Raw genomic sequence first — 57,289 nt, 5'->3', positions numbered from 1 at the left:
TCCGGGACGGGGTGCGTGAGGCGATCGTCGCGACCATCGCCGAAGGGGCGTACGGCCGTTCCGACATCTCCCCGCTGGCCCGCATGGGCCTGCTCGCCTGGGTGTGCAGTGTCGAGGGTGCCACCCTCGCCTGGATCGACGGCCCGCCCCAGCTCTCCCGCGACACCATGCGCGACCTCCTGGTGAAGACGCTCGGTGCCTCGATGCGCGCCATCGAGGAGCTGGACCCCACGCACCCGGCCCCGGACCCGGCCCGCCGCGACATGTGACGGCCGCAGGGGTTGGGGCGGAGGCTCGTGGTCCCCCGCCCCAAGTCCTGCTCGGAATCGGTCAGTTGATCGCCCTGATCAGCTCTCCGCCCGAGGTGTCCCCGCTCAGCTCCCAGAAGAAGGTGCCGCCCAGGCCCTGCTGGTTCTTGTACGTCATCTTCGTCGCGATCGTCGCGGGGGTGTCGTAACTCCACCAGTTGTTCCCGCACTTGGCGTACGCCGTGCCGCCCACGGTCCCCGTCGCCGGGCACTTGGTCTTGAGCACCTTGTAGTCCTCGATGCCCTGCTCGTAGGTGCCCGCCGCCGGACCCGTCGCGGTGCCGCCGGGCGCCGCCTGGGTGACGCCGGTCCAGCCGCGGCCGTAGAAGCCGATGCCGATCAGCAGCTTCGAGGCCGGGATGCCGAGGCCCCTGAGCTTGGCGATGGTCGCAGACGTGTAGTAACCCGCCCTGGGGATGCCGGAGTAGGAGTTCAGCGGCGAGTGCGGGGCCGTCGGTCCTGCCGCGTCCCAGGCGCCGAAGTAGTCGTACGTCATCGGGTTGTACCAGTCGACGTACTGGGCCGCACCCGCGTAGTTCGCGGCGTCGATCTTTCCGCCGGCCGTCGCGTCCGCGGTGATCGCGGCGGTGACCAGCGAACCGCTCCCGAACTTCGAACGCAGCGCCGCCATCAGGTTCTTGAACGCCTCCCTGCCGCTGGTGTCACAGGTGTTGCCGCAGGCGTTCGGGTACTCCCAGTCGATGTCGATGCCGTCGAAGACGTCGGCCCACTTGGAGTTCTCGACCAGGTCGTAGCAGGACTGCGCGAAGGCTGCGGGGTTGCGGGCGGCCTCGCCGAAACCGCTCGACCAGGTCCAGCCGCCGAAGGACCAGAGGACCTTCAGGCCCGGGTGCTTCTTCTTCAGCTCGCGCAGCTGGTTGAAGTTGCCCCGCAGCGGCTGGTCCCAGGTGTCGGCGACGCCGTCCACGGACTCGGCCGCGGTGTAGGTCCGGTCGGTGGCCGCGTAGGCGTCTCCCATGGCGCACTTGCCGCCGGTGACGTTGCCGAAGGCGTAGTTGATGTGGGTCAGCTTCGCCGCCGAACCGGAGGTCTCGATGTTCTTGACGTAGTACTTGCGGTCGTAGGTGCCCCATTCGGTGAAGTAGCCGACGACCTTGGAGCCGGCCGCCTTCACCTGCGGAGTCCCGGGGCTCGCGGTGGCGCTGCTCGCACCGGCCAGCAGGCCCGCGCCGAGGACCGCGCAGCACGCGGCGGAGATCAGCGCCCGGAAGCGGGCGCGGTGGGGAAGGTGCATCGGTGTCTCCTCGTGGGGGAGAGGGGAACGCCAGCCGATTGGCATGAACGCGATGAAGCGCTGCCGGAAGAGTAGGAGGACTAGACCACCCGGTCAATGGTTCGGACCAATCCCGGGTCGATTCGAGGCGGGTTGTCGGTGGCCTGAGATATCTTGAAGTAAGCGGTCGTTAACCAGTGACCGGGTGTCTCCTTTCGGGCATACTCACAGGGCGCAGCCGCTGGTCAGCAGCTTCCGTGACCCGGGAGACGCGAGCAGCGACCAGCGCCCAGTGAGACCTGCGGAGCCGCCCCACCCCACGGCGTGCGCCCGCCAGCGCCCTACAGGGAGGAGAGCGTCGCCATGCCCGACCGCGCCCCGCAGCCGGTGGACCGGCAACTGCCCACGGATGAGGCCCGGGACCTGATCTCGCTCGTCCGCGACATCGCGCAGCGCGAGATCGCCCCCCAGGCGGCCGAGGAGGAGGACGCCGGGCACTTCCCGCGCGAGGTCTTCACCCTGCTCTCCCGGACCGGACTGCTCGGCCTGCCGTACGACTCCGAGCACGGCGGCGCCGACCAGCCGTACGAGGTCTACCTCCAGGTTCTCGAGGAGCTCGCCGCGGCCCGCCTCACCGTCGGCCTCGGTGTCAGCGTGCACACCCTCGCCTCCTACGCGCTCGCCACCTACGGCACCAAGGAACAGCAGGTCGAGCACCTGCCCGCGATGCTCGGCGGCGGACTGCTCGGCGCCTACTGCCTCTCCGAGCCCTCGTCCGGCTCGGACGCGGCCTCGCTGCGCACCAGAGCGGTCCGGGACGGCGACGAGTGGGTGATCACGGGTACCAAGGCCTGGATCACCCACGGCGGGGTCGCCGACTTCTACACCGTCATGGCGCGCACCGGCGAGGAGGGCCCGCGCGGGATCACCGCGTTCCTGGTGCCCGCCGACGCGGACGGCGTGAGCGCGGCGGTGCCGGAGAAGAAGATGGGCATGAAGGGCTCGCCCACCGCCCAGGTCCACTTCGACGGGGTGCGCGTCCCGGACGCGCGGCGCGTCGGCGACGAGGGGCAGGGCTTCGCGATCGCCCTGTCCGCGCTCGACTCGGGGCGGCTCGGCATCGCGGCCTGCGCGATCGGAGTGGCGCAGGCCGCCCTCGACGAGGCGGTCGGCTATGCGACCGGGCGACAGCAGTTCGGGCGGCCCATCGCCGACTTCCAGGGGCTGCGCTTCATGCTCGCCGACATGGCGACCCAGATCGAGGCCGGCCGGGCGCTGTACCTCGCGGCGGCGCGGCTGCGCGACGCCGGACGGCCCTTCGCCAAGCAGGCGGCCATGGCCAAGCTGCACTGCACCGACACCGCGATGAAGGTCACCACCGACGCCGTCCAGGTCCTGGGCGGCTACGGCTACACCGCGGACTTCCCGGCCGAACGGTACATGCGCGAGGCCAAGGTCCTCCAGATCGTCGAGGGCACCAACCAGATCCAGCGGATGGTCATCGCCCGTCACCTAGCGGGTCCGGAGACCCGCTGAACTGACCCGGTCTGACCTGTGGTGCCGCGAGCCGTACCCACTCCGGGTCGTGGCGCCCCGGCAGAGTGCGGCCGCCACTCGCCCAGGTGCGCATCAGGTCCCGGTAGATGGGCGGGTCCTGGAGCGGCGGCGGGGCCGGTCGGAAGGGGAACGGGGTCGGCGGAACCGATTCTGCGACCGGTGCATACGTACGGTTCATACCGGGGCAACGCGGAAGTCGCCGACCGGGTCACCGGTGTCCGCAATCGAGCGTGAGTTCACGGACGTCCGGCGGGAACGTCTGGCCGACCCTGCAGCGTCCGAGTTCGAACGCCCGCCGCGTGACGTCGTGTTGAGCTGCGAGGCGGCGCCTCGCACCACCGCCAGGACGGGGTGTCGTGCGAGGCAACCCGCCACGGTCGGGCTGTTGGCTCGCACGCGTGACCAAGTCCCCATGAAGGGAGCCGAGTTCCCGCTGAAGGGACTCTGGCAGCCCTGACAGCGGCGGTACCGGCAATCCCGGACACGCTGATCTGCACCACGGCACGCTGCGAGCCATGGCGCAGGGCAGCTACGGGGGTTGAGCGGGACGGCTCAGGCGGCGGCCTGGCGGCGCATCACCGGCACGCGCATGGGGCGCGAACCCGGGCCGCCGACGTGCGAGAACGGCTGGGTCCGCCAGTCGAGCCCCTGCGGGAGCGTCAACAGCAGGGCCGTGTCCTGCTCCTGGGGCTCCGCCGACTCGTCCGCCGACCGGGCCTCGGAGGCCCTGCGACCCGTACCGGCGCAGACCGTGAGGCCGAACGGATTCCAAGGCGAGGCGCACAGCGCGTGCTCCGGCAGCACCTCCTCGTCCGCCAGCAGGGCGATGGGCTGCGCGCAGTCCGGGCAGATCACCCGGTACATCTCGAAGGTGTCGTACGCGTCGAACTCCTCGTCGAGAGCGTCGCGTTCGACACCCTCCGGCTCGGACTCGACAACCGCCTGGAGGCGCTTGGGCGCGGTACGACCAGGACGCTGAAGACTCTGCATTGGGTTCTCCCCCTCGGGCTGGGCCGTGAAGGCACTGCGGCCTCGACCACAGCAAGCACTTCCCGTCCCGTCGTGGCGGTAATCACGAGACCATCACGGAGGCCCTCGCGGAGGTGTGGCCTTCGTCACATGCCGCTCGCAGATGCCCCTGGCGGTCGCTTTGTCCCGCACGCGGCTCACCGGTACCTGCCCGTCACATCACGAACCGGCCATGACCTGGGGCACTCAGGTATCCGAGGAGATCAGGCGCACTGTAGGTTCTTGCGCCATGGAGGAGCTGGACCGACAAATCGTGCAGCTGCTCGTCAAGGACGGGCGGATGAGTTACACGGACCTGGGCAAGGCCACGGGCCTGTCCACCTCGGCCGTGCACCAGCGGGTGCGACGGCTGGAGCAGCGCGGAGTCATCCGCGGGTACGCCGCGGTGGTCGACCCCGAGGCGGTGGGCCTGCCCATGACCGCCTTCATCTCGGTGAAACCGTTCGACCCCAGCGCCCCCGACGACATCGCGGACCGCCTGAAGGGCGTCCCCGAGATCGAGGCGTGCCACAGCGTGGCGGGCGACGAGAACTACATCCTGAAGGTGCGGGTGGCGACTCCGCACGAGCTGGAGGAACTGCTGGCGCGCCTGAGGTCGCTCGCGGGCGTCTCGACGCGCACGACGGTGGTGCTGTCGACCCCGTACGAGGCACGGCCGCCGCGCATCTGAACGGACGGGGACCGGTGCCCTTCAGGGGTGCGGGGAACCGCGCGACCAGCCCCACGGGACCGGCACCCGGCACGGCGACCCGCACCCTCGCGGCGCGAGGCCTCCTGCGAAACTGTCCCTCATGAGCGAACCGAACACCGTCCTCCTCCGCCGCGGCGAGGTCCACAGCCCCGCCGACCCCTTCGCCACCGCGATGGTCGTCGAACGGGGACAGGTGGCCTGGGTCGGTTCCGAAGGCGCCGCCGACGCCTTCGCGGACGGTGTCGACGAAGTCGTGGACCTGGACGGCGCTCTGGTCACCCCCGCGTTCACCGACGCACATGTGCACACGACCGCCACCGGCCTCGCCCTCACCGGCCTCGACCTCTCCGAGGCCCCCTCCCTGGACGCGGCCCTGCGCCTCGTACGGGACTTCGCGACCGCCCGCCCGGACGACCGCGTGCTCCTCGGCCACGGCTGGGACGCCGCCCGCTGGCCCGGCGGCCGCCCGCCCACGCGCGCGGAACTCGACGAGGCGACCGGTGGCCGGCCCCTGTACCTCAGCCGTATCGACGTCCACTCGGCGGTCGCGACGACGGCACTCCTCGACCTGACGTCCCTGGGCCCCGTGGACGGTCCCCTGACCGCCGACGCCCACCACACCGTGCGCGCCACGGCACTCGGTTCCGTCACACCCGCCCAGCGCGTCGAGGCCCAGCGCGCCGCCCTCGCCCACGCCGCCGCCCTCGGCATCGGCACCGTTCACGAATGCGCAGGCCCCGAGATCTCCTCCGAGGACGACTTCACGGGGCTGCTGCAGCTGGCGGGCGAGGAGCCCGGTCCGAGGGTCGTCGGCTACTGGGCCGAGCAGGACGTCGACAAGGCGCGTGAGCTCGGTGCGCTCGGCGCCGCCGGAGATCTCTTCGTCGACGGCGCCCTCGGCTCCCACACCGCATGTCTGCACGAGCCGTACACCGACGCCGACCACACCGGCCGCGCCTACCTGGACGCCGCCGCCGTGGCCGCCCATGTCATCGCGTGCACCGAGGCAGGCCTCCAGGCCGGCTTCCACGCGATCGGCGACGCGGCGGTCACCGCGGTGGTCGACGGCGTCCGCACCGCCGCGGAGAAACTCGGCCTCGCCCGCGTCCGTGCCGCCCGGCACCGCGTCGAGCACGTCGAGATGCTCTCCCCCGAGGCCATCGCGGCCTTCGCCGAGCTCGGTCTGACCGCGTCCGTCCAGCCCGCCTTCGACGCCCTGTGGGGCGGCGAGGACGGCATGTACGCCCGGCGCCTGGGACGGGAGCGGGCGAGCCGTCTGAACCCCTTCGCGGCCCTCCTGCGCGCCGGTGTCCCACTGGCCTTCGGCTCCGACAGCCCCGTCACCCCTCTCGACCCGTGGGGCACGGTCCGCGCGGCCGCCTTCCACCAGACCCCCGAGCACCGCGTCTCCGTGCGCGCGGCCTTCACCGCGCACACCCGCGGCGGCTGGCGGGCGGTCGGCCGGGACGACGCGGGCGTCCTGGTGCCCGGCGCCCCCGCCGACTACGCGGTGTGGCGCACCGGCGAGCTGGTCGTGCAGGCCCCCGACGACCGGGTCGCCCGCTGGTCCACCGACCCCCGCTCCGGCACCCCCGGCCTGCCCGATCTCACGCCGGGCCGTGACCTGCCCGTCTGTCTGCGCACCGTGGTCGGCGGACGGACGGTCTTCGTACGGCCGGGCGAGTGATCTGTGGGGGTGGCGCGGTGACGATCGCCCGCCGCCCCGCTGTCGCGCGACCTGCGCATCCTCCGGCCTGACCAGGGCGTTGGCGGAAGAAGTGCAGGTCAAACGACTGTTGACAGCCGACGGCAGGGGGCCGGTAGGTTCGGCCGGGTCCACCACCGGACGCCCGACCGGGGAACCTTCGCCCAGTCGTCGCAGCGCCGCTGGGTCAGGGACGGTGTGCCGCACCGGAACACCGCCACTGGGAGCCAGGCTCAGCGCTCGCGCCACGGCGAGGGAACGTTCCGTCCGGTCGGGGAGGTGTGACCCGGGTGGGGCCCGGGCGTTCAGTAGACAACGGCTTTCGGTCGACCCGCAGCCAGCGGGCCCCAGGTCGGCCCGAAGGGCGCCGGGCCCCCATCCGCAGCGAGGGCGACAATTCCGCCAATATGGCCGAAACTCTTATTCTTACCCCGCTCTTGCGGAAACGACACCAGCATACGAACGCCTTGTCACGTCATCGCAGGCCGTGCGCACTATGGTGGACGCCTGCGCATTGACTCGAAGGGGCAGCAGTGAACGACGGTGACGGCACCCACCCGGGCCAGGAGAGGCGATTCGGCCCGCTCGGCACGGCGTTGGTGATCATTCCGACCTACAACGAGGCGGAGAACATCAAGGCCATCGTCGGCCGGGTGCGCAGGGCCGTCCCGGAGGCGCACGTCCTCGTGGCCGACGACAACAGCCCCGACGGCACCGGCAAGCTCGCCGACGAACTGGCCGTCGAGGACGACCAGGTCCAGATCCTGCACCGCAAGGGCAAGGAGGGCCTCGGCGCCGCCTATCTCGCCGGCTTCCACTGGGGCCTGGAGCACGGCTACGGCGTCCTGGTCGAGATGGACGCCGACGGCTCCCACCAGCCCGAGGAACTGCCCCGCCTGCTGACCGCCCTCAAGAGCGCCGACCTGGTCCTCGGCTCCCGCTGGGTGGCCGGCGGCCGGGTCGTGAACTGGCCCAGGTCCCGCGAGTTCATCTCCCGCGGCGGCAGCCTCTACTCGCGCGTCGCCCTCGATCTTCCCCTCCGTGACATCACGGGCGGCTACCGCGCCTTCCGCCGCGAGACCCTCGAAGGTCTCGGCCTCGACGACGTCGCCTCCCAGGGCTACTGCTTCCAGGTCGACCTGGCCCGCCGCGCGGTCAAGGCCGGCTACCACGTCGTCGAGGTGCCGATCACCTTCGTCGAGCGTGAACTCGGCCACTCCAAGATGAGCCGCGACATCCTCGTGGAGGCCCTGTGGCGGGTCACCACCTGGGGCGTGGGGGAGCGGGTCGGCCGGATCACGGCGCGGAAGAAGCGCGCACAGCCGTAGTCCTACGACCGCACAGGCGTGGTTGATCGTCCCCTTATGCCGCGTTGAGCCGCGCCCAGGCACACTGGACGCATGACGACAGGCACTCCGACCCCCACGTACCCCGCCCGGCCCCGCCGCTCCCGTACGCGCACCTTCCTGCCGCTGGGCCTCGCCGCCTGGCTGGTGCTGGAGATCTGGCTGCTGACCGTGGTCGCGGGGGCGGCGAGCGGGTTCGCGGTGTTCCTCCTGCTGGTAGCGGGTTTCGTGCTCGGCTCGGTGGTCATCAAGCGGGCCGGCCGCCGCGCCTTCCAGAACCTGAACGAGGCGCTCCAGCGGGGCGGTGCCCCGTCGAACTCCGGCAGCGGTGGCAACGGCCTGATGATGCTGGGCGGCCTGCTCCTGATGATCCCCGGCCTGCTCTCCGACGCGGTGGGCCTGCTCCTGCTGATCCCACCGGTCCAGAAGGCCGTCGGCCGCTACGCCGAGCGCACGTTCGACCGCAAGCTGCGCGAGGCGGGCCCGGGCACCCTGGGCGACGCGTTCCAGCAGGCCCGTATGCAGCGCCCGGACGGCAAGGTGGTCCAGGGCGAGGTGATCGTCCGGGACGAGCCGGGCGACGACAGCCCGCAGGGTCCGCGTCCGCCGCTCACCCGCTGAGCCGGGGGAGCCGGCCGCGGGCAGCCGCGGACAGCACAAACCGCGGGCGCGGTACGTGAATCACGTACCGCGCCCGCGGTTACTTGTTGCGCTGTGTTCCCGCTCAGGCCGACTTGCGGCTGTCCCGGGGATGAACAGCGATGTTCATCGCGCCGGAACGCAGAACCGCCAGACGCTCCTCGAGGACCTCTTCGAGTTCCTCTCGGGTGCGTCGCTCCATCAGCATGTCCCAATGTGTACGCGCGGGCTTGGCCTTCTTCTCTTCAGGGCCGTCGCCGTCCACGAGGAGTGCCTGGGCCCCGCAGACCTTGCACTCCCACTCCGGCGGAATCTCCGCCTCGACCGAGAAGGGCATCTCGAAGCGATGTCCCTTCTCGCATGCGTACTCCACGGCCTGGCGCGGGGCCAGGTCGATGCCGCGGTCCGTCTCGTAGCTGGTCACCACGAGGCGCGTGCCGCGAAGAGCTCGCTCACTCATGAATCGTGCCTCCCGGGCTTGTCGCCCACAGGACAGGTGTCGCTGTCGTCGTCATACCGGTCAACGTCCGGTCGGCGGTAAAGATTCCCGTTCCGGGTCCCGTCCCGGGCAATGCGTCGCCGTCGTAGCCGCCCCTTGTTGTACCCACCAGCGCCCGGTTTGTCACATCTGCTAGCAGATGTCACCCAGCGTTTCAGTATGTTTGACGCGCAGTAACGGTACGCCTGGCAGGCCAAACGCGTACACTACAGCGCTTTGGTGTTGAACGCTAAATCCTTTCGGGTACGGGATTGCCCGCGTCACTGATCGCCCGCCGCACCGGAACCCGTGCGAGCAGGGCGAACCCGATGACGAAGAAGGCCACCAGCGAGATGATCGCGTCCCGATAACTTCCCGTCAGCTGGTAGGTGATCCCGAACAACAGCGGGCCCAGCCAGCTCATCCCGCGGTCGCTCATCTCGTACGCCGAGAAGTACTCGGCCTCCTTGCCGGGCGGGACGAGATGGGAGAACAGGGAGCGGGACAGGGCCTGGCTGCCGCCGAGGACGAGCCCGATACCGGCGGCCAGGACGAAGAACCACCCGGGCGCGCCGGCGGGCAGGAAGAACCCGGCCCCCAGGACGACCGCCCAGGCGACCAGCGAGCCGAGGATCGTGCGCTTGGCGCCGTAGGTCCGCGCGAGCCGGCCGAGGGCCAGCGCTCCCGCCACCGCCAGCACCTGGACCAGGAGCACGGCCGCGATGAGCGTCGACTGGCCGAGATCCAGTTCCTCGGAGCCGTAGACCGACGCCTGGGAGATCACGGTCTGGATACCGTCGTTGTAGATCAGGTAAGCCAGCAGGAAGGCGAGCGTGAGCGGGTGGCGGCGCATGTCGCGGACGGTGGCGGCGAGCTGCCGGAAGCCGGGGGCCGTGGACTGCCTGGTGGCAGAGCGCCGGTCGCGCAGCCGGCGTAGCGGAATCAGTGTGAAGGCGCCCCACCACAGCCCGGCCGAGGCCAGGCAGATGCGGACCGCCGCGCTCTCGGAGAGGCCGAAGGAGGCGTGGCCCATGTAGAGAACGAGGTTCGCGACCAGCACCAGGGCGCCCGCCGCGTAGCCGAAGGCCCAGCCCTTGGAGGAGACGGCGTCCCGCTCCTCGGGCAGAGCGATCTGCGGGAGGTAGGAGTTGTAGAGCATCGTCCCGACGGACTGCGCCGCGTTCGCGACGATCAGGAGGACGCCGCCGAGGAGATAGCGGTCGCCGCCGAGGAAGAACATGCCGGTCGTCGCTGCGGCCCCGGTGTACGCGGCGGCGGCCAGGAGGGGTTTCTTCCGGCCGCTGCGGTCGGCGGCGGCCAGGAGGGGCATCACCAGCACGGCCACGATCACCGACAGGGACACCGAGTAGGCGAAGAAGGAACCCGCGCGCACCGGGATGCCCAGCGGATGGACATAACCGTCGGCGTCCGCCGCGTTCTTGGCGACCGACGTCAGATAGGGGCCCAGGAACACGGTGAGCACGCTCGTCGAGTAGACGGAGCACGCCCAGTCGTAGAAGTACCAGCCGCGTTGTTCACGCCGCCGGCCGGCGGTCTCGTCGGCCACGCCCGCCCGCACGGTGTCGGTGCCCACCCGTGCCCTCGCTTCCCCGTGAAGTGCCGTGCGCGGACCGGGGAACGGGCGGGTCGGACGTGGGTCAGACCCAGACGCCCCGGTCCTCCATGACCTTGCGCAGTGTGTCGATGTGATCGGTCATGATGCCATCGACTCCCAGGTCCAGAAGCCGGTGCATGCGATCGGGCTCGTTGATGGTCCACACGTGCACCTGCAGCCCGCGCGCGTGGGCGGCGCGCACGAAGCGGTGGTCGACCACCTGGATGCCGGACTGGGCTTCCGGCACCTGGGCGGCGACCGCCGAGCGGCGCAGCGCCGCCGGGACTCCCCATGAGCGCAGCCGGAGGTTGAGCACGCCCCGGGTGCCGTACGACGTCGCCAGACGCGGTCCGGCAAGCCGCTGGGCACGCATCACCCGCGCCTCGGAGAAAGAACCGACGCAGATGCGGTCCCAGGTGTCGGTGCGCTCGACGAGGTCCAGAAGCGGCTGAAGGGCCGATTCCGCCTTGAGGTCGACGTTCCAGCGGGCGTCGGGGAAGGTCTCCAGGAGCTCCTCGAACAGCGGCACCGGCTCCTTGCCCGCCACACGCGCGTGCCGTACCTCCGCCCAGGGCAACTCCGCTATCCGGCCCGCCCCGTCGGTCACCCGGTCCAGGGTCTCGTCGTGGAAGGCGACGAGCCTGCCGTCCGTCGTGGCGTGGACGTCGGTCTCCAGGTACCGGTAGCCCGCCTCGACCGCCCGCCCGAACTGGAACGCGGTGTTCTCCAGGCCGTCCGCCGCCCCGCCCCGGTGGGCGAAGGGGATGGGACCGGGATGGTCGAGGTAGGGGTGGCGTATCCGCGAGGTCACGGACGCAGTATCGCTCCCCGCGGTTGCCCGCCGGCAACGACCGTGCTGCCGTCGGATGCCCGGGGAACGGCGAACACGCGCAGGAAGACCTGGGCGAGCGGGCCGATGGACACCGCGTAGAGGACGGTTCCGGCGCCGATGGTGCCGCCGAGCACGAACCCCGTGACCACGACGGCCACCTCGACCGCGGTCCGCATGAGCCGGATCGAGTGTCCCGTGCGCCGGTGCAGCCCGGTCATCAGGCCGTCCCTGGGGCCCGGGCCGAAGCTGGCCGCGATGTAGAGACCGGTGGCCGCGCCGTTGAGCACGATCCCGGTCACCACGAGCGGGATCCGTACGGCGAGACCGTGCATGTCGGGGATCGCGGCGAGGGTGACGTCCATGGCGATGCCGACCACGAAGACGTTGGAGACCGTGCCGAGGCCCGGCCGCTGGCGCAGCGGGATCCACAGGAGCAGCACCGCCGCGCCCACGATGATCGACACGACACCGATCGACAGACCCGTCAGCTCGGCGAGGCCCTGGTGCAGCACGCCCCAGGGCTCCAGGCCGAGGCCCGCCTCGACGAGCAGCGCGGAGCTGGCCCCGTACAGCGCGAGTCCGACGTACAACTGGATCAACCGTCGTCCGAGACGGCTCTGCGTGGACAAAGTGGGATCCCCTGTGGTGGTAGTGGCCTGACGCATGACACCCTGTGGCTTGGGATGACACGCCATCCATGGCCAATTCGGGGAAGGTGGACTGATTTCAGTGGCGCAGTGGACCTCGGCGGTGGGTGCGGCGCAGCTCGCCCGGCTGCTCAACTCGCAGCAGGACCGGCCGGCCGGTCCCGGCACGCGCCGCCCGCCGGCCTACCGGGCGCTCGCCGACGGCATTCGCCTGCTGGTCCTGGAGGGCCGCGTTCCGGTCGCAGCCCGGCTGCCCGCGGAACGGGAGCTGGCCCTTTCCCTGTCCGTCAGTCGTACGACGGTGGCGGCGGCCTACGAGGCACTGCGGGCCGAGGGATTCCTGGAGTCCCGGCGCGGCGCGGGCAGCTGGACGGCCGTACCCGCCGGGAACCCGCTCCCCGCGCGCGGTCTCGAACCGCTCCCGCCCGAGGCCCTCGGTTCGATGATCGACCTGGGCTGCGCGGCACTGCCCGCCCCCGAGCCATGGCTGACCCGTGCGGTGCAGGGCGCCCTGGAGGAGCTGCCGCCGTACGCCCACACGCACGGGGACTACCCGGCCGGACTTCCGGCTCTGCGCGCGATGATCGCCGAGCGGTACACCGCGCGCGGGATCCCGACGATGCCCGAGCAGATCATGGTCACGACCGGGGCGATGGGCGCGATCGACGCGATCTGTCACCTCTTCGGGGGCCGGGGCGAGCGCATCGCGGTGGAGTCCCCGTCCTACGCGAACATCCTGCAGTTGATGCGGGAGGCGGGCGCCCGGCTCGTGCCCGTCGCGATGGCGGAGGGGCTGACCGGCTGGGACATCGACCGCTGGCGTCAGGTGCTGCGGGACGCGGCGCCGCGGATCGCCTATGTCGTCGCCGATTTCCACAACCCGACCGGTGCGCTGGCCGGCGAGGACCAGCGGCGGCAGCTGGTGGAGGCGGCGCGGTCCGCGGGGACCGTGCTGGTGGCGGACGAGACGATGACCGAGCTGTGGCTGGACGAGGACGTCTCGATGCCGCGGCCGGTGTGCGCCTTCGACCCGGCCGGGTCCACCGTGGTCACCGTCGGCTCCGCCAGCAAGGCGTTCTGGGCGGGGATGCGGATCGGGTGGGTCCGGGGGGCACCGGACGTGATCCGCAGTCTGGTCGCCGCGCGGGCCTACGCCGACCTCGGGACGCCGGTCCTTGAGCAGCTCGCCGTGAACTGGCTGTTCAGCACCGGGGGGTGGGAGCAGGCGGTCGAGCTCCGGCGCGGGCAGGCCCGGGAGAACCGGGACGCGCTGGTGGCGGCACTGCGCAAGGAACTGCCTTCCTGGGAATTCGAGGTACCGCAGGGCGGCCTGACCTTGTGGGTGCGGGCCGGGGGCCTGTCCGGGTCGCGGTTGGCGGAGGTCGGCGAGCGCGTGGGCGTACGGGTGCCGTCCGGGCCGCGGTTCGGGGTCGACGGGGCCTTCGAGGGGTATGTGCGGCTGCCGTTCACGGTTGGGGGCGCGGTGGCAGACGAGGCTGCGGCACGCCTGGCCGCTGCGGCGCGGGTCGTGGAGAGCGGGGGGTCCGGGGCGGGGGAGTCGCCTCGTACGTTCGTGGCCTGACTCGGCATCGGGCCTGGTCAGGGGGTCGGGGAACCGCGCGAGCAGCCCCCACCGGCCCGCAGCCGCCCCACCGGCGGCATCCCTACGGCGCCTCCGCGACCACCGCTTCCGAGGGGACCGACTCCGCATCGGCCGGAGTCGTCCGCTCCGGCAGCAACGCCAGCACCGCCTGCCGGTCCGTCTCGCTGGTCGCGTCGTCGTACGGGTCCGGAGTCGCGGGCACCTGGAGGCGATGTACGGGCCCCGTCCCGAGGCGGGCGTAGCCGCGGCCCGGCGGAACCTGGGCCACCGGGGTGGTGTGCGGAGGCGCCCCCAGGACGGCCTCCAACTGGTCCGGGGTCGCGGACCCGAGCACGACACGCGCGCGCGTGTGCTGTCGTACCGGATCGCTCAGCGCCTCCGAGCTGTCGAACTGGTCGGCCACCACCACCGTGACATTCGCCGCACGCCCGTGCCGCAGGGGGACCTGGAGCAGGGACTGCGGATCCTTGCGGCCGTCCGCGGCGGCCAGGTGGGTGAAGGCGCTGGGACGGTCCAGGAGGATCCACAGCGGACGCTTGGTGTCCTCGGGCGGCGGATGGCCGGCCTGCCGGGCACGGTTGGTCGCGATCAGGCGGCGCTCCGTCTCGGTCGCCGCCCACTCCAGGCTCGCCGTCGCTCCGGCCAGCCCGCACTCGACCGCGAGGACCCCGTCCCGCCCGGTCAGGCACGCGTACTCGCCGGTGGCGCCGCCGTCGACGATGACGACGTCGCCGTACTGAAGGGCCTGGAGCGCGATCGAACGCAGCAGGGTGGAGGTGCCGCTGCCCGGCTGGCCCATGACCAGCAGGTGCGGCTCGGTGGAGCGGATGCCGGTGCGCCAGACGACCGGCGGGACGTCGCGCTGCCCGTCGCCGTAGCCGAGCGGGAGGGTGCGCTGGACCTGGGTGGGGTCGGTGAAGCCGAGGACCGTCTCGCCCGGGGCCGTGACGAAACGCTGGGCGGCGATGTCGGTGGGCAGTGGGGCGAGGACGGTGACCGTGAGTTCGTTGCCCTCCTCGTCCCAGGTGAAGTGGTACTCGCGGCCGCGGCCCGACTTGGCGTGCAGCAGCTGCTCGATGCGGGCCCGGGACTCGGCCTCGCCGTCGGTGAAGTACGCCGGGTAGTGGATCAGCAGGTGGGTGATGCGGCCGGTGCTGTCGAAGTCGTACGCGGGGAAGGCCTTCTCCCACTCGCCGCCGTGCGTGTACAGCGGGGCCGGGTCCTCGGCCGCGGAGAAGTACGGGACGAGTGCTTCGTACAGCGACTGGAGGCGCTGGGTCTGCGACTCGTCGGGTCCGTCGGGCTCCGACGGCTTGCGGTCCCGGCCATGCCAGGCTGCCGCCGCCATCAGGCTGATGACGGCGAGCAGCGGGCCGTACGGAACGAGTGCCACGACCAGGACCACCGAGGCCACCAGGAACAGCAGCGGTCCGCGCCTGTCCTTGGGGGCCTCCGCCCACCTGCGCCGCCCGGCCGAGGCCAGTCGGCGCATCCCGCGGGTGATCGTGATCAGCGGGTGGAGGACGTCGGTGGCGCTGTCTGCCGCCGTCCGGGCCAGCTCCCGGCTCCGGGCGATCTGCGCGCTGCCAGTGCTCAGGATGCGGGGGAGGGGGCGGCGGGCCACTGCTGTCTCCTGGAGGTGCGTACGGACGGGAGGGGCGGCGTCAGAACTTGATGCCGCCGAGGAGGCTCGCCAGGCTCTCGCCGCCGGCCTTGATGCTCGGTGCGATGGCCGTGCTGGCCAGGTAGAAGCCGAACAACGCCGAGATCAGGGCGTGTGAGGCCTTGAGCCCGTCCTTGCGGAAGAAGATGAAGACGACGATGCCGAGCAGTACGACACCCGAGATGGAGAGGATCATTGTGGTGCTCCTGGTTCGTGGGGACAGTCACCATGAGTACTTCCAGCATCACAGCATGTATCCATACGACAAAAGGTGCAAATGAATGAATTTCTCGCGATTTCACTTGGTTGGTGGAGCCGTGGTGATCTGCGCCTCGGCACTTCGGGTCATCCGCCGCCCGAGCCAGTACCCTTGCGATTCACCTGAACGGTTGTATGAGAGGCGGTCCGGCCGATGACTGAAGCCCCCGACCCCGAGGTCGTGGAGCTGGCGACCAAGATCTTCGATCTGGCCCGGCAGGGGCAGACCGAGGCGCTCGTGGCGTACGTCGACGCGGGTGTTCCGGCAGGCCTCACCAACGACCGCGGGGACTCACTCGTGATGCTCGCCGCCTACCACGGTCACGCGGACGCGGTGCGCGCGCTCGTCGCCCGCGGGGCGGCGGCCGGCGGGGTCAACGACCGGGGGCAGACGCCCCTCGCCGGAGCTGTCTTCAAGGGCTCCGCGGACGTCATCGAGGCACTGCTGGCATGCGGCGCCGATCCGGCCGAGGGCACTCCCTCGGCGCTCGACACGGCCCGGATGTTCGGCAGGACGGAACTGCTCGAGTTGTTCGCCGCACACTGATCCGCATGTTCTGACCAGCGAAGACACAGACAACGGGGGAGGCGGTACAAGGCCGCCGAAATTTCGGTCGCGGTAGATGGAAGTGCCGAGTCATCATGACGTCGTGGTTCACGGACGTGATGGCAGGGCAGGTGATGCCGCACCGCGCGGACCGTGACACGGTCCGCATGGGCCACCGACGAGAGGCAGAGGAAGATGGCTTACAGCAAGCAGGAAACGGCGGGCGCCCCGACGTGTTGTCACGCGGCCAGGTAATGCAGGTCCCCGGTTGCGTCGACGCTTGATGTGAGGCTGTTTCCCATGTTCGATCCGGTCATAGCGCCCAGCGGTACGCTGCTCGGCCTGCTCCAGCGGGGCCGCGGCGACGGCACACTGCACGCGCTCACCGCCCCGCGCGCCGAGGCGCTCGCGGCCCTCAACCACTGCGTGCTGCGCGATCCCCGCCACGACTGGCAGGTGGAGAACCGCTCGCTGTACTACGCCCGTCTCTTCCTCGACCTCAACGGCGAACTGGACGAGATCGAGGCACACCTCTTCGAGGTGGACGACGTCTTCGACACCGAGGAGTCACGCACGGGCCTCGCCCTCGCCGTCCTCGGCCACCTCGCCTCCTACGGCAGGCGCGACGCGCTCGAACTGCTGCGCAGGTACGCCGCCTCCGGCTCCAACTGGGCCTGGGCGCTGGACGAACTGGCGCTGCGGGACGACGACGCCGGTCTGCGCGCCCTGGCCGCGCCCGTGCTCGCACGCTTCGGGACCGATCCCGAGGGCGAGGCCGAGCTCGCCGCCGCGGTCCGCGACGCCTTCGAGCCGAGGCCATGGCGGCTGTGGGCCGACGATCCTCGTGAATCCGTCTCCACACGCGTGCGTGCCGCTCAGGAGGCCGGCTGTTTCGACCGCTGGCAACGCCAGATGCGACCCGCCGGACCCCGCCCGGGCTGGAGCGTGCAGGCCGTCTTCGAATGGGCCCAGCAGGGCATCGAGCGCGGCGCCGCGCTCCATGTGCCGGCCGCCCGCTGTCTGGCCGCCGTCGCCGGGCCCGAGGACCGGCCGGAGATCCTGGTGGCCGCCAAGGACGGCACCGACGGGGCGCGGTCAGCCGCGCTGCGTTATCTCGCCGACAGCAATGATCCGGACGCCTTCGATCTGATCGAGTTGGCCGTGGCCACCGGCTCACCGACCGTGGTGGAGGCCGCCCTCGACTCGTTCGAACGGATGCGCAGTATCGGCGCCGTGGACCGCGCGCGTGGCTGGGCCCGCCGCCCCGATCAGCTGGGCGCCGCCGCCGGACGCATGCTCGCCTGCCTGGGCGGAGCCCAGGACCGGGACCTCGTGCTCGCGGCCCTCCGGGAGGCCGTACGGGGCGAAGGCCCCGACGCGCCGACCCTGTGGACCCTCGTCGACGGCACCGGACGCCTCGGCATCGCCTGCGCCGCGCCCGTGCTGCGCCACATCTACCGGGAGACCGCCTCCTCCCACCTCCGCGGCCGCGCCGCCCGCGCGCTCGCCGCCACCGACCCCTCCTTCGCCACCGGATTCGCCGTCGAGTGCCTCTGGGACTGCGAGGAGACCACCCGCGAGATCGCCGCCCGGCACGCCGAGACCGGCGACGCCCGGGTCGTCGAGCGACTGCGCCGACTGGCCGCCGACCCGGCCGAGGAGGCCGAGGTCCAGACGGCCGTCCGCAGCCGTATCGGACCGGACACCGCAGCCATGTGAAACCACCCTCGGGTGTGAACCTTCGGGCCCTGTCACACCCGCCCGGTGAACTCGGGATGACCCGCGGGTCAGGTCGGCATGGACACGGCCTGACCTGCTCGGGTGTGCAGCGCAACGCTCACGGGACGTTCATCGTTCGCAAAGATCCACGTTGACGTGGCCACGTCCGGCGCGGCGAGAACACCCCTATGCGTGTCGTCATAGTGACCGAATCCTTTCCCCCCGATGTGAACGGCGTGGCCCACTGCGCGCTCCAGACCGCCCGGCACCTCGTAGATCGCGGTCACCTCCCGCTCGTCGTCGCGCCGGCCACCGCGTCCGGCCCCGGGCCCGGCGTGGACGCCCTCGCGCCGTGCCCCGTCGTCCGTGTCCCCTCCCTCCCGCTCCCGGGCTACCCCCAGGTCCGCGTCGCCCTCCCCAGCAGGCGGGTGGCCGCGGCGATCGCCGAGCACCGCGCCGACGTCGTCCACCTGGCCAGCCCCTTCGTCCTCGGCGTCCGCGGCATGGCCGCCGCCGCCCGGCTCGGCGTCCCCGCCGTGGCCGTCTACCAGACCGACCTCGCCGGATACGCCCGCACCTACGTGCACGCGGGAGAAGCCGCCGCCTGGCGCCGTATCCGCTCCGTCCACGCCGCCGCCGACCTCACCCTCGCCCCCTCCAGCGCCTCCCTGCACGACCTGGCGGCGCACGGCGTGCCCCGGGTCAAGCTGTGGCCGCGCGGCGTGGACACCGTCCGATTCAGCCCCGACCTGCGCGACGAGGCACTGCGCCGCCGGCTCGCCCCGAACGGCGAGACGATCGTCGGCTACGTCGGACGCCTCGCACCCGAGAAGCACATCGAACTGCTGGCCGACGCCTGCCACCTGCAGGACGTCAAGGTCGTCGTGGTCGGCGACGGGCCGAGCCGGCCCTCGCTGGAGGAAGCCCTGCCCGGAGCGGTCTTCCTCGGCCGCCGCACGGGCGACGAACTGGCGCGGATCTTCGCCTCCTTCGACGTCTTCGCGCACACCGGTCCCTTCGAGACCTTCTGCCAGACCGTGCAGGAGGCCATGGCGAGCGGTGTGCCGGTCGTCGCGCCCGCCGCCGGAGGTCCACTGGACCTGGTCGCCCACGGGCGCACCGGTTTCCTCGTCCCACCGCGCGACCCGGCCGCCGTACGGGACGCGGTGCGGTCCCTGGCCGCCGACCCCGAGATGCGTGCCTCGTTCGGGGTCGCCGCCCGGGCCATGGTCGAGGGCCGCACCTGGGCGGCCGTCGGCGACCAGCTGATCGGGCACTACGCCGCCGTGCTGACCGGTCGCAAGACGGCGGTGGCGGCATGAGCGGGCAGTCGCTGCGGATCGTCCGTCTCGCCAACTTCGTCGCTCCCGCCTCGGGCGGCCTGCGCACCGCCCTGCGCGAGCTCGGCAAGGGCTATCAGAGGGCCGGGCACGAGTCGGTGCTCATCGTGCCCGGCGGCCGCGCGAGCGACCGCCGTACCGAGCAGGGACGGATCATCACCCTGCCCGGCCCGCTGCTGCCCGGCACCGGCGGCTACCGCGTCCTCGCCGACAAGCAGCGCGTGTCCCGGCTCCTGGAGGAGCTCGCTCCCGACCGCCTGGAGGTCTCCGACCGTACGACCCTCAGGTGGACCGGCAAGTGGGCCCGGCGTGCCCGCGTCCCCGCCGTGATGGTCTCCCACGAGACCGCCGACGGCGTCCTGCGCACCTGGGGCCTGCCGGAGGGCGCGGCCCGGCGTGCCGCCGACGCCCTCAACGTCCGTACGGCGCACACGTACGCGCGCGTGGTGTGCACCACCGAGTTCGCCGAGCGGGAGTTCGTGCGGATCGGCGCCCGCAATGTCGTACGGGCCCCGCTGGGCGTCGATCTGGTCGAGCGGCGCCCGGCACTGCGCGACGCGGGACTGCGGGCCCGGTATGCGCGCGAGGACGAGACACTCCTCGTGACGTGCACCCGGCTGTCCGTCGAGAAGCGGCCCAGCACGGCGCTGGACGCTCTGGAGTCCCTGGTACGCCGGGGTCGGCGGGCGGTGCTCGTGGTGGCCGGAGACGGGCCGCTGCGGCCTCGCCTCGAACAGCGGGCGCGGGAGCGCGGGCTGCCGGTGACCTTCCTCGGGCACGTCTCCGACCGCGGACTCCTCGGGGCCCTCCAGGCGTCCGCCGACGTGTGCCTGGCCCCTGGGCCGGCCGAGACCTTCGGACTGGCCGCGCTGGAGGCCATGGCGTGCGGCACGCCGGTGGTGGTGAGCGCCTCCTCCGCGCTGCCGGAGGTCATCGGACCCGCGGGGGCCGTCGCCGCCGATCGCGGGGAGGCCTTCGCGGACGCCGTGGACATGCTGTTGGAAGTCTCCGAGGCCGAGCGGCGCGAGATCGCACGCGCGCGTGCGGAGTGCTTCGGGTGGGACACGGCAGTCCGGGCGTTCCTCGCCGCGCACGACGCCGAGGTCTTCGTACCGGGCTCCGTGCCGGGAGTCGTGGCATGAGCAGGGGTGCGTCATGAGAACCGTGCGCTTCGTCGCCCTCGGTGACTCCCTGTCCGAGGGCGTCGGCGATCCCGTCGGCGGGGGGTGGCGCGGTTGGGCCGCGCTGCTCGCCGACGGGCTCGCGGAGTCCGTGGAGTTCACCAAGCTCGCGGTGAGCGGGGCACAGACGCGGGATGTGCTGGAGCGGCAGCTGCCGGTGGGGTTGGGGTCGAGGCCGGATGTCGTCTCGGTCGTCGTCGGCGTCAACGACACCCTGCGCTGCACGTTCGACATCCATGCCGTGGCCGCGCGACTCGACGAGGTGTACGCGGCGTTCACCGAGCAGGGCGCCGTCCTGCTCACGGCGTGCCTGCCCGACCCGGGCACGATGCTCGGGCTGCCCGGCGCCCTGGCGCGTCCGCTGGCTCGGCGGCAGCGGGCGGTGAACGCGGTGGTCCACGCACTGTCCGAGCGGTACGGGGCGGTGCATCTGCATGCGGCCGAGGGGGCTTGGACCACCGAGCCCGCGATGTGGAGCGCGGACCGGTTGCATCCCAGCGAACGGGGGCACCGGCAACTGGCCCTGCGGTTCCATGCGGTGCTGGCCGAGCGGGGGGTGGCGACCGGGGTCGCGCCCTCGGCCGAGCCCGAGTTTCCGGCGCCCACGAGGTCGGCCAGTCTGTGGTGGCTGGCCACGGCGGGCACGGGGTGGGTGATGCGGCGGTGCACCGATCTGCTGCCTCAGCTTGCGACGCTCGCGGTGGACGAGATGCGGCATCGCGCGCGTGGGACGAGCGCGCGGCTTGATCTGCGGACGGCTCATGCGGTGTCCGCAGCACTGGCGGCGTTGTCCGTGCGGGAGCAGCGGGCCGAGGCGGCTTGAGCGCGTTGCCGAGGGCGGGGGCGGGTGCGCTCTGCTGATGCGTGGTGGCTGGTCGCGCGGTTCCGGCGCCCCTACGTGGGCTGCCGGCGTCCTACCTCCACAAAGCGCACCGGGATTCCCGGCACCGCCTGGGCCGCTGCTGAGAGGTCGGTCGCGCGGACCACTCCGATCACCGGGTAGCCGCCCGTGGTCGGGTGGTCGGCGAGGAAGACCACCGGCCTGCCGTTCGGCGGGACCTGGACCGCGCCCAGGACCATGCCCTCGCTGGGGAGTTCGCCCGGTCGGGCTCGCTCCAGGGCCGGGCCCTCCGTGCGCAGGCCGATGCGGTTGCTCGCCGAGGACACCTGGAAGGTGCGGGAGGTGAAAGCCCGTACCGCTTCCGGGGTGAACCAGTCGGCTCGTGGGCCCAGCGTGACGCGTAGGACGAGTTCCGCGGGGGGCGCAGGCTGCGGCGCGGTGTCCACGCGCGTGCGGAGCGGCGTCGGTGTGCCCAGGGGGAGTACCGCGCCGTCCGTGAGGGGGACCGGGCCCAGGCCCGACAGGAGGTCCGTGGAGCGGCTGCCCAGGACCGGCTCCACGGCGATTCCGCCGGAGACGGCGACATAGCTGCGTACGCCCTTCAGGGCGCTCCCGATGTCCAGGAGCGCCCCTGCCGGGACATGTACCGGTGCGCTCCAGGCCGCCGGACGCCCGTCGACCGTCACGGGGCAGGGGGCCCCTGTCACGGCGACGGTGACCGTCGAACGGGGGCGCAGCGCGCAGCCGTTGAGCGTGGTCTCCAGGACGGCTGCCCCGGGGCGGTTGCCGACCAGGCGGTTGGCGAGGTCGGCCGCCGGGCCGTCCAGGGCGCCCGAGCGGGGGACGCCGAGGTGGGCGTGGCCAGGGCGGCCCCGGTCCTGGACGGTGGTGAGTGCTCCGGCCCGGACGACGGAGAGGGCGCGGTCCGTCATGGCGCCTCCACGAAGCGCACCCGTGTCCCCGGCGACAGCAGTGCGGCCGGCACGCGCGCGTGGTCCCACAGAACGGCGTCCGTGGTCCCGATGAGCTGCCAGCCGCCCGGCGAGGAGCGCGGGTAGACGCCGGTGTACGGGCCCGCCAGCGCCACCGAGCCCGCCGGGACGGCCGTGCGTGGAGTGGCGCGGCGCGGGACGTCGTAGCGGGCGGGCAGGCCGGTGAGATAGCCGAAACCCGGAGCGAATCCGCAGAAGGCGACCGTGAACTCGGTCCCGGAGTGGATGCGGGCCACCTCCTCGGGGGACACGCCCCAGTGCGCGGCCACGTCGGCCAGGTCCGGGCCGTCGTAACGGACCCGGAGTTCGATCACCTCACGCGCGCGTGAGGGAGCCGGCGGTACCTCCGAGGAGGTGAGTTCGGCGGCCAGACCGGCCGGGTCGGCGAGGCCGTCCAGGAGGACCGTGCGGGCCGCGGGGACGATCTCGCGGACCGACAGCAAGCCCTCCGCGCGGCGCCGCACCAGCTCGGCGTGCAGCGCCTGGGCCTCCTCGCCCGAGGACATCTCGACGAGCAGGGCGCCGTCCCCGACCGGCAGCGTCCTCATACGAAGGCCTCCACCCGGATGCCCGAGGACTCCAGCCGCTCCCGGACCCGTCGGGCCAGCTCCACCGCGCCCGGTGTGTCCCCGTGCAGGCACAGGGAGCGGGCCCCGACCTCGATGCGGGCACCGGAGCGGGCGGTGACCACGCGGTCCCGGGCAAGGCCCAGCGAGCGCTCCACGACCGCCTCGGGGTCGGTGACCACCGCGCCCTCCTGACCGCGTGGCACCAGCGTGCCCTCCTCGGTGTAGGCACGGTCGGCGAAGGCCTCCGTGACCGCCTCCAGGCCCGCCTTGCCGGCGGCCTCCAGCAGACGCGAGCCGGGCAGGCCGAGCACCGGCAGCGTGGCATCGGCGAGCAGCACGCCGGCGACGACCGCGGCGGCCTGCTCCTCGTCGTGGACGACCCGGTTGTAGAGCGCGCCGTGCGGCTTGACGTACGACACGCGCGTGCCCGCCGCCCGAGCGAAGACCTCCAGGGCGCCGATCTGGTAGGCCACCTCGGCCGTCAGCTCGGCGGACGGCACGTCCATCGCGCGCCGCCCGAACCCCGCGAGGTCCCGGTAGGAGACCTGGGCGCCGATCCGGACCCCGCGCGCGGCCGCGAGCTCGCACACCCGCCGCATGGTGACCGGGTCCCCGGCGTGGAACCCGCAGGCCACGTTGGCGCTGGTGACGACGGACAGCAGTCGCTCGTCGTCGGTCAGCTGCCAGCGGCCGAAGCCCTCGCCGAGGTCGGCGTTCAGATCGATCGAGGTCATGTCGGTCTCGTGGCTCCTTTCAGATCGTCAAGAGGGCCGAGCGGTTCTCAGGCCACTCGATACTGCTCGTCGCGGGCGTCCGTCAGGAACATCTGCCCCGGCGCGTGGGTGAGGGCGAACGGCGGGCGCGAGGCCATCACCGCGGCCTGCGGGGTCACTCCGCAGGCCCAGAACACCGGGATGTCGTCCGGCTCGGCCTCCACCGGATCGCCGAAGTCGGGGCGGCCGAGGTCGTCGATGCCGAGCCCTGAGGGATCGCCGCAGTGCACGGGGCTGCCGTGCACGGCCGGGAGCAGACTGCTCTCCCTCAGCGCTGCCGCCAGGTGCTGCGGCGGCACCGGGCGCATGGAGACCACCATGGGTCCGTGCAGCCGCCCCGCGGGACGGCACTGTCGACTGGTCACGTACATGGGAACGTTCCGGCCCTGCTCGATGTGCCGGATCGGGACGCCCGCCTCCGAAAGTGCCCACTCGAAGGTGAAACTGCACCCGATCAGGAACGAAACGAGGTCGTCACGCCAGTGTGCGCGCACGTCCGTCGGCTCGTCCACCAGCACGCCGTCCTCCCACACCCGGTAGCGCGGAAGATCGGTGCGCAGATCGGCGCCCTCCGCGAGGACGGTGGTCCAGTCCCCGGCGTCCGTGACGTCGAGGACCGGGCACGGCTTGGGGTTGCGCTGGCAGAACAGCAGCATGTCGTACGCCCAGTCGGCGGGCACCGAGATCAGGTTGACCTGGGTGTGGCCGGCCGCGACCCCGGCGGTGGGGCCGGTCAGGCCCGCGCGGAAGCGGGCGCGTGCCTGGGCCGGGCTCCACGCGTGCGCGTGCTCGTCGACGAGGGTCGCGGGACGGTCTTCCGTGCGGTTCACGCGAGTTCCTTCCCACGGGTCTCCGGCAGCCCGAGCAGGGCCAGTGCGGCGATGCCGTAGCCGATGGCGCCGAAGACCAGCGCCCCGCCCACGCCCCAGCTGTCGGCGAGGAAGCCGACGGTGGTCGGGAAGACCGCGCCGACCGCCCGGCCCGCGTTGTAGGTGAAGCCCTGCCCCGAGCCGCGCACCGCCGTCGGATACAGCTCGCTCAGATAGGACCCGAAGCCGCTGAAGATCGCCGACATGCAGAACCCGAGGGGGAACCCGAGCACCAGGAGCCAGGTGTCGGCTCCGCTCGGGATGTTGCCGTAGGCCACGATGCAGACGGCCGACAGCAGCGCGAAGAGCCAGATGTTGCGCCGCCTGCCCAGCCGGTCGGTGAGGTAGCCCCCGGTCAGATAGCCGAGGAACGCGCCGGAGATCAGGAACGTCAGGTAGCCCCCGGTGCCGACGACCGACAGCCCTCGGTCGCTCTTGAGGTACGTCGGCACCCAGGTGGCGAGCGTGTAGTAACCGCCCTGGACTCCGGTGGACAGCAGCCCCGCGAAGATCGTCGTGCGCAGCAGGTCCGGCTTGAAGATCGCGGTGAACGACCCCTTCCCGGCGCTCTTCTCGCGTACCGCGATCGCCTCGGGGGCGTCCCGGACCTGGCGCCGCATCCAGACGACCAGCAGCGCGGGCAGCGCGCCGGTCCAGAACATCACGCGCCAGGCCGTGTCGGCGTCGAAGACCGAGAAGACCAGCGTGTACACGATCGCGGCCAGTGCCCAGCCCACGGCCCAGGAGCTCTGGATCGCGCCCAGGGTGCGGCCACGGTGCTTGGCGCTCGCGTACTCGGCGACCAGGATCGCGCCGACCGCCCACTCGCCGCCGAATCCGAAGCCCTGCAGGGCGCGGAAGACCAGCAGCGACTCGAAGTTCGGCGCGAAGCCGCAGGCCACGGTGAAGATCGCGTAGGTGACCACCGTGATCATCAGCGCCCTGACCCGGCCGGCCCGGTCGGCCAGCACCCCAGCCAGTGCCCCGCCGATGCCGGAGGCCAGCAGGGTGACGGTGGTGAAGAGACCGGTCTGGCCGCTGTCCAGGCCGAAGTAGGCGGCCAGCGCGACCATGCTCAGCGGGAGCGTGAAGTAGTCGTAGGAGTCGAGGGCGTAGCCGCCGAACGCACCGGCGAAGGCACGCCGGCCGCGCGGACCGAGGGCGCGGAACCAGCCCAAGGCCCCGTCTTCGGTGGGGCGTTCGGCCGCTGAGGGGTGATCGGGCAGGGTCTGTGGGGGCGGGGTCGTGCTCATGAGCACCTCGCAGTAGGAGGACGGAGGATGCGGAGCTGAACCGTGCGGTGTAGAGCAACGTAGAGGATCGTTCAACGATCCTTCAATACCCCTGTTGTTTCGTTCTCGTGTCTGCGGTTGAATTCCGGGCATGGCAGAGCAGCTGAGCGGACTGGCCGACGACCGCGCCCTCCTGGGCCGCACCAGCACGGCCGAGCGGGTCTCGGACATCCTCAGGAGCCGCATCGCCGAGGGCTACTTCCCACCCGGGACCCGGCTGTCGGAGGACAGCATCGGAGGAGCGCTGGGTGTGTCCCGCAACACACTGCGCGAGGCATTCCGGCTGCTCACGCACGAGCGTCTGCTCGTCCACGAACTGAACCGCGGGGTGTTCGTCCGGGTCCTGGCGGTCGAGGACGTCGAGGACATCTACCGCACCCGCGCGCTCGTGGAGTGCGCCGTCGTCCGCGGGCTCGGCGAACCGCCGTACGCCTTGGACGCGCTCGCCGAGGCGGTCGTGGAGGGGCAGCGGGCGGTCCGCGAAGGTGACTGGAAAACGCTGGGCACCGCCAACATCCACTTCCACCGCGAACTCGTCGCCCTCGCCGGCAGCGAACGCACCGACGAACTGATGCGCAGCGTCTTCGCCGAACTCCGCCTCGCCTTCCACGTGGTGGACGACCCCAAGGCCCTGCACGAGCCGTACCTGGCCCGGAACCAGCAGATCCTCGGGGCGCTTCAGGCGGGCGACAGGCAGGCGGCGGAGCGACTGCTCACCGTGTACCTCACCGACTCACTGCAGCGCGTGGTCGAGGTGTACAGGCGAAGGGTGGGTGAGGACACCTAGCCGGCGGCGCGTGGCTGTGTCGGTTCGCGGCTCCGCCGCGTGGGCGCGGCCGGCCCCCACCGGCCGGCACACGACGAACGACCGGTGGCCACCCGTCCGACCGCCGGAGGCGATCCGCGCCGTTTGGGGAGTTGTCAGACCGAGGACCTAGTCTGTGCACCGTGACTTCGCCTGCGACGACGGACAGCGTTCCGCCCCAGTTCAGCGCGGGGCCGCGCCCCGCCCAGGGCCCGGCCGCCGACGAGGGACTGGCGCGTCGGCTGCGTGCGCTCGCCTGCACCGCGCCGCTGCACGACCTCGACACGCGCAAGGCCAATCTCGCGGGCGAGTACTCGGTGTACGGCATGGCGGAGGTGGCTCTCGCCGCCATCGACCTGGTCACCCTGAACATGGACTTCGACACCGGCGCCGACCACGACCAGGTTGTGGCCCGCCTCATCCCGCGCATCGCCGCCCAGGCCCCGCAGCGGCCCGTCGCCGAGCACGAGCGCGTGGCCCGCTGGGTCCTGGAGAACCTGATCAACGTCGGCAGCGTCGACCGCGGTTTCCGCGCGGTCTACGGCACGTTCGCACCGGACGGGACCTATGTCCGGCGTGACTACGACTTCAAGCTGATCGAAGAGCTGCCGGGGCCCGGCGGCTCGGTGTACCTCCGGACCACCGACGAGGCGGTCAACGTCCTGGTCGGCGCCCTCGACACCGACGTCACCAGCGCCCAGATCGCCGCCGAGGTCAAGCTGGAGGTGCTGATCAGCCGCGGCCGCCTCGCCGACGCACAACTCGCCGCGGAACAGGCCCGGTACCGGACCGTGCAGTACTCGGAGACCCTTCGCCGGGCGCTGGACGCCACCCGGCGCAATGTCCGGGCCGTCGACTGGCTCAACTCCGTGCCCGACATGATCGCCGAGGCACTCGACCACGTCGCCGACCGGTACCGCCACGAGAACGCGATCCTGACCAACATCCGCAAGGCACGCGACGAGTCCGAGGACCCCGAGCAGAAGCGGCGGGCCGCCGAGCTCGTGGACATCGTCAAGGACTGCATCCGGCGCCACACCCAACTCCAGTCCAGGCTCCTGGAGGCGGGCCCCCTGTTCCGCGCCGAACAGGACCGGCAGGCCTTCGCCACACCGATGACAACGTCGGGGACGGACCTGTACGGCCACCTCTTCGCGCCGGTGCTGCCCCTGCCGTTGGAGCAGGCCACCCGGGTCACCGACGCGTTCTTCGCGCGCGGGACCGGGCTGCGGACGCCGGTGTCGGTCCGGGTGGGCGACCTCGTCGACATACTGCTGACGCCCCCGGCGGAACGGGAGCACCTGGGCGCGGAGATGCCGGAGCCGGACCTCATCGCCACGCCCGACGACAGCAGGTTCAGCGAGGAACAACTGGCCTCGGCGAAAGAGCTGCTGGACCTGCCGGCGGACGCTCCGCGACGACTGTCGGGACTGCTCGCGCAGGCCCGCCGGACCGGTGGGTTCGATCTCGCCTACCTCGTCGCCCTGTTGGCGATCCACGCGGCCAGCCCCGCCGTCGGCACCGCCTACCGGCAGGGCGAGGAGAAGCTCCTCTTCGCCGTGGACGACGGGACGGAACTGGATGATCCGGACTTCGGTGGCGCCGACCTCATCGTCGGCACAGCCCTGCTGGACGCCGCGGGGATGGCGGCGGACCGGACGGAAGCGGCATGAGCGAGGTCAGGCCGGGTGAAGGGGGCATCGGCGAGGTCAGGCCGGACGGAAGCAGTGTGAGCCGGCAAGAGCGTGACAAGGAGCCCCAGCCGTGAGTGAGCATGCCGAGTGGAGCGACCCGGAGGTCCCGACCCCGTCGGCGCCCGCCGCCGTCACCCCCGCCGACGCCGCCGACGCCGCGCGGCTCGTCGCCTTCGGGCTGCAGCCCAAACTGCAGCCCGCGCGGGACCAAGAGTACGCCGAACTGCTGCGGCGCTACCGGGAGGACCCGCCGTTCGCGCGGCTCGCCGACGCCGTCGCCGCCGGACTCGGACTGGTCGTCCTGGAGGTGTCCCCGCGCGCGGGGATGGCCGTGACCGCCGCCGAGGACTCCGTGTTCGCCGTCCGGATGGGGGACTACGCGCGTCGTACGTCCGCCGACGGCGGCGACCGGTTCCTGCACGGCCTCGCCCATCTCGCCGTGGCCGCCATGGCGTTCCCGCGGCCCGAGGACCTCGCCGACGACGGATACATCGGGCGCGTCTCGGTCAACGGCGTCGACGCCTTCGTACGACAGGCCTGCCGGCGTCTCGAGGAGCGGGCCGAGGAGGTGGGCGAGAACACCGACCCGGCCACAGACGCCCCGGGCCTCGAAGCGGCCTGGCGGATCTGGGCGAGACGCAGCGCGGCCGGTGCTACCAAGGACGCGCGCCGGCTCGCCGGGTCCACGACCGGCATCGTGGGCAAGGCCGCCGCCTTCCTCACCGACTCCGGCTTCCTCCAGCGCACCGGGGACGACAACGGCGGTACCTACCGGACCACGGCTCGCTACCAGCTCCAGGTGCGGGACATGGCCGGAAGCGCCGCCATGGCCGAGCTGCTGGAGCTGGGGGTCGTCCCGGTCACCGACGGCACGCCGACACTGCTGCCCCCCGAGGACGGCGACGACCTGGAGCTGGCGGCCGATGCCGGGCTGCCGTTCCACTCCTGAACTTCCCTGATCTGCCGAAGACTTACGAGAGTCCGCCATGTACGAGCTGTCCCGGGTCCGCCTCTACTCCATCGGTCCCGCAGGTGCGCGCTACGCCGACACCGTGCTTGACCTGCGCGGCGTGGGCGCGGAAGTGCCCGACCCCGCGCCCACCCAGGCGGAGTTCTTCGAGGAGGAGCCCGTCGGCCCGCCGCGTCGGCCCGCGCCCGCCGGAGTGCTCTTCCTGGAGAACGGCGGCGGCAAGTCCGTCCTGCTCAAGCTGATCTTCTCGGTGATGCTGCCGGGCCACCGGAACACGCTCGGCGGCGCCAGCTCCGGTGTGCTGCGCAAGTTCCTGCTGGCGGACGACTGCGGGCACGTGGCCCTGGAGTGGCAGCACACCCTGACCGGCGAGTGCGTCGTCGTCGGCAAGGTCAGCGAGTGGCGGGGACGCCAGGTCTCCAACGACCCGCGGAAGTTCGCCGAGGCCTGGTACTCGTTCCGGCCGGGACCGGGGCTCAGCCTCGACAACCTGCCCGTCGCCGAGTCCACCGCCGTACGGCCGCCCGCCGAGGGCCAGTCCGCCGCACAGGGCCGTCGCCGCACCATGAAGGGCTTCCGGGACGCCATCACCGAGGCGGGCAAGGCGTATCCGCACCTGGAGGTGCACTGGGAGGAGACCCACGACCGGTGGATCGAGCACCTCGGCGACCTCGGCCTGGACCCCGAACTCTTCCGCTACCAGCGGGAGATGAACGCCGACGAGGGCGAGGCCGCCGGCCTCTTCGCCGTGAAGAAGGACTCCGACTTCACCGACCTGCTGCTGCGCGCGGTGACCGACACCCGCGACACCGACGGGCTCGCCGACCTGGTCAGCGGCTTCGGCAACAAACTGGGGCGCCGCGCCGAACTCATCGCCGAACGGGACTTCACCGCGGGCTCCGTGGACCTGCTCGGCCGGATCGTCGAGGCCACCGAGGCGCGCTCACGCGCGCGGGACATCCACACGAGCGCCGAACGCCGTACCCGGACGCTCGCCCGACGGCTGTCCGCGCGGGGCGTCCAGGAGCGGGTACGGGCAGCGGACCTGGCCCAGCGGGTCACCGCGGCCGCCTACGCTGTCACACACGCCGAGGCGGGCCGCGAACGCAGTGCGCTGATCGCCGCCGAACTCGCCTACCGGCACGCCTCCCTGGCGCTCGCCGCCGCCGAGAAGTCGGCCGCGGCCCAGAAGCGCGAGCTCGCCGAAGCGCGCACCCTGCACTCCGCCTGGCAGGCCGCCGAGGCCGTCCTGCGCCACCGTGCCGCCGCCGACCGGGTCGCGCGCGTGGCCGCCGCCATCCAGGAGGCCGAGCGGGACGCGGCCCCGGCGCTCGCCGCCCGTGCCAAGGCCGCCGTCGACCTCGTACGGGCCCTGCACGCGGCCGCCGAGAGGGCCGAGACGCTCGCCAACGAGGAGGAGGAGCGGTCCGCCGCTCTTCAGGAGGTCAGCGAGTCGGCCCACCGGGACGCCACTTCGGCCGCCACCGATGCGCAGCGCGCCCGCAGCGAGATCGGCCATCTGCGCCAGCGGCTGAGCGAGGTCGAGCAGGAGACCGTCGAGGCAGTGCGCGCGGGCTGGCTCGACGACAGCGCCCCCGACGCCGACCCCGCCCGCGCGGCCCTCGCCGCGAGCGACGCCGAGAAGACGGCCGTGGCCGCCTGGGACAGCGCACGCGAGGTCTCTCACCGGGCCGCCGAGCACGCGCGCGAGGCGGCCGCCGCCGAAGCCCGCGCGGAGCTCACGGCCGCCCGCGCGGAGGACGCGGCCACGGCGGCCGCCCGGTCCTACGAGGCCGAACGGCGCCTCGCCGAGGGACTGGCGGGGGAGGAGCGGCTGGCGGAGCTGCTGAGCCTGACCGGCACCTCCGCGAGCGTGCCGGGACCGCGCACCGGGGCCGAGGGCACGAAGACGAACGGCACGGCCGGGCGCGAGGGTGCCGTCGGCGGGGCAGATCCGCACGTCGACTCCATGGGTGCTCTCGCCGACGCCGGTCTCACCCCCGAGGATCTCGACCGGTTCGCCGACGAACTGCGTGAGCTGCTCGACGACTCCGTCTCGTCGGCCGAACGCCAGCTCTTCGAACTGCGTACGGCCGCCGCCGACGACTCCCGGATCCTCGGCGCGCTCGGTGACGGCGGTCTGCTGCCACCGGGACCGGACGTGCTGGCCACGGTGGAGTTCCTCGGGGAGAACGGCATCCCCGCCCTGCCCGGCTGGCGCTACCTCGCCCAGGCGGTCGACCCCGCCGACCACGCGCGTGTGCTGGCAGCCCGGCCCGAGCTGGTCGACGGTGTGATCATCACCGACCCCGCCACACACGCGCGAGCCCGCGAGGCACTCAACGACGCGGCCCTGCTTCCGCGCTCCGCCGTCGCCGTGGGCACGGCCGCCGCTCTGCTGGCACCGACACCGGCGACCGATTCCCGGAGCACCGACGTCTTCCTCGTACCGCCGAACCCGGCCATGCACGACGAGCACGCCGCCGACGAGGAACGCCAGGCGCTGCGCGCGCGGGCCGGGGAGCGGGACGAGGAGATCCGGTCGCTCGCGGCGCGCCTCGGCAAGGACCGTGAACTGACCGCCCGGCTCGCCTCCTGGCGCACCGGGTGTCCGGCCGGCCGGCTCGTCGAGCTGGCGCAGGCCGCGCGGGACACGCGTGTGTTCGCCGAGGAGTCGGAGGCCGAGCTGGCCAAGGCGCGCACGGTGCGGGCCGAGGCCGACGAGGCCGCCGCCGAGGCCGCGCAGACACGTGACGAGCGACAGGAGGCCGCCCAGAAGGCCCGGCGCGCCGCCGATGCCCTCGCCGGGCTCGCCTACCGGCTGCGCGAGCGGGCCGGCTGGCAGGCCAAGTTGCGCGAACTGGCCGACGAGGCCACCGAGTCGGAGGCTCGTGCCCAGACCTGTCTGGACCGCGCCCGGGCCGCGGACGAGGACCGGCGCGGTGCCCAACGGGCCGCCGACGACGCCCGCCGCACCGCGCGTGCGCTGCGTGCCGAGCGCGCCGAGATCGCCGGCGCCCCCGACGACGTACCGGACAGCGACCCGGATGCCTCCAAGGCGTCCCTGCCCGCGCTCCGCGAGGCCTACCGGGCCGCCTCCCAGCTGTACGAGAAGGTGGGGGTCGGCGCCGACCTGCGGGCCGAGCAGGCTCGGGCGGAGAGCGACGAGAGCGCGGCCCTCACCGAGCTGGACCGGCTGAGCAACAAAGTCCGCACCCGCGCGGAGCAGTTGCTCCAGTCGCCCGGCGGGTCCGACGGGCCCTCCCGGCAGGCCGCCGCCGCCCGCGCGGAGGAACTGGTGCAGCTCCTGGAGACCCGGATGTCGACCGCGAGCGAGCAGCTGGGGCGCCTGCGCGGTGAGGCCGAGCGGCACGCTCCCGAGGACGGCGAGGCGCACACCGAGCTGTCGCAGGAGCTGGAGCCGCGCGACGCCGAGCACGCCCAGGCCCTGTTGCGCACGGCCACCGCCGAACTGGCCTCCCGCACCGAGGCGTTGGCGCAGGCCCGAGAGGCGCACGCGGAGCTGCTCGGCTCCCACCGGGCCGCCGAGGACGCGGCAGGCGGCTTCGACGAGATCGCCGCGATGCTGCGCGACCTGCTGCGCGAGCACGCCATGGAGGACGAGCACGACGAGCAGGAGCCGTACCCGGGAAGCCCCGAGGAGGCCCGGCAGGCCGCCGCCGAGGCCCGCCGGTCCCTGCGTGGCTGCGCCGCCGACCTCTCCGCCGCCGAGTCCGCCGTGCGCGAGGCCGGCGACGTACTCGTCCGGCACGCCAACTCCACGCGCTACGAGCAGGTCCGCACCCCCGCGCGCCAGCAGATCCGTGAGTTGCCCGCGTCCGCGCTGCCCGAGCACGCGCAGAAGTGGGCCGACGCCTTCGCGCCCCGACTGAGGGTGCTGACCGACGAGTTGGCGCAGCTGGAGCGGAACCGGGACTCGATCGTGGACCGGCTGCGGGGGCTCGTGGAGTCCGCGCTCGCCACCCTCAGGTCCGCACAGCGGCTGTCCCGGCTGCCGGAGGGACTCGGCGAGTGGTCCGGGCAGGAGTTCCTGCGGATCCGCTTCGAGGAACCCGATCAGGCGACGCTGACCGAGCGGCTCGGCGAGGTCATCGACGAGGCGACCAGGGCCGCGGTGAAGAAGAACTCCGACCTGCGGCGTGACGGAATGTCCCTGCTGCTGCGCGGAGTCGGGGCGGCGCTCCAGCCCCGAGGGGTGGCCGTGGAGATCCTCAAGCCGGACGCCGTGCTGCGCGCCGAGCGGGTGCCCGTCGGACAGATGGGAGACGTGTTCTCCGGCGGTCAGCTGCTGACGGCGGCCATCGCGCTGTACTGCACGATGGCCGCCCTGCGGTCAAACGACCGGGGCCGGGACAAGCACCGGCACGCCGGCACGCTGTTCCTGGACAACCCGATCGGCCGCGCCAACGCGACCTATCTGCTGGAGCTCCAGCGGGCGGTGTCGGACGCGCTGGGTGTCCAACTCCTGTACACCACGGGCCTGTTCGACACGACGGCACTGGCCGAATTCCCCCTGGTCATCCGCCTGCGCAATGACGCGGACCTCAGGGCCGGCCTGAAGTACATCAGCGTGGAGGAACACCTGCGCCCGGGCCTGCCGCAGCAGCCGCAGGCGGACGAGGCGGGGCACAGTGAGATCACGGCAACCCGGATGTTCAAGCGTCCGGCGCCCGCGACTCCGTGATCCGACGCCCACCACCGTGTAAGGGCCGCGGGGCCGCATCCGGTACGCGGCTCCGCCGGGGTGGGCACACTCGCCGGGTTCAGGAGTGGGACAGCCGTCCCGCCCTGCCGCCCTGCCGTTGCATCCGCTCCTGGGCCCGCTCCGTGAGCCGCGCCTGCCGCCGAGCCTTGCGCCGCTCACGCCGCAGCGCACGCGCGGTGCTGCTCGGGGTCGACACCACGCCGTGGCGCTGGTTCCACACCTGGCGGGTCACCCAGACGTCCAGGGCGCCCCAGGTGGCCACCACCGTGCTGGCCACGCTGCTCAGCACCATCGGGAACGCCAGCCACGAGCCGGCGAGGGTGCACAAGAAGGCCACCATCGCCTGAAGCAGGGTCACCGCGATGATGAGCACCGCCCGGACCGCGGAGGTCCGCACCGGATCCGGCAGCCGACGCCTGCGCGCGGGCTCCTCGACCCACAATGGCCGGTACGGCTCCTCCCGGGCCGCGGTGCGCCTGCGCGCCACGTCCGGCTTCACCGGTATGTCGGGACCCCGTGCCTCGGTGCGCCGGTGCGCCGCCGGACTCGCTGTCGTCACGCCGATTCCCGGCGCCTCCTGCCGTTCCGCCGTGCCCATCACCGTGTCACTCCCCACCGCCGGCAGACCCTCGTCCCGGTGTCCGTGAACCGGGCTTCCAGGGTGACTGCCCGGCTTGCGCTGCTTTATGCCGCCCAGTTGCAGATGCGGCTCCTGTGGCCGAATCCACCGCCATTTCCCGAAGAGAAGGACGAACAAGACCCCTTCAAGATTCCCCCACGACGTCAAAGAAACGAAAAAATTCAGCCAACCGCCCGTCTCGGCCGGTCGGTTCCGGTCCGACATGGACTACCTGGTCGCAGGAGGCAATCTCCCGCAATGGGAGGACAACTCCCCATGTCTCGATTCCGGAGCGGAAGTTCGTGTTCCGGACGCAACTTCGAGTTACGCGTGCGTCGGTAGTAGGCTCGCGCCGTTTGTTGACGTACATGTGTACCCCCGGCCGGCGGGGGTCGAGCTGGGGGAGGCCATGCGCTTTCGCGGGAAGTCCATCCGCCGGAAGATCGTGGCGCTGCTTCTCGTGCCGCTGGTGTCCCTGATCGCGGTGTGGGGCTTCGCCACGGCGCTGACGGGACGTGAGGTCGCCCAGCTCTTCCAGGTGTCGACCGTCACGGAGAAGCTCGGTTATCCCATCGAGGACACCGTGCGCGTGCTCCAGCAGGAACGCCGCCAGACGCTCGTCTACCTGGCCGATCCACGCGCCTCGGACGCCCTGTCCGCGCTGCGCAGCACGAGGAGCGCCACGGACGACGCCATCGCCAAGGTCCGCGGCAACGCACGCGATCCCGATGTCCGCGACGGCATGGACCAGGACGACGACGAACGCCTCACCGCCGTCCTGGACGCCTTCGACGGCATCGACGCGCTGCGCCGCACTGTCGAGGACGGCACCGTCTCCAGGCTCCAGGCCCTCGACCAGTACAACCGCCTGGTCGACCCCGCCTACGCGCTCCTCGCCACCCTCGACGGCATCGACAACGTCGAACTGGACAAGCAGGCACGGGCGTTGGTCAACATCACCCGGGCCCGCGAACTGCTCTCCCGCGAGGACGCCCTCCTCGGTTCCGCCCTCGTGGTGGGCAAGCTCACCCGCGACGAGATCCGTGACGTCTCCGCCCTCGTCGCCCAGCGGACCCTGATGTACGACGTCAGCCTGGGCGTCCTGCCGGCCTCGGAACGCGAGCGCTACGAGCGCTTCTGGAAGAACGCCGGCACCGCCCCGCTGCGCTCCGCCGAACAGTCCGTCTCCACCGCGGAGCCCGGCACCACCGGCAGCGTCAGCGCCAAGAGCTGGGACGCCGCGGCGGGCAATGTGCTCGACGAACTCGCCAAGCTCGACGACCAGGCGGGCGACCGCCTCCAGGACCGCGTCCGCCCGGACGCGATGGGCGTCATCATCAAGGCCGCCGCCGTCGGCGTCCTCGGCCTGATCGCCCTGCTCTTCTCACTCGTTCTCTCCGTGCGGGTCGGCCGCGGCCTCATCCGCGACCTGAGGCAACTGCGGCTGGAGGCCCACGAGGCCTCCGGCGTACGGCTGCCCAGTGTGATGCGCCGCCTCTCCGTGGGCGAACAGGTCGACATCGAGACCGAGGTCCCCCGCCTGGAGTACGACAAGAACGAGATGGGCGAGGTCGGCCAGGCCCTCAACACCCTCCAGCGCGCCGCCGTGGAAGCCGCCGTCAAACAGGCCGAGTTGCGCGCCGGCGTCTCCGAGGTCTTCGTCAACCTCGCCCGGCGCAGCCAGGTCCTGCTGCACAAGCAGCTCACCCTGCTCGACACCATGGAGCGCCGCACCGAGGACACCGACGAACTCGCCGACCTGTTCCGCCTCGACCACCTGACGACCCGTATGCGCCGGCACGCCGAGGGCCTGGTGATCCTCTCCGGCGCCGCCCCCTCCCGGCAGTGGCGCAAACCCGTCCAGCTCATGGACGTCGTGCGCGCCGCCGTCGCCGAGGTCGAGGACTACGAGCGCATCGAGGTGCGCAGGCTGCCCAGGGTGGCCGTGACCGGCCCGGCCGTCGCGGACCTCACGCATCTCGTGGCCGAACTCCTGGAGAACGCCACGGTGTTCTCCCCGCCGCACACCGCCGTCCAGGTCCTGGGCGAGCGCGTCGCCAACGGCTTCACCCTGGAGATCCACGACCGCGGACTCGGCATGGCCGCCGACGCGCTGCTGGACGCCAACCTCCGGCTCGCCGAGACACCGGAGTTCGAGCTCTCCGACACCGACCGGCTGGGGCTGTTCGTGGTCAGCCGGCTCGCCCAGCGACAGAACGTCAGGGTCTCCCTGCAGCCTTCGCCGTACGGCGGCACGACGGCGGTCGTCTTCATCCCCGACGCGCTGCTGACCGACGACGTCCCCGACACCAACGGCATCGGTTTCCGCCTCGACCGCCCCCGGCCGTCGAAGGAGGCCGAGCTGGAGCAGGCCCAGCGGGTCTCGCTCACCAGGGGGCCGGCCCAGCTGCCGCCCGCGATCCTGGACGGCCCGGTCGAACTGGAGGCTCCCGTCGACCTGGACACCCTGGGCGACCTCCCGGACGTACTCGAATCCGAGGACAGTGAGCACGGCGGACTGTTCCGGCCGCGCCGCTCCCTGGCCCAGGTCGACGACGAAGTCCCCGGAACCGTCGGGGCGGACCTCGGCGACGACGGGCCGGGTGCCCCGGTGTCGCTGTCCCGCCGCCGGACCCCCAAGCTGGTCAGCTCCCACGGACGTCCGGTCACCGACGAGCGGACGGGACGCGAGGACAGGGACCTGCCGTCGGCGCTGGGCCCGGGCGCGTCCCGGTCGCAGAGCACCCCCTCGGCGGGACCCGCGCGCTCCGAACCGCCGACCCTGCCGAGCCGCCGCCGTGCCGCGGCACTGCGCCGGAGCACCGGCGTGGCCGACCGTCTGGACGAGCTGACGCAGACACCGGCCTCGTCGGCGTCCCCGAGTCGTGAACTCGGCGGGGCCCCTGGGTCCCCGGCTCTGCCCCGGCGCACCCGGCGTGCCGAGATCGCGTCGAGCGGCCCGGCCGCGGACGACTCCGCCACCGGTGGGCCGAGGCCGGGTACGTCCCCACTCGGCGCCGTGGGTCCGGCCGTGGACGCCCTCGGAAGGGACGGCGCTGCCGACCCCGCCCCTGACGGCGTCGTACGGCCCGGCTGGGGCGATTCCACCCGCGGTGCCTCTGGAGCATCCGGCTCGGGCAGGCCGCCACTCGGCGCCGCCCGTGGGCCGGTCGAGGCGGACTCCGGTACCGCTCCGCTGCCGCGCCGCGTACGACAGGCCAACCTTGCCCCGCAGCTCAAGCAGGCCCCGGAGCGGCGCCCCCAGAACCAGGCGGAGCCCGCCGAGCGGGACGCCGACGAGGTACGCAGCCGAATGGCCTCGCTCCAACGGGGCTGGCAGCGCGGCCGTGAGGAGAACGCCGAGGGCGACGACCCGTCCGGCGGCACAGCACCACAACGAACGACTAAGGGGGACGGTCGATGACCGCACCGAAGGCGACCGACAAGTCCGGCGAGCTCAACTGGCTCCTCGACGACCTGGTGGAGCGCGTGGAGAGCATCCGCAAGGCCCTGGTGCTCTCCAGCGACGGCCTCCCGACCGGCGTGTCCAAGGACTTGACCCGCGAGGACAGCGAGCACCTGGCCGCGGTGGCGTCCGGGTTCCACAGCCTGGCCAAGGGCGTGGGCCGGCACTTCGAGGCGGGCAGCGTCCGGCAGACGGTCGTGGAACTGGACGACGCGTTCCTGTTCGTGACGGCCGCGGGTGACGGCAGCTGCCTCGCCGTCCTCTCGGACGCCGACTCGGACGTGGGTCTCGTCGCGTACGAGATGACGCTCCTGGTCAAGCGGGTCGGTGCGCATCTCGGTGCCGCCCCGCGCACCGATCTGCCTCAGGGCGGGTAGTGAGATGGCATGAGCACAGACGGTCAGGGAAGCAGCCACTGGTTCGACGACGAGGCCGGACCGGTGGTCCGTCCGTACGCCATGACACGCGGCCGCACCACGAGTGCCGGCCAGCACCGTCTCGACCTGATCGCGGTCGTCGTGGTCGAACCCCACTCGGACGATCCCGAAGGGGACCACTCGCTGTCCCCCGAGCACGTGGACATCGTCGACCTGTGCCGGGACACCCCGCAGTCGGTCGCCGAGCTCTCCTCCGAACTCGACCTGCCCATCGGGGTCGTTCGGGTCCTCATAGGCGACCTCGTCGCCTCGGAGTGGGTCCATGTGAACCGGCCGGTGCCGCCGGCCGAGCTTCCGGACGAGAGCATCCTGCGCGACGTGATCAACGGCCTCCGGGCTCTGTGACCCGTCGTCCCGCACGCCCGGGGGCCGATCCGTCAGCGCCGCGAGGCGCTCACGGACGGCGTCCGGAGGCGGCGCCGCCCTGCCCGTTCCGAGACTCACCGACCTCAAGGTCCTGAAGTGGCGACTGCCCGTACGGCTCGGAGAGTTGGTTGTGAGGCACCGTAAGGTGCCCCCGTACGGCATGGCGGGCGCGAGCCCGGTCGGCCCCAGTAGGCCGCCTTGGCCCGGCGTCGGCCCAACCCCCCCAGCAAGCAGGAGAAGAGATCAATGATCTTCGGGCGTTCTGAGCGCGGCAAGCCCCCGGTCGAGCCCGTCACGCTCAAGATCCTGGTGGCCGGCGGCTTCGGCGTGGGAAAGACCACGTTCGTGGGCGCGGTCAGCGAGATCAGACCGCTGCGCACCGAGGAACTGCTCACCGAGGCAGGGCGCCCGGTCGACGACACGAGCGGCGTCGAGGGCAAGCGGACCACCACGGTCGCCATGGACTTCGGGCGCATCACCCTGCGCGAGGACCTGGTGCTGTACCTGTTCGGCACCCCCGGACAGGAACGGTTCTGGTTCATGTGGGACGAGCTCTCCGAGGGCGCCCTCGGAGCCGTCGTACTCGCCGACACACGTCGCCTGGAGGACTGCTTCGCCGCCGTCGACTACTTCGAGCGGCGTTCCATACCCTTCATCGTCGGTGTCAACTGCTTCGAGGGCGCGATCCGTTACCCGGAGGACGATGTACGGCAGGCCCTCGACCTCGACGACGACGTACCGATCGTGCTGTGCGACGCCCGGGACAAGCAGTCGGTCAAGGACGTGCTCGTGAGCGTCGTCCAACACGCGATGGCGTACTCGGAACTGCGCCGCCGGTCCCTCACCACCTGAGCGCGGGGGTGCGGCCCGTACCCCCGCCGACAGGGGTACGGGCCGCGGCCTCACGGCACCACACGCGTGTGCCTAGTTCTCGCCGTCGTCCTCCCAGCCGAAGCTCTTCTCCACGGCTTTGCGCCAGTTGTGGTACTGGCGGTCCCGGACGGACGCCTCCATGTTCGGAGTCCACTCGACGTCCTTCCGCCAGTGGGACTTCAGCTCGTCCAGGTCGTTCCACACGCCCGTGGCGAGCCCGGCGGCGTACGCGGCGCCCAGGCACGTGGTCTCGGAGACCTTCGGCCGGACCACCGGCACGTCGAGCACATCCGCCTGGTGCTGCATGAGCAGGTTGTTCTTGGTCATGCCGCCGTCCACCTTCAGGGTGGTGATCTGCACCCCGGAGTCCTGGTACATGGCGTCCACGACCTCGCGCGTCTGCCAGCTCGTCGCCTCCAACACGGCCCGCGCGAGGTGCGCCTTGGTGACGTACCGCGTCAGGCCCGTGACGACCCCGCGCGCGTCGGAGCGCCAATAGGGCGCGAACAGGCCGGAGAAGGCGGGCACGATGTACGCGCCGCCGTTGTCCTCGACACTGGCCGCGAGAGGCTCGATCTCGTCGGCGGTACGGATGATGCCGAGCTGGTCACGGAACCACTGGACGAGGGCGCCCGTGATGGCGATGGACCCCTCCAGGCAGTACACCGGCGCCTCGCCGCCGATCTTGTAACCCATCGTCGTCAGCAGCCCGTTCTTCGACGGGACCGGCCGGTTGCCCGTGTTCAGCAGCAGGAAGGAGCCCGTGCCGTAGGTGTTCTTGGCCGTGCCCACGTCGTAGCAGGCCTGCCCGAACACGGCGGCCTGCTGGTCGCCCAGTGCCGACGCCACGGGCACGCCCGAGAGCTGGCCGACCGCCGTGCCGTAGACCTCGGCGGACGACCGGATCTCGGGCAGCACGGCGTCGGGCACGTTCATCGCGGACAGGATGGACTGGTCCCACTGGAGGGTCTCCAGGTTCATCAGCATGGTCCGTCCGGCGTTGGTCACATCCGTGACGTGCCGCCCGCCGTCCGTGCCGCCGGTGAGGTTCCAGATCAGCCAGGAGTCGATGGTGCCGAAGGCGATCTCGCCGTTCTCGGCACGCGCGCGCAGCCCCGGCACGTTGTCGAGCAGCCAGGCCGCCTTCGGCCCCGAGAAATAGGTGGCCAGCGGCAGTCCGGTCTGCTCGCGGAACCGGTCCTGGCCGTCCGTGCCACCGAGCTGGCGGGTCAGGGCCGCGGTACGGGTGTCCTGCCAGACGATGGCGTTGTGCACGGGCTTGCCGGTGGCGCGGTCCCACAGGACCGTCGTCTCGCGCTGGTTGGTGATGCCGAGCGCGCTGAGCTGGTCTGCGCGCAGCCCGGCCTTGGCGATGGCGCCGGCGACCACGGCCTGCACCTTGGACCAGATCTCGGTTGCGTCGTGCTCCACCCAGCCGGGCTTGGGGAAGATCTGGCGGTGCTCGCGCTGGTCGACGGCCACGATCGCGCCGTCCTGGTTGAAGATGATGCAGCGGCTGGAGGTGGTGCCCTGGTCGATGGCGGCGACGAACTTGTCCGTCATGACGTCCCCTTCGTCGGTTCCTGCACGAGGCTGCGTTTCACGAGGGCTGCGTTGTACGAGGGATGGGTTTCGCATGGGCTGCGTTCAGAAGGCGGCGTTGAAGATCACCCCGGCCAGCGCCCCGCCGATGAGCGGTCCCACCACCGGGATCCACGCGTAACCCCAGTCCGAGGTGCCCTTGTTGGGGATCGGCAGCAGGGCGTGGACGATGCGCGGGCCCAGGTCACGGGCCGGGTTGATGGCGTACCCGGTGGGCCCGCCGAGCGAGAGCCCGATGCCGACCACCAGGAAGGCGACGACCAGGACCGCGGTACCGGATTCGCCGAGGCCCTTGGTGAGTCCGAAGGCCAGGATCGGCAGGACCAGGCCGACGGTCGCGATGATCTCCGTGACGAGGTTCGCCACGGGATTGCGGATCGCCGGGGCGGTGGAGAAGATCCCGAGTGTGGGCTGGGCGAGCTCCTCCTCGGCGTTGGCCTGGAACTGCGCGTAGTAGGTCAGCCAGCACAGGACCGCCCCGAGCATGGCGCCGACCATCTGCCCGGCGATGTAGACCGGTACCTGGTCCCAGTCCCCGGTGTCGACGGCGATCCCGATCGTCACAGCGGGGTTGAGGTGCCCGCCGGACAGCGGCGCGGCCGTGTACGCCCCCGCGAGCACGCCGAAGCCCCAGCCGAAAGCGATGACGACCCAGCCGGCGTCCTTCGCCTTGGAGTAGTTGAGTACGACGGCGGCGACCACGCCGGCGCCGAAGAGGATCAGAATCGCCGTACCGATGACCTCACCGAGGAATACGTCTCCGTTGCTCATGGCGGCTCCTAGGCCCTGGTCCGGGACGTTCCCGCCCCGGTCCGTGCAGGGTTGCGGTTCCCTTGGCGAACTGCCGGGGGCAGGGAGGATCCCGCGCCCCGCCCGGCGTCCGCGACGAGCGTGCCGTCGCAGCCGAATCGCCCGTGGGGGACGGACCATGGCTCGTGGGGGGCCCGCGCGGCGTGGTGCCTAAAACGCCGAGAATGTACGGCGATGTCGACCGACACCGGAAGTGTTCACCGGGCCCCGGGGAGCGTCAAGGTCGCCGACGGCAACGGTTGGGACGGGCGGCCGGACCGCCTCGATCGACAGGCGCGGGGTCGGCCGAGCCCGGTACGAACAGGACGGCTCCCTACCGGCTGTCCCTCAGCCCGTCCCCGGCTCCGCCACCGCGTACCCCGTCGAAGCCGTCTGTGTCCCCGTACCGCGCCGGATCTCATGCCCCGGCAGCCCTGCCCGCCCCACGACCCAACTCGCCCCGCTGAGCGCCTTCGCGGCCTTCTTCAGCGGCGCCAGACACGCGGCCGCCTCCCGATGGCCCGCCACACTGCCCGGCAGACACACCACGGTGGCCAGGGACAGCGTCACGGGCCGCCCGCCCGCGGCCCAGGGCGCGTCCAGCACGGAGGCGGCCAGCGGAGCCAGTTCCTCCAGGTCCGTCAGCACCAGGAAGTCGTCGCCGCCGATGTGCCCCACGCGCGCGGTGCCGGTCGCCGATTGCTGCAGCGCCCGCCCCACCTCGCGGATGAGCTCGTCGCCCGCCGCGAACCCCGCCCCGTCGTTGACCTGCTTGAAGTGGTCGATGTCCAGCCAGCTCAGCGCCAACGTCCGTCCGGCCGCGATACGCCGGTCCACCTCGCCCGTGATCGCGTCCGAACCGGGCAGCCGCGTCAGCGGGTTGAGCCCGGCCGCCTCCTCCACCCGGGTCTCGCTCAGCGCCCGCACCAGATCCGCGAGCCGTACGACTCCCACGCAACGGCCGTACCGGTCGACCACGGCGACATCGTCCGAGGTCCGGTCCCGGCTCCCGACGGCGACCACGTCCAGGACTTCCCACGCGGTGGCGTCGATCCCCACCGTCCGCGGAGGATCGCCCAGTTTGGCCGCGGGGCGGTCGGCGTACAGGGCGTGTCCGTAGCGCCCCGACATCGACAACAGGAAGCGCGACCGGTGCACCGAGCGGAACGGCACCCCGTCCCTGTCCACGAGCAGCACCCCGGACACGTCGGGCGACCCGGTCAGCAGCGCCCGCACCTGCCCGGCGGAGGCGGTGGCCGGCAACAGCGCGGCGGGGCGCACGAACTCCCGTACCGAGGGACCGGACCGCGGGGGCGCCGCCTCGGCCGGGGAGCGGGGCGGAACGTACACTTCCGCCGCGGGAAGCCGGGACGGCGGCGCGAACAGCGTGCCCTGTGCCAGCTGCGCGCCGGCCGACAGCGCGGCGGCGTACTGCAGTTCCGTCTCCACGCCCTCCACGCCGAGCAGCGCGCCCAATTCGTCGCACAGGGTCCGCATCGCCCGCACCGCCGCCGGCCGGACCAGCAGCGACGCGTCGAGCTTCACAAGATCGGGCTGCATGTCGACAAGCAGTCTCAGTGGCACGTCTCCGTCCCCGACGCCGTCCGCGCTGATCCGGAAGCCCTGTCCCCGCAGCTCGGTGAGCGCCTCCAGCAGTGCCTGGTGCGGCACATGCGTGTACGGCGGACCCACGTCGAGCGTGACCTCCCACGGCAACCGCCCCACCTCACGTACCGCGTGGTGCAGGGGGGTGAGCCCGCCGAGGTCGGCGAGCGTGCCCGCGAACACGTTGACGTGCAGCGGCAGCAGGGTTTCCCGGCGCGCCGCCGCCCGCATCGCCAACACGGCGAGCTGCCCGTCGAGTTCGGGGTCGCGGCGGGCCTCCGCGAGGATGTCACCGGTCTCCGGGCGGGCGAGTATCTCCAGTCCCGCGGCTGCTCCGGTGGCCAGATTGACCACGGGTTGGAAGGCGAAGCGGAGAGTGTCCGTCCAGGAGCGCACGGGAGCATGATGGCGCCATTCGCGCACGCCCAAGCGCAGTTCATGAGACGTTCACGCAGGATTCCGGGCCGCTCACACAGCGTACGGGAAACCCCTTTCGCTCCGGTCATCGCACGGCGATCACCGCCGACCCGTGCCCGAACAGCCCCTGGTTCGCGGTGATCCCCGCGCGCGCGTGCTCGACCTGCCGGTCACCCGCCTCGCCCCGCAGCTGCCAGGTGAGCTCACACACCTGGGCGATCGCCTGGGCCGGTACCGCCTCTCCGAAGGAGGCGAGTCCGCCGCTCATGTTGACGGGTATGCGCCCGCCCGGCGCCGTCGCCCCCTCGCGCAACAGCTTCGCGCCCTCGCCCTCCCCGCACAGCCCGAGGTCCTCGTACCACTGCAACTCCAGGGCGGTGGACAGGTCGTAGACCTCGGCGAGGCAGAGATCCTCCGGCCCGACACCGGCCTCCTCGTAGGCCCCGCGCGCGATCGACGCACGGAACGTCTCGGCGGCGGGCTCGACCGCGGCGGCGGAGTCCGTGGCGATGTCCGGCAGATCCAGCACCGTATTCGGATACGTCGGCGTCACCGTCGACACCGCCCTGATCCGCACGGGCTCCGATACGCCCCTGCGACGCGCGAACTCCATGCTGGCCAGCACCAGCGCCGCTCCGCCGTCCGAGGTCGCACAGATGTCGAGCAGCCGCAGCGGATCGGCCACCACGGCGGAGGCCGCGACCTCTTCCGCGCTGACCCGCTTCCGGTAGCGCGCGTACGGATTCAGCGCGCCCAGCGCCGAGTTCTTCACCTTGACCTGCGCGAAGTCGTCCACCGTGTCCCCATGCAGGGCCATGCGCCGGCGCGCGTACAGCCCGAAGTAGGTCGGATTCGTCGCCCCGAGGACCCGGAACCGCAGCCAGTCCGGATCGTCCGGCCGGTCGCCGCCCGCGGGGCGGAAGAACCCTTTCGGAGCCGCGTCGGCACCCACCACGAGCACCACGTCGGCCAGCCCCGCGAGGATCTGTGCCCGCGCGGCGGCCACCGCCTGCGCCCCGGACGCGCACGCCGCGTACACGCTGGCTACCCGGGCGCCCTGCCAGCCCAGCGCCTTGGCGAAGGTCGCTCCCGCCACATAGCCCGGATAACCGCCCCGCACGGTGTCCGCGCCGACGATCGATCCGACCTGCCCCCACTCCAGACCGGCGTCGGCCAGCGCGGCGCGAGCCGCCGCCACGCCGTACTCGACGAAACCACGCCCCCACTTGCCCCAGGGGTGCATACCCGCGCCGAGTACCGCCACCTCTCCCGTCATGCCGTCACCCCCGTCGGCCGCCACCGCCACGTCGTCCAGACCGTCTCCCCGTCCTCATGGAGCACACCCGGGACGACCTCCACCTCCGCTCCCACCGTCAGATCCGCGACGGTGACCCCGGGAGCCGCCTGCCCCAGCACCACGATCCGCTCGGCGGCCAGCTCCACAGCGATCAACGTGTACGGCTCCCACGGAAGTTCCGGATCGGTCACATAGGGTGACGGAGGCCGGTACCGGCTGTCCGTGTACGACCAGACGCGACCACGTCGCGAAAGGGGAATCTCCGCCAGATCGCCACCGGCGCATCCGGGATTGCGGCAATGGCCGTCCTCGCGCGGGAAGAAGACCGAGGCGCAGGCGGAGCAGCGGGTCCCGAGAAGTGTGAAGTCGGCTCCGTCACCGGTGAACCACCCGGCGACCACAGGTGTGCGCGTGCGCGACAAGGCCCCTCCCCAGCAACAGATCTGACGGAACGTCAGGAGTGTCCCACGGGCGGCCGCAAAGAGGCAGAGGGCCCGACGGAACCGGAGCGCTGATGATCGGATACAGTCCGCGGCGTGTCCGAAACTCAGCACTCCATCCCCAACTCCGCGCCGGGCTCCCACTGTTCGAGCTGCGGAGCGCCCTACGGAGAGGGTGTCGCGGGCTGGCCCCGCACCTGTCCCGTCTGCGCCACGGTGGCCTACCGCAACCCCCTGCCGGTGGCCGTCGCACTCCAGCCCGTGTACGACACACAGGGCACCGCCCTGGTCGTCGTCACGCGAACCATCGCCCCCGCGCGCGGAGGCATCGCGCTGCCCGGCGGTTACATCGACGACCGCGAGGACTGGCGCCACGCCCTGGTCCGGGAACTCAAGGAAGAGACCGGCATCGAGGCCGCGAGCCGGGACGTACGGCTCATCGACGCGCTGAGCTCATCCGACGGCCACCTGCTGCTGTTCGGGGTACTGCCCGAGCGTCCCGCCGACGGCCTCCCGCAGTCCGCCGCCACGGACGAGACGGAGGGCTGGCACCTTCTGCGCAGGCCGGAAGAGCTCGCCTTCCCGCTGCACACGCTTGTCGTACGGGCCTGGTTCGAGGGCCGCTACGTCTGAGGCTCAGCGGGCGCCCAGCCCGCGCAGCCGCACCGGGTGGGACGGCTGGCTCAAGCCGTCCTCGCCCTCCCGCTGGACGACCACCTTCCGGCCCTCCCAGCGGGCGACGTAGCGTTCGATCTCCGGCTCGTCCCAGCCGTCGCCCGCGTCCGCGACGACCAGCCCGCCCCCGCTCCGTCCCCGGGCGGGCGCCCACACCTCCAGTTCGAGACCGCCGTCCTCGCCCCGCACCGGGAGGACGGCTCCCGCGCGCGCGAGCACCGGTATCCGCGACAGCGGAGCGTCGACAAGGACCTGTCCCGGCCCCTCGTACACCTCTTCCGTGGTCGTGTCGTACCAGCGTCCCCGCGGCAGCTGCACGGCACGCCGGTCGCTGCCCGGATCGAGCACCGGGGCCACGAGCAGGCAGTCACCGAGCAGGAAGGCGTCCTCGCAGTCACGCAGGGCGTGGTCCTCGGGCGCGGACCACCACAAGGGCCGTACATAAGGCGCTCCGGTACGCCGGGCCAACACCGCGAGCGTCATGAAGTACGGCAGCAGCCGTCGGCGTTCCACGAGGGCCACGCGCGCGTGCTCCAGCGCCTCGGCTCCGAACTCCCACGGCTCCCTGCGCCCCGCCCGCAGGCTCGCGTGCGTACGGAACAACGGCAGGTAGGCGCCGAGCTGCAACCAGCGCAGATACAGCTCGGGCGAGGGGTGCCCGTCGTAGCCGCCCACGTCGGGCCCCGAGTACGGCACCCCGCACAGCCCGAGCCCCATCACGAGTGACAGCGAAGCCCGCAGCCCGGGCCAGCCGGTGGCCACGTCACCGGACCAGGTGCCCCCGTACCGCTGCATGCCGGCCCAGCCGGAGCGCGAGAACAGGAAGGGCCGCTCGCCCGGCACCAGCTCGCGCAGACCCTCGTATCCGGCCCGCGCCATGCACAGCGCGTAGACGTTGTGCGCCTCCCGGTGGTCGCCGCCACGGCCCTCCAGGGCGTGTCTGGCCGACCGCGGCAGGGTGGACTCCCCGAAGGCGTTGAACGCCGTGGGCTCGTCCATGTCGTGCCAGAAGCCCGCGAACCCCGCCGTGAGTCTCTCCTGGTAGAGGCGACCCCACCAGGCACGCACACGCGCGTGCGTGAAGTCCGGATAGACCACCTCCCCGGGCCACACGACCCCCTTCACGAGCCGCCCCGACGCGTCCCGCACGAAGGCGTCCTCGGCGGTCCCGCTGTCGTGGACGGCGTTGCCGGGCGCCGCCTTGACCGCCGGGTTGACGATCGACACCAGCCGGATCCCGTCCCGCAGCAGTTCCTCGGCCAGTTGGGGCAGCTTGGGAAAGCGCTCCTGGTCGACCGTGAACACCTGGTGCTCTTTGTAGTGGTCGATGTCCAGGTGGACGGCGTCGAGCGGCAGACCGCGCTCCTGGTACCCGGCGACGATCCGCCGGACCTCCTGCTCACTGCCGAAGCCCCAGCGGGCGTGATGATGGCCGAGCGCCCAGGACGGCGGCAGCGCGGGCGCACCGGTCAGCGAGACCCAGGCGAGCAGCACGCGCGCGGGGGTGCCGACCATCACCCAGCAGCGCAGCGGACCGCCGGCCATCCGCAGCTCGGACATCCCCGCCCGGTCGTGCCCGGAACCGGCTCCCTCCTCGCCCTCCCGCAGCGTCACCGTGCCGTCCCACGAGGTGTCGTGGAACACGAGATGGGTGGCGGCGTCGGCGACCACCAACTGCACCGGCATCGTGACGTACAGGGGATCGTCGCCCGGCCCGAACGCCCGGCCGGGGTCGGTGTTCCACAGCCGGTACGTCCCGTCCCGCAACCGAGGCCCCGAGGCCCGTCCTCCCAGCCCGAAGAACCGGGCGTCGGCGGCCACCTCCGACCGCTGCATCCAGCGCGCCTCGCCCCCGCCCACCGGCTCCCACCAGCGGGGCGGCAGGTCCCGGCGCAGCGTCACCCCGCCGGGCGTACGCACCTCGACCGCTCCGTGCCGCGACACCACGACCGTCGCCCGCTCGGCCACGACCCGCCAGCCGCCGTCCTTGTCCGGCTCCAGAACGGCCCGCGGATCCGGCTCCGGGCAGCGGCCGGCGAGCGCGTACGACGGCTCCGGTCCGGCCCCGTCCCACCCCCAGAAGACCGCCCCGCTCACCGTGACGACGATCCGCAGTTCGGAGCGGCTGAACCGGACGACACCCCCGCCGGGACCTGGCTCCACGTCCTGTACGGGCCCCGGCACCCGCGCCCGCTCCGCACCCCGCGTCGGAAGCCCGACAGCGTCGGTACGCCTCCTGCGCCACGCGGCACGCACGGTACGCAACCCCTGGGGCGCCCCCGCCGAACCGACCGCCCTCACCGAACGCACCAGGTCACGACCGTTCATGCTGCTCACCCTGCCACTCACCGCCCCACCCGCGCGTGCCGTTCAACTGCCGTTCACCCCTGCTGGGGCCACATCTTCACGACACGGACTATGTGGGGCGCACCCTGGCGTAGAAGTTGATCACATGGCATCGTCCCTGTCAGCCGCGTCACGCGCACACCCCTGGCCCGTGCGCGGGAGACGCACACGACGCGCACAGTCCGGGAGCCCGCATGTCGACCGTGAACCCCCAGCCGCTCTGGCAGCCAGATCCGCAGCGCATCGCCCGGTCCCAGGTCACCAGGTTCCAGGCATGGGCGGCCGAGCACCACGGCGCCCCGGCCGACGGAGGCTACCCGGCACTCCACCGCTGGTCCGTGGACGAGCTGGAGCCGTTCTGGGAAGCCGTCACCCAGTGGTTCGACGTGCGGTTCGCGACGCCCTACGCGCGCGTGCTCGGCGACCGCTCGATGCCTGGTGCCCAGTGGTTCCCCGGGGCCACCCTCAACTACGCCGAGCACGCCCTGCGCGCGGCCGACAGCCGCCCGGACGAACCCGCCCTCCTGTATGTCGACGAGACCCATGAGCCGGTCCCGGTGACCTGGTCCGAGCTGCGCCGCCAGGTGGGCTCCCTGACCGCAGAGCTGCGCGCCCTGGGCGTCCGGCCAGGAGACCGCGTCAGCGGCTACCTCCCGAACATCCCGCAGGCCGTGGTAGCCCTCCTGGCGACGGCCGCCGTGGGCGCCGTGTGGACTTCCTGCGCCCCCGACTTCGGCGCCCGCAGCGTGCTGGACCGCTTCCAGCAGGTCGAACCGGTCGTCCTGTTCACCGTCGACGGCTACCGCTACGGCGGCAAGGAGCACGACCGCCGCGAGACGGTCACCGAACTCCGCCGCGAACTGCCCTCCCTGCGCGCCGTCGTCCACATCCCGCTCCTCGGCACCGAGGCTCCTGAAGGCGCCCTGGAATGGGCCGCCCTCACGCGCGCGGACACCGAGCCGGTCTTCGAGCAGGTGCCCTTCGCACATCCCTTGTGGGTGCTCTACTCCTCGGGCACGACCGGCCTGCCCAAGGCGATCGTCCAGTCCCAGGGCGGCATCCTCGTCGAGCACCTCAAGCAGCTCGGCCTGCACTGCGACCTCGGCCCCGAGGACCGTTTCTTCTGGTACACCTCCACGGGCTGGATGATGTGGAACTTCCTCGTCTCCGGCCTCCTCACGGGTACCACCGTCGTCCTGTACGACGGCAGCCCCGGCTACCCCGACACGGGCGCCCAGTGGAGGGTCGCCGAACGCACGGGCGCCACCCTCTACGGCACCTCGGCCGCGTACGTCATGGCCTGCCGCAAGGCCGACGTGCACCCAGGACGCGACTTCGACCTCTCCAAGGTGCAGTGCGTGGCCACCACCGGCTCACCGCTGCCCCCCGACGGCTTCCGCTGGCTGCACGACGAGGTCCGCGAGGGCCTCTGGATCGCCTCCGTCAGCGGCGGCACGGACGTGTGCTCGTGCTTCGCGGGCGCCGTACCGACCCTGCCCGTGTACATCGGCGAGCTGCAGGCGCCGAGCCTGGGCACCGACCTCCAGTCCTGGGACCCGAGCGGCAAACCCCTGATCGACGAGGTCGGTGAGCTCGTCGTCACCAACCCCATGCCGTCCATGCCGATCCACTTCTGGAACGACCCCGACGGCAGCCGCTATCACGACAGCTACTTCGACACCTATCCCGGAGTGTGGCGGCACGGCGACTGGATCACCCTCACCTCGCGCGGCTCGGTCGTCATCCACGGCCGCTCCGACTCGACGCTCAACCGCCAGGGCGTCCGCATGGGGTCGGCCGACATCTACGAGGCGGTGGAGCGGCTCCCCGAGATCAGGGAGTCCCTGGTCATCGGCATCGAACAGCCCGATGGCGGCTACTGGATGCCGCTGTTCGTGCAACTGGCTCCGGGAGCCGTCCTCGACCAGGCCCTCCTCGATCGCATCAAGCAGACCATCCGCGAGAACCTCTCACCCCGTCACATCCCGGACGAGGTCATCGAGGTCCCCGGCATCCCGCACACCCTCACCGGAAAGCGCATCGAGGTCCCCGTCAAGCGCCTCCTCCAGGGCACCCCTCTGGAGAAGGCGGTCAACCCCGGCTCCATCGACAACCTCGACCTGCTCCACTTCTACGAGGACCTGGCCCGCGAGCGCGCCTGACGGAGCCTTTCAACCACCGTAGGTGGCCTCGGACTCACCCAGCACACCGGCGAAGTCCGAGGCCAGCCGCGCCGCATCCGCCGGCTCCAGCTCCGCGACCGTGATCCGCACCCCCGGACCGGCCGACAGCCGGAACCGGGCCCCGGCGGCAACCCACCAGCCGTACGACCGCAGCCCGTTCACCACGGCCGACTCGTCCCGCACGGGCACCCATACGTTCATCCCGCTCGCCCCGTGCGCCTCGATACCCCGGTCGCCGAGCTCCCGTATCAGGGCGTTCCGGCGCACGGTGTAGGTCTCCTCGGCGCGAGCGACCAACGCGCGCGTGCCCTCGTCGGAGAGAAGCCCGTAGACCGTCTCCTGGAGCAGATGACTGACCCAGCCGGACGTCAGCAGCAGCCGCCCGTCGTGCCGGCCCAGGGTGATCGGATCACACGCGGCGGCCGCCCACCGCAGGTCCGTTCCCAGGAACTTGCTCACCGTCCGCACATGCACCCAGCGTGACAGCCCGCCCTCGGTCAGCGTCCGCAGCGGAGCGTCGGCGACGGCGGAAGCGTGATCGTTCTCGACGACCAGTACCTCGGGGTGATCCCGGAGCACGTCCAACAGCGCGTCCCGGCGCCCGACGGAGAAGCGACCGCCGTACGGATTCTGCGCCCGAGGACTGCACACGAGCGCCCGCGCCCCCGCCCGCAGCGCCTCGCGGACGGCCTCGGGCGACACTCCCTCGTCGTCCACGGCGACGGGGACCATGCGCAGCCCCAACGCCGTTACCAGATCCAGCAGATGGTGGTAACCGGGATCCTCCATCGCCACGGCGTCACCGGGCCGCAGCTCCACGGAGAGCAGTCGCCCCACCAGGTCCAGCGCTCCGTGCGCGAAGGTCACATGCTCCACCGGTACGCCGTCCGGCCGCAGCCACGCGCGTACGGCGTCCTCGAGCCGTGCCAGCCGGGGCGCCGAGCGGTGCGAACGAGCACCGGGGGACAACCGGGAGGGCGGCACCAGACCGGGGAGCAGGTGCGGATCGGGGTGACCGCCCGCCAAGTCCCGAAGGCCCTCGGGCACTTTGGGCGGACGGCGCGACGCCACCGCCGGAGCCGGTGCCACGACGGTCCCGCCCCGTCCCCGGGTGACCACGATCCCGCGCTGACGCAGTTCCTTGTACGCCGTGGCGACCGTGCCCGGGCTCACTCCCAGGTCGTCCGCGAGACGCCGCACCGGAGGCAACGCCGCCTGGGGCGCCAAAGAGCCCTCGGCCACGGCCCGTTCGACGGACGCCGCAATTCCCTTGGCCGTCGTACCGCTGATCGCATATTGTGTTGCCACGTTGTCAAGTATGTATCAGTACATAAATGAAAAGCAAGCAGACATGGGGGAGCAGTGCATCCGACACGGCGCGCGGCAGCATGGTCGAGAAGCGTCCCCGGGGGGCGCGACGGGCGCAGAATGCTCGCCATCGCGCTGGTCGACCGCATCGGCAGCGGACTGTGGGCGTCCGTCTCCGTCCTCTACTTCACCTACGTCTCCGAGCTCTCCCTCGCCCAGGTCGGCACCCTCGCCGCTGCCGCCGGTGCCATCGGCATCGCCGGCGCACCGCTGGGCGGCAAGCTCGCCGACCGGTTCCCTGTCACCCGCGTCCTGCTGACAGTCCAGCTCATACGCGCCGTCGCATCCTGCGCACTCCTCGTCACGAACAACTACGCCCTGCTCATCGCCTTCTCGGCGGTGGGCGGCCTCGGCGACCGCGCCGCGAGCATCCTCACCAAGCTGTACGCCACCCGGGTCGCCGGCCCGGACCGCGTCCGCTACCAGGCCTTCCACCGAACCGTCGCCAACGCGGGCTGGGCGCTGGGCGGCCTCATCGCCGCGGCGGCCCTGGCGCTCGGCACCACCACGGCCTACCAGTGGCTCCTCGCCGGCGACGCCCTGTCCTTCGTGGCCTCCGCTCTACTCACCCTGCGTTGTGGGGAGCCCCCGTCCCCCTCCCGCACGGTCATCACCTCGAAGCACCCGGCCCCGACGACCAGACCGGCGAGCCCCTGGCGCGACCGCACCTATCTCGCCTACGTCGCCACCGAGGCCGTCCTCTTCCTCGACGACGCCGTGTTCAAGGTCGGTCTGCCCCTGTGGATCGCACACGAGAGCAACGCCCCGAACGGACTGGCACCCCTCCTGATGGTCCTCAACAACGTCATGGTCGTGGCACTCCAAGTGCCCCTCGCCCGATTCGGCACCACCACAGCCGCTGCCCGGAACCTGCTCCTCCCGCTCTCCGCCGCCTTCGCCCTGGGCGGCATCGCGCTGGCACTCGCGGCCACGGGCGGAGCCGCCACCGCCACAGCGCTCATCACCGCCGCGGCAGCAGCCTTCACCATGGCCGAGATGCTCCACGCCACCGTCTCCTGGGAACTCTCCGTCGCCCTCGCCCCCGACACCGCGCAGGGTGCCTACCTCGGCGTCCATGGCCTGGCCCAGTCCGTACAGCGCACATTCGGACCACTCGCGGTCACCGCGGCCATCGCCACCGGCCCGGCAGGCTGGGCCACCTTCGGCACGGCCATCGCTCTGACCTGCGTAATCCAGCACCGACTGGTGCGGGGACGCCTGGCTCAGTCCTCAATGTCAGTGCCGCCGGTTACTGTGAGTGAGCATTGATCGACTGCGCACAGGGGGAAGAAATGGCGCACACCGACCACCAGACGATGCGACGCGTTCTGCGTCGCGAAATCGCCGGCACCATCGGACTGCTCACCGACGAACACGACTTCCGCGCCATGCGGCGCTACCGCAGCTTCACCTTCGACAACCACGCGACCTACCTGCAACAGGTCGAAGACCTGCTGAGGACCCGCGCCGCACAGGGCACCCACACCACCGTCGCCCTCTTCGACCCCCAGGAGTACGCCGAATTCTGCGAGGAGACGGGCCTCAACCCGGACATCCCGTCGAGCCGCACCCGCTTCACGGCCGAACTCGCCACCACCGGACCGACGCTCCCGTACGAGGGGCAGCCCCTCACCGAGTTCGTGCCGGCCCTCGTGGACGAGGCCGTCCGCCAGGCCACCTGGGAGTACGCGGCCACACTCCTCGCCCGCCTCGGTGTCTGCGACTCCTGCGGAGAGGACCTCGGCCGCGCGGCCTTCGCCCGCGCCTCGGACCTCGTCGTCCGCATCCTCGACACAGCCCTGCCCGGCGAACACCACCTCGTGTGCAGCGTCACCGGCACCCCGGAAACCCTCGTCGCCGTCCTCCACTCCGACGAGAACACCGACGGAGCCGTACGACTCGACGAGGCCGAGGCCCTCGAATTCACCACGGTCCTCGCACTCGGGATCGCCACCAAATGCCCCGGCGGACTCGTCATGCGCACCAGCGCCCCGGGCACCAGCGACCGCATCTACGGCTGGCGCCTGCGCGGCGACGGCCTCGAACCCCTCACCGCAGGAGAAGTCTTCGACGCCTACTGCACCGACATCGACTCCGGCGATCTGATCTCCCCGGAATCGGACGTCGACTACTGCGTGCCCCCCGACCTCGGACCGGAAGGACGGACGCCAGGTCACAGTCACTGAACACGAGGAGGGCGCCCCACCCGCAGGTGGAGCGCCCCCCGGAAAGCGTCAGCCGACCGATCCGGTCCGCTACTCGCCCGACAGCACCGCCTGAGCCGCGCCTCGCGCCTCTTCGGCACTGTCGGCAGCCCGCGCGGCCGCGGCGGCACGCTCGCACTGCGCCAGCGTGTACTTCGCCAGGGTCGACCGGACATAAGGAAGGGACGCCGCGCCCATGGAAAGCGAGGTGACACCAAGACCGGTCAGCACACATGCGAGCAGCGGGTCGGACGCGGCCTCACCACAGACACCACAGCTCTTGCCCTCGGCCTTTGCTGCCTCGGCGGACAGCGCGACCAGGTCGAGCAGCGCCGGCTGCCACGGATCCTGCAGCCGCGACACCGCTCCCACCTGACGGTCGGCGGCGAAGGTGTATTGCGCGAGGTCGTTGGTCCCCAGCGACAGGAACTCGACCTCCTGCAGAATCGACCGCGCCCGCAGCGCGGCCGAGGGAATCTCCACCATCGCGCCGAACTTCGCCTGGAGCCCGGCCGCACGGCACGCGTCGGCGAACGCCTTGGCGTCAGCACGGTCCGCCACCATCGGGGCCATGACCTCGAGGTACACCGGCAGCCCCTCAGCGGCCTTCGCGAGCGCCGTCAGCTGGGTACGCAGCACCTCAGGATGGTCCAGCAGGGTCCGCAGACCACGCACACCCAGCGCCGGGTTGGGCTCGTCGGACGGTGTCAGGAAGTCCAGCGGCTTGTCCGCACCGGCGTCCAGCACACGGACGACCACACGCCCCTCGGGGAACGCCTCAAGGACCTGGCGATACGCCTCGACCTGCTTCTCCTCGGACGGAGCGCTCTTGCTGTCGTCGAGGAAGAGGAACTCGGTACGGAAGAGACCCACACCCTCGGCCCCCGCCTCGACTGCGGCGGGCACGTCAGCCGGACCACCGACGTTGGCCAGCAACGGCACCTTGTGACCGTCGGCGGTGGCACCCGGGCCCGTCGACGCGGCGAGCGCGGCCTTGCGCTCGGCGGCAGCGGCCTCCAGCTCGGCCTTCTTCTCATCGCTCGGGTTCACGAAGATGTCGCCGGTGCTGCCGTCCACAGCGATGACCGTGCCCTCGGCGAGTTCACCCGCACCCGGCAGCGCCACAACGGCCGGCACACCGAGCGCCCGCGCCAGAATCGCGCTGTGGCTGGTCGGTCCGCCCTCTTCGGTCACGAAACCCAGAACGAGCGTCGGGTCCAGCAGAGCCGTGTCGGCGGGTGCGAGATCACGCGCCACCAGCACGTAGGGCTCGTCGCTGTCCGGGACACCCGGCATGGGCACCCCGAGCAGACGGGCGACGATACGATTCCGCACGTCGTCGAGGTCCGCGACGCGACCGGCCAGGTACTCACCGGCGCCCGCCAGCAGCTCGCGGTACGCGGCAAACGCGTCGTACACGGCACGCTCGGCCGTGCTGCCGACGGCGATACGCCGGTCCACATCCGCCATCAGCTCAGGGTCCTGGGCCATCATGGCCTGCGCCTCGAGCACCGCCTGGGCTTCGCCCCCCGCCAGATTGCCGCGCGCCATCAGGTCGGCCGCCACAGCCTCCACGGCCTTGCGGGCGCGCGCCTGTGCACGCTCCGCGTCCTCTGCCGGAATCTGCTTGGCAGGCGGCTCCAGCACCGCCGTTCCCATGTGCCGAACCTCGCCGATCGCCACACCGTGGCTCACGCCGACGCCTCGCAGCGTTGTCTCCATCTCACCCGTCTCCGATAGTGCGGCGGGTCCCGCCGCCGCGGTGGTTGTCATCTCTACTTGCCGTCGTGCGACGGCACTGACGTCACTTCCAGACGAAGAGACTGTCGCCGGCCTTCACATCGCCGTCGTCCCGGAGCTCGGAGAGGGCCTCGGCAGTGGCCTCCAGCGCCACGACCGGGCAGACCGCGGACTTGCCGGCGGCCTCCACGGCGGCCGGGTCCCAGCGCACGATCGCCTGACCGCGCGTGACGGTGTCGCCCTTGTTCACGAGCAGCTCGAAGCCCTCGCCGTTGAGCTGCACGGTGTCGATGCCGAGGTGCACGAGTACACCGTGTCCCTGCTCGTCCACTACGACGAACGCGTGCGGGTGGAGAGAGACGATCACGCCCTCCACGGGCGCCACGGCCTCAGACGGTTCTCGCACGGGATCGATTGCCGTACCCGGGCCGACCATGGCCCCGGAGAAGACCGGATCCGGCACGGCGGCCAGTCCGATGGCGCGGCCGGCAAGAGGGGACATCACGGTGGTCATGGGAGGCCTCCCAGGGGTGGAGCTGCGTATATGGGCCGTCACTGCCAGTCTCGGACGGCCCTGTCCAGCAGCGTATGTCAGATGAAGTAAGGGCTCCGCATGGAAGATACCGGCTAGTGGTCTAGACCACCAGCCCAGGTGATTTGCACCGTCTCCGATGCCCCGTGTACAGTCGTACTCCTGCTTGAGGCGGAGCGGCGCGACCAAGTGCCCTTGCCCGGCAGCATCCAACTTGTCAGACCCTATCTCGGACCATCTTCTGCATGCCTGCAGGACGGTGGTCAGGGGGCCGGAAAAACACTGATAGAGTTTGGAACAGCGAAGGGAAGCGCCCGGAGGAAAGCCCGAGAGGGTGAGTACAAAGGAAGCGTCCGTTCCTTGAGAACTCAACAGCGTGCCAAAAATCAACGCCAGATATGTTGATA

General features: G+C 71.8%; 48 protein-coding genes (1 of these 48 cut by a window edge). 24 read left to right on the top strand and 24 right to left on the bottom strand.

Features of this window, described 5'->3' with window-relative positions:
* On the top strand, window positions 1-269 hold the 3' end of the coding sequence (locus ABZT93_RS35900; protein ID WP_356112579.1) for a helix-turn-helix domain-containing protein. The gene continues 394 nt to the left of window position 1, outside the view; the window shows 269 of its 663 coding nt (coding positions 395-663); the start codon falls outside the window, past its left edge; its stop codon occupies window positions 267-269.
* A gap of 61 nt (window positions 270-330) precedes the next feature.
* On the opposite strand, the gene ABZT93_RS35895 is transcribed toward ABZT93_RS35900, so the two are convergent.
* Window positions 331-1,563, bottom strand: coding sequence for a glycoside hydrolase family 18 protein (locus ABZT93_RS35895; protein ID WP_356112577.1), 1,233 nt, complete (start codon window positions 1,561-1,563; stop codon window positions 331-333).
* A 342-nt stretch (window positions 1,564-1,905) separates the two neighbouring features.
* On the opposite strand from ABZT93_RS35895, the gene ABZT93_RS35890 reads away from it, so the two are divergent.
* Window positions 1,906-3,078 carry an acyl-CoA dehydrogenase gene (locus tag ABZT93_RS35890; protein WP_356112575.1) on the top strand — a complete coding sequence of 391 codons (1,173 nt, stop codon included), beginning with the start codon at window positions 1,906-1,908 and terminating at the stop codon, window positions 3,076-3,078.
* Here ABZT93_RS35890 and ABZT93_RS35885 read toward each other — a convergent pair.
* Together ABZT93_RS35885 and ABZT93_RS35880 are read right to left on the bottom strand one after the other, a co-directional pair.
* The gene (locus tag ABZT93_RS35885; RefSeq protein ID WP_356112574.1) at window positions 3,041-3,277 is read right to left on the bottom strand and encodes a hypothetical protein; all 237 of its coding nucleotides are present in this window, start codon (window positions 3,275-3,277) and stop codon (window positions 3,041-3,043) included. The genes ABZT93_RS35890 and ABZT93_RS35885 overlap by 38 nt on opposite strands.
* 374 nt (window positions 3,278-3,651) lie before the next feature.
* On the bottom strand, window positions 3,652-4,089 hold the full coding sequence (locus tag ABZT93_RS35880; protein ID WP_356112572.1) for a hypothetical protein: 438 nt from the start codon (window positions 4,087-4,089) through the stop codon (window positions 3,652-3,654).
* A 268-nt stretch (window positions 4,090-4,357) separates the two neighbouring features.
* Here ABZT93_RS35880 and ABZT93_RS35875 point away from each other — a divergent pair, with 268 nt between their 5' ends.
* From ABZT93_RS35875 to fxsA, 4 genes are all read left to right on the top strand, one after another.
* Window positions 4,358-4,798 (top strand): Lrp/AsnC family transcriptional regulator, encoded by a 441-nt coding sequence (locus tag ABZT93_RS35875; RefSeq protein WP_037714765.1) that lies wholly within the window; start codon window positions 4,358-4,360, stop codon window positions 4,796-4,798.
* Between the two features lie 121 nt (window positions 4,799-4,919).
* Complete coding sequence (locus ABZT93_RS35870) at window positions 4,920-6,506, top strand: amidohydrolase (protein ID WP_356112570.1); 1,587 nt, start codon at window positions 4,920-4,922, stop codon at window positions 6,504-6,506.
* Between the two features lie 551 nt (window positions 6,507-7,057).
* A complete protein-coding gene (locus tag ABZT93_RS35865; protein WP_356112569.1) occupies window positions 7,058-7,852 on the top strand; it encodes a polyprenol monophosphomannose synthase in 795 nt (264 codons plus the stop codon).
* Window positions 7,853-7,924: 72 nt separating this feature from the next.
* The gene (fxsA, locus tag ABZT93_RS35860; protein ID WP_356112567.1) at window positions 7,925-8,491 is read left to right on the top strand and encodes an FxsA family membrane protein; all 567 of its coding nucleotides are present in this window, start codon (window positions 7,925-7,927) and stop codon (window positions 8,489-8,491) included.
* A gap of 103 nt (window positions 8,492-8,594) precedes the next feature.
* On the opposite strand, the gene ABZT93_RS35855 is transcribed toward fxsA, so the two are convergent.
* The 4 genes from ABZT93_RS35855 to ABZT93_RS35840 form a co-directional block, all read right to left on the bottom strand.
* Entirely contained in the window at window positions 8,595-8,969 is a 375-nt protein-coding gene (locus ABZT93_RS35855) for an RNA polymerase-binding protein RbpA (RefSeq protein ID WP_003977404.1), read from the bottom strand.
* Between the two features lie 268 nt (window positions 8,970-9,237).
* Complete coding sequence (locus ABZT93_RS35850; protein ID WP_356112565.1) at window positions 9,238-10,581, bottom strand: MFS transporter; 1,344 nt, start codon at window positions 10,579-10,581, stop codon at window positions 9,238-9,240.
* A gap of 64 nt (window positions 10,582-10,645) precedes the next feature.
* A complete protein-coding gene (locus ABZT93_RS35845; protein ID WP_356112563.1) occupies window positions 10,646-11,413 on the bottom strand; it encodes a glycerophosphodiester phosphodiesterase in 768 nt (255 codons plus the stop codon).
* Window positions 11,410-12,099 (bottom strand): hypothetical protein, encoded by a 690-nt coding sequence (locus ABZT93_RS35840; protein ID WP_356112562.1) that lies wholly within the window; start codon window positions 12,097-12,099, stop codon window positions 11,410-11,412. Before ABZT93_RS35840 ends, ABZT93_RS35845 begins: the two co-directional genes overlap by 4 nt.
* A gap of 64 nt (window positions 12,100-12,163) precedes the next feature.
* On the opposite strand from ABZT93_RS35840, the gene ABZT93_RS35835 reads away from it, so the two are divergent.
* On the top strand, window positions 12,164-13,663 hold the full coding sequence (locus ABZT93_RS35835; protein ID WP_356112560.1) for a PLP-dependent aminotransferase family protein: 1,500 nt from the start codon (window positions 12,164-12,166) through the stop codon (window positions 13,661-13,663).
* A gap of 82 nt (window positions 13,664-13,745) precedes the next feature.
* Here the strand turns inward: ABZT93_RS35835 and ABZT93_RS35830 are convergent, their stop codons facing one another.
* Both ABZT93_RS35830 and ABZT93_RS35825 read right to left on the bottom strand, forming a co-directional pair.
* A complete protein-coding gene (locus ABZT93_RS35830) occupies window positions 13,746-15,308 on the bottom strand; it encodes an ATP-binding protein (RefSeq protein WP_356112559.1) in 1,563 nt (520 codons plus the stop codon).
* A 40-nt stretch (window positions 15,309-15,348) separates the two neighbouring features.
* Window positions 15,349-15,543, bottom strand: a complete 195-nt coding sequence (locus ABZT93_RS35825) for a hypothetical protein (protein WP_007380617.1) — start codon at window positions 15,541-15,543, stop codon at window positions 15,349-15,351.
* Between the two features lie 216 nt (window positions 15,544-15,759).
* Here ABZT93_RS35825 and ABZT93_RS35820 point away from each other — a divergent pair, with 216 nt between their 5' ends.
* From ABZT93_RS35820 to ABZT93_RS35800, 5 genes are all read left to right on the top strand, one after another.
* Window positions 15,760-16,152, top strand: a complete 393-nt coding sequence (locus ABZT93_RS35820; RefSeq protein WP_356112557.1) for an ankyrin repeat domain-containing protein — start codon at window positions 15,760-15,762, stop codon at window positions 16,150-16,152.
* 300 nt (window positions 16,153-16,452) lie between these two features.
* Window positions 16,453-17,871: a HEAT repeat domain-containing protein gene (locus ABZT93_RS35815; RefSeq protein WP_356112555.1), complete on the top strand. Its 1,419-nt coding sequence runs from the start codon at window positions 16,453-16,455 to the stop codon at window positions 17,869-17,871.
* Between the two features lie 188 nt (window positions 17,872-18,059).
* Complete coding sequence (locus ABZT93_RS35810; protein ID WP_356112553.1) at window positions 18,060-19,193, top strand: glycosyltransferase family 1 protein; 1,134 nt, start codon at window positions 18,060-18,062, stop codon at window positions 19,191-19,193.
* The gene (locus tag ABZT93_RS35805) at window positions 19,190-20,353 is read left to right on the top strand and encodes a glycosyltransferase (RefSeq protein ID WP_356112551.1); all 1,164 of its coding nucleotides are present in this window, start codon (window positions 19,190-19,192) and stop codon (window positions 20,351-20,353) included. The genes ABZT93_RS35810 and ABZT93_RS35805 overlap by 4 nt, the downstream gene beginning before the upstream one ends.
* Window positions 20,354-20,366: 13 nt before the next feature.
* Window positions 20,367-21,215 carry an SGNH/GDSL hydrolase family protein gene (locus ABZT93_RS35800; RefSeq protein ID WP_356112549.1) on the top strand — a complete coding sequence of 283 codons (849 nt, stop codon included), beginning with the start codon at window positions 20,367-20,369 and terminating at the stop codon, window positions 21,213-21,215.
* 71 nt (window positions 21,216-21,286) lie between these two features.
* Here the strand turns inward: ABZT93_RS35800 and ABZT93_RS35795 are convergent, their stop codons facing one another.
* From ABZT93_RS35795 to ABZT93_RS35775, 5 genes are read right to left on the bottom strand one after another with little or no spacing between them, the layout of a single operon-like run.
* Window positions 21,287-22,165: a biotin-dependent carboxyltransferase family protein gene (locus ABZT93_RS35795; RefSeq protein WP_356112547.1), complete on the bottom strand. Its 879-nt coding sequence runs from the start codon at window positions 22,163-22,165 to the stop codon at window positions 21,287-21,289.
* Complete coding sequence (gene pxpB / locus ABZT93_RS35790; RefSeq protein ID WP_356112545.1) at window positions 22,162-22,773, bottom strand: 5-oxoprolinase subunit PxpB; 612 nt, start codon at window positions 22,771-22,773, stop codon at window positions 22,162-22,164. Before pxpB ends, ABZT93_RS35795 begins: the two co-directional genes overlap by 4 nt.
* Window positions 22,770-23,528: a 5-oxoprolinase subunit PxpA gene (locus ABZT93_RS35785; RefSeq protein WP_356112543.1), complete on the bottom strand. Its 759-nt coding sequence runs from the start codon at window positions 23,526-23,528 to the stop codon at window positions 22,770-22,772. Before ABZT93_RS35785 ends, pxpB begins: the two co-directional genes overlap by 4 nt.
* Before the next feature lie 47 nt (window positions 23,529-23,575).
* Window positions 23,576-24,397, bottom strand: a complete 822-nt coding sequence (locus tag ABZT93_RS35780) for a putative hydro-lyase (RefSeq protein WP_356112541.1) — start codon at window positions 24,395-24,397, stop codon at window positions 23,576-23,578.
* Complete coding sequence (locus ABZT93_RS35775; protein ID WP_356112539.1) at window positions 24,394-25,689, bottom strand: MFS transporter; 1,296 nt, start codon at window positions 25,687-25,689, stop codon at window positions 24,394-24,396. The genes ABZT93_RS35780 and ABZT93_RS35775 overlap by 4 nt, the downstream gene beginning before the upstream one ends.
* Before the next feature lie 130 nt (window positions 25,690-25,819).
* On the opposite strand from ABZT93_RS35775, the gene ABZT93_RS35770 reads away from it, so the two are divergent.
* From ABZT93_RS35770 to ABZT93_RS35755, 4 genes are all read left to right on the top strand, one after another.
* Window positions 25,820-26,515 (top strand): GntR family transcriptional regulator, encoded by a 696-nt coding sequence (locus tag ABZT93_RS35770; protein ID WP_356112537.1) that lies wholly within the window; start codon window positions 25,820-25,822, stop codon window positions 26,513-26,515.
* A 161-nt stretch (window positions 26,516-26,676) separates the two neighbouring features.
* A complete protein-coding gene (locus ABZT93_RS35765; protein WP_356112536.1) occupies window positions 26,677-28,206 on the top strand; it encodes a hypothetical protein in 1,530 nt (509 codons plus the stop codon).
* Between the two features lie 91 nt (window positions 28,207-28,297).
* Window positions 28,298-29,176 (top strand): hypothetical protein, encoded by an 879-nt coding sequence (locus ABZT93_RS35760; RefSeq protein ID WP_356112534.1) that lies wholly within the window; start codon window positions 28,298-28,300, stop codon window positions 29,174-29,176.
* A gap of 37 nt (window positions 29,177-29,213) precedes the next feature.
* Window positions 29,214-33,902 (top strand): hypothetical protein, encoded by a 4,689-nt coding sequence (locus ABZT93_RS35755; protein ID WP_356112532.1) that lies wholly within the window; start codon window positions 29,214-29,216, stop codon window positions 33,900-33,902.
* Window positions 33,903-33,981: 79 nt separating this feature from the next.
* Here the strand turns inward: ABZT93_RS35755 and ABZT93_RS35750 are convergent, their stop codons facing one another.
* Window positions 33,982-34,521: a hypothetical protein gene (locus ABZT93_RS35750; protein ID WP_356112530.1), complete on the bottom strand. Its 540-nt coding sequence runs from the start codon at window positions 34,519-34,521 to the stop codon at window positions 33,982-33,984.
* Between the two features lie 430 nt (window positions 34,522-34,951).
* Here ABZT93_RS35750 and ABZT93_RS35745 point away from each other — a divergent pair, with 430 nt between their 5' ends.
* The 4 genes from ABZT93_RS35745 to ABZT93_RS35730 all read left to right on the top strand — a co-directional run bounded on the left by ABZT93_RS35745 (window position 34,952) and on the right by ABZT93_RS35730 (window position 39,663).
* The gene (locus ABZT93_RS35745) at window positions 34,952-37,966 is read left to right on the top strand and encodes a nitrate- and nitrite sensing domain-containing protein (RefSeq protein WP_356112528.1); all 3,015 of its coding nucleotides are present in this window, start codon (window positions 34,952-34,954) and stop codon (window positions 37,964-37,966) included.
* Window positions 37,963-38,385, top strand: a complete 423-nt coding sequence (locus tag ABZT93_RS35740; protein WP_356112526.1) for a roadblock/LC7 domain-containing protein — start codon at window positions 37,963-37,965, stop codon at window positions 38,383-38,385. The genes ABZT93_RS35745 and ABZT93_RS35740 overlap by 4 nt, the downstream gene beginning before the upstream one ends.
* A gap of 9 nt (window positions 38,386-38,394) precedes the next feature.
* Entirely contained in the window at window positions 38,395-38,790 is a 396-nt protein-coding gene (locus ABZT93_RS35735) for a DUF742 domain-containing protein (protein WP_356112524.1), read from the top strand.
* Window positions 38,791-39,057: 267 nt separating this feature from the next.
* Window positions 39,058-39,663 carry an ATP/GTP-binding protein gene (locus ABZT93_RS35730; protein ID WP_356112522.1) on the top strand — a complete coding sequence of 202 codons (606 nt, stop codon included), beginning with the start codon at window positions 39,058-39,060 and terminating at the stop codon, window positions 39,661-39,663.
* Between the two features lie 72 nt (window positions 39,664-39,735).
* Here the strand turns inward: ABZT93_RS35730 and glpK are convergent, their stop codons facing one another.
* From glpK to ABZT93_RS35705, 5 genes are all read right to left on the bottom strand, one after another.
* Window positions 39,736-41,247, bottom strand: a complete 1,512-nt coding sequence (gene glpK, locus ABZT93_RS35725) for a glycerol kinase GlpK (RefSeq protein WP_356112520.1) — start codon at window positions 41,245-41,247, stop codon at window positions 39,736-39,738.
* Between the two features lie 84 nt (window positions 41,248-41,331).
* Window positions 41,332-42,057, bottom strand: a complete 726-nt coding sequence (locus tag ABZT93_RS35720; protein WP_356112518.1) for an MIP/aquaporin family protein — start codon at window positions 42,055-42,057, stop codon at window positions 41,332-41,334.
* A 366-nt stretch (window positions 42,058-42,423) separates the two neighbouring features.
* Window positions 42,424-44,076 (bottom strand): GGDEF domain-containing protein, encoded by a 1,653-nt coding sequence (locus ABZT93_RS35715; protein WP_356112516.1) that lies wholly within the window; start codon window positions 44,074-44,076, stop codon window positions 42,424-42,426.
* A gap of 106 nt (window positions 44,077-44,182) precedes the next feature.
* Window positions 44,183-45,373 carry a lipid-transfer protein gene (locus ABZT93_RS35710; RefSeq protein WP_356112514.1) on the bottom strand — a complete coding sequence of 397 codons (1,191 nt, stop codon included), beginning with the start codon at window positions 45,371-45,373 and terminating at the stop codon, window positions 44,183-44,185.
* Window positions 45,370-45,795, bottom strand: a complete 426-nt coding sequence (locus ABZT93_RS35705; protein ID WP_356112586.1) for a zinc ribbon domain-containing protein — start codon at window positions 45,793-45,795, stop codon at window positions 45,370-45,372. Before ABZT93_RS35705 ends, ABZT93_RS35710 begins: the two co-directional genes overlap by 4 nt.
* A gap of 135 nt (window positions 45,796-45,930) precedes the next feature.
* On the opposite strand from ABZT93_RS35705, the gene ABZT93_RS35700 reads away from it, so the two are divergent.
* Window positions 45,931-46,467, top strand: a complete 537-nt coding sequence (locus tag ABZT93_RS35700; protein WP_356112512.1) for an NUDIX domain-containing protein — start codon at window positions 45,931-45,933, stop codon at window positions 46,465-46,467.
* Between the two features lie 3 nt (window positions 46,468-46,470).
* Here the strand turns inward: ABZT93_RS35700 and ABZT93_RS35695 are convergent, their stop codons facing one another.
* Window positions 46,471-48,837, bottom strand: coding sequence for a TIM-barrel domain-containing protein (locus ABZT93_RS35695; RefSeq protein WP_356112510.1), 2,367 nt, complete (start codon window positions 48,835-48,837; stop codon window positions 46,471-46,473).
* Window positions 48,838-49,049: 212 nt separating this feature from the next.
* On the opposite strand from ABZT93_RS35695, the gene ABZT93_RS35690 reads away from it, so the two are divergent.
* On the top strand, window positions 49,050-51,017 hold the full coding sequence (locus ABZT93_RS35690; RefSeq protein WP_356112508.1) for an acetoacetate--CoA ligase: 1,968 nt from the start codon (window positions 49,050-49,052) through the stop codon (window positions 51,015-51,017).
* Between the two features lie 9 nt (window positions 51,018-51,026).
* Here the strand turns inward: ABZT93_RS35690 and ABZT93_RS35685 are convergent, their stop codons facing one another.
* Window positions 51,027-52,346, bottom strand: coding sequence for an aminotransferase class I/II-fold pyridoxal phosphate-dependent enzyme (locus ABZT93_RS35685; protein WP_356112506.1), 1,320 nt, complete (start codon window positions 52,344-52,346; stop codon window positions 51,027-51,029).
* 120 nt (window positions 52,347-52,466) lie between these two features.
* Between ABZT93_RS35685 and ABZT93_RS35680 the strand changes: the two genes are divergently transcribed.
* Both ABZT93_RS35680 and ABZT93_RS35675 read left to right on the top strand, forming a co-directional pair.
* Window positions 52,467-53,675: an MFS transporter gene (locus tag ABZT93_RS35680; RefSeq protein ID WP_356112504.1), complete on the top strand. Its 1,209-nt coding sequence runs from the start codon at window positions 52,467-52,469 to the stop codon at window positions 53,673-53,675.
* A 23-nt stretch (window positions 53,676-53,698) separates the two neighbouring features.
* Entirely contained in the window at window positions 53,699-54,592 is an 894-nt protein-coding gene (locus ABZT93_RS35675) for a hypothetical protein (RefSeq protein ID WP_356112502.1), read from the top strand.
* A gap of 69 nt (window positions 54,593-54,661) precedes the next feature.
* Here the strand turns inward: ABZT93_RS35675 and ptsP are convergent, their stop codons facing one another.
* Window positions 54,662-56,332, bottom strand: a complete 1,671-nt coding sequence (ptsP, locus tag ABZT93_RS35670) for a phosphoenolpyruvate--protein phosphotransferase (protein ID WP_356112501.1) — start codon at window positions 56,330-56,332, stop codon at window positions 54,662-54,664.
* An 82-nt stretch (window positions 56,333-56,414) separates the two neighbouring features.
* Complete coding sequence (locus tag ABZT93_RS35665) at window positions 56,415-56,864, bottom strand: PTS glucose transporter subunit IIA (protein WP_356112499.1); 450 nt, start codon at window positions 56,862-56,864, stop codon at window positions 56,415-56,417.
* Between the last annotated feature and the right edge of the window lie 425 nt (window positions 56,865-57,289).

The sequence above is a fragment of the Streptomyces sp. NPDC005303 genome, assembly GCF_040607335.1.
Classification (GTDB): Bacteria; Actinomycetota; Actinomycetes; order Streptomycetales; family Streptomycetaceae; genus Streptomyces.
The sequence above is the reverse complement of the archived record's forward strand: the minus strand, read 5'-3'. Positions and strand labels throughout refer to the sequence as shown.

What these genes read in the sequence shown, in the direction of transcription:
- ABZT93_RS35895 (WP_356112577.1), bottom strand. Translation starts at nt 1,563, where the DNA reads ATGCACCTTCCCCACCGCGCCCGCTTCCGGGCGCTGATCTCCGCCGCG.
- ABZT93_RS35890 (WP_356112575.1), top strand. Translation starts at nt 1,906, where the DNA reads ATGCCCGACCGCGCCCCGCAGCCGGTGGACCGGCAACTGCCCACGGAT.
- ABZT93_RS35885 (WP_356112574.1), bottom strand. Translation starts at nt 3,277, where the DNA reads ATGAACCGTACGTATGCACCGGTCGCAGAATCGGTTCCGCCGACCCCG.
- ABZT93_RS35880 (WP_356112572.1), bottom strand. Translation starts at nt 4,089, where the DNA reads ATGCAGAGTCTTCAGCGTCCTGGTCGTACCGCGCCCAAGCGCCTCCAG.
- ABZT93_RS35875 (WP_037714765.1), top strand. Translation starts at nt 4,358, where the DNA reads ATGGAGGAGCTGGACCGACAAATCGTGCAGCTGCTCGTCAAGGACGGG.
- ABZT93_RS35870 (WP_356112570.1), top strand. Translation starts at nt 4,920, where the DNA reads ATGAGCGAACCGAACACCGTCCTCCTCCGCCGCGGCGAGGTCCACAGC.
- fxsA (WP_356112567.1), top strand. Translation starts at nt 7,925, where the DNA reads ATGACGACAGGCACTCCGACCCCCACGTACCCCGCCCGGCCCCGCCGC.
- ABZT93_RS35855 (WP_003977404.1), bottom strand. Translation starts at nt 8,969, where the DNA reads ATGAGTGAGCGAGCTCTTCGCGGCACGCGCCTCGTGGTGACCAGCTAC.
- ABZT93_RS35840 (WP_356112562.1), bottom strand. Translation starts at nt 12,099, where the DNA reads ATGCGTCAGGCCACTACCACCACAGGGGATCCCACTTTGTCCACGCAG.
- ABZT93_RS35825 (WP_007380617.1), bottom strand. Translation starts at nt 15,543, where the DNA reads ATGATCCTCTCCATCTCGGGTGTCGTACTGCTCGGCATCGTCGTCTTC.
- ABZT93_RS35820 (WP_356112557.1), top strand. Translation starts at nt 15,760, where the DNA reads ATGACTGAAGCCCCCGACCCCGAGGTCGTGGAGCTGGCGACCAAGATC.
- ABZT93_RS35815 (WP_356112555.1), top strand. Translation starts at nt 16,453, where the DNA reads ATGTTCGATCCGGTCATAGCGCCCAGCGGTACGCTGCTCGGCCTGCTC.
- ABZT93_RS35810 (WP_356112553.1), top strand. Translation starts at nt 18,060, where the DNA reads ATGCGTGTCGTCATAGTGACCGAATCCTTTCCCCCCGATGTGAACGGC.
- ABZT93_RS35805 (WP_356112551.1), top strand. Translation starts at nt 19,190, where the DNA reads ATGAGCGGGCAGTCGCTGCGGATCGTCCGTCTCGCCAACTTCGTCGCT.
- ABZT93_RS35800 (WP_356112549.1), top strand. Translation starts at nt 20,367, where the DNA reads ATGAGAACCGTGCGCTTCGTCGCCCTCGGTGACTCCCTGTCCGAGGGC.
- ABZT93_RS35795 (WP_356112547.1), bottom strand. Translation starts at nt 22,165, where the DNA reads ATGACGGACCGCGCCCTCTCCGTCGTCCGGGCCGGAGCACTCACCACC.
- pxpB (WP_356112545.1), bottom strand. Translation starts at nt 22,773, where the DNA reads ATGAGGACGCTGCCGGTCGGGGACGGCGCCCTGCTCGTCGAGATGTCC.
- ABZT93_RS35785 (WP_356112543.1), bottom strand. Translation starts at nt 23,528, where the DNA reads ATGACCTCGATCGATCTGAACGCCGACCTCGGCGAGGGCTTCGGCCGC.
- ABZT93_RS35775 (WP_356112539.1), bottom strand. Translation starts at nt 25,689, where the DNA reads ATGAGCACGACCCCGCCCCCACAGACCCTGCCCGATCACCCCTCAGCG.
- ABZT93_RS35770 (WP_356112537.1), top strand. Translation starts at nt 25,820, where the DNA reads ATGGCAGAGCAGCTGAGCGGACTGGCCGACGACCGCGCCCTCCTGGGC.
- ABZT93_RS35755 (WP_356112532.1), top strand. Translation starts at nt 29,214, where the DNA reads ATGTACGAGCTGTCCCGGGTCCGCCTCTACTCCATCGGTCCCGCAGGT.
- ABZT93_RS35750 (WP_356112530.1), bottom strand. Translation starts at nt 34,521, where the DNA reads ATGGGCACGGCGGAACGGCAGGAGGCGCCGGGAATCGGCGTGACGACA.
- ABZT93_RS35745 (WP_356112528.1), top strand. Translation starts at nt 34,952, where the DNA reads ATGCGCTTTCGCGGGAAGTCCATCCGCCGGAAGATCGTGGCGCTGCTT.
- ABZT93_RS35740 (WP_356112526.1), top strand. Translation starts at nt 37,963, where the DNA reads ATGACCGCACCGAAGGCGACCGACAAGTCCGGCGAGCTCAACTGGCTC.
- ABZT93_RS35735 (WP_356112524.1), top strand. Translation starts at nt 38,395, where the DNA reads ATGAGCACAGACGGTCAGGGAAGCAGCCACTGGTTCGACGACGAGGCC.
- ABZT93_RS35730 (WP_356112522.1), top strand. Translation starts at nt 39,058, where the DNA reads ATGATCTTCGGGCGTTCTGAGCGCGGCAAGCCCCCGGTCGAGCCCGTC.
- glpK (WP_356112520.1), bottom strand. Translation starts at nt 41,247, where the DNA reads ATGACGGACAAGTTCGTCGCCGCCATCGACCAGGGCACCACCTCCAGC.
- ABZT93_RS35720 (WP_356112518.1), bottom strand. Translation starts at nt 42,057, where the DNA reads ATGAGCAACGGAGACGTATTCCTCGGTGAGGTCATCGGTACGGCGATT.
- ABZT93_RS35710 (WP_356112514.1), bottom strand. Translation starts at nt 45,373, where the DNA reads ATGACGGGAGAGGTGGCGGTACTCGGCGCGGGTATGCACCCCTGGGGC.
- ABZT93_RS35695 (WP_356112510.1), bottom strand. Translation starts at nt 48,837, where the DNA reads ATGAACGGTCGTGACCTGGTGCGTTCGGTGAGGGCGGTCGGTTCGGCG.
- ABZT93_RS35690 (WP_356112508.1), top strand. Translation starts at nt 49,050, where the DNA reads ATGTCGACCGTGAACCCCCAGCCGCTCTGGCAGCCAGATCCGCAGCGC.
- ABZT93_RS35680 (WP_356112504.1), top strand. Translation starts at nt 52,467, where the DNA reads ATGCTCGCCATCGCGCTGGTCGACCGCATCGGCAGCGGACTGTGGGCG.
- ABZT93_RS35675 (WP_356112502.1), top strand. Translation starts at nt 53,699, where the DNA reads ATGGCGCACACCGACCACCAGACGATGCGACGCGTTCTGCGTCGCGAA.
- ptsP (WP_356112501.1), bottom strand. Translation starts at nt 56,332, where the DNA reads ATGGAGACAACGCTGCGAGGCGTCGGCGTGAGCCACGGTGTGGCGATC.
- ABZT93_RS35665 (WP_356112499.1), bottom strand. Translation starts at nt 56,864, where the DNA reads ATGACCACCGTGATGTCCCCTCTTGCCGGCCGCGCCATCGGACTGGCC.